Raw genomic sequence first — 54,672 nt, 5'->3', positions numbered from 1 at the left:
CCAGCACGAAGGCACCGGGCGCCGTGGTCAGCAGTGCGCCGGGCGCTGCCAACGCGTCGCGGAAATCCCGCGCGGACCACGGGCGCATGTGGCGGTAGGCGCGCGCCGACATTGCGGCCAGCGCGTCAGGCGTCATCGAGGATGCGCGGGGGCGCGTCGCGCGCGGGCGCCGCGTCCGCGGGCCGGATGTAGAGCGGCGCGGGCCGGTCGAAGGATTCCCCGGCGCGCAGGCGGTGCAGCGCCACGCGGCTCAGCGCCTCGGCGATGCCGCCCCTCGCGTCGAGGTCGCGGGGCTGGGCTTCGGCGCCGCCAAAGCGTTCCGTCAGCGCGGTGGCCTCGGCGCCGATCACGGGCAGGTGGCGGGGCAGGGTGTCGGGCGGGGGGGCATCCAGTGCCAGTTCCACGGGCGCGCCGGCGGGCCGGCCGTCGCGGAAGGCCATGAGGACGACGTCGCTGCCGCGCCGGGTGCTGGGCAGGCTGACGATCGCGTCACCGCCCGCAGGCCCGTCCGGTCCCGCCAGCGCCTCGAACCCCGAGACGCCGATCGCGGGAATACCCAGCCCCAGCGCCAGCCCGCGCGCGGCCGAGACGGCGATGCGGATGCCGGTGAAGTTGCCGGGGCCGGTGCCCACCGCCAGCGCGGCCAGATCGGCCCAGGCCACGCCCTGCGCGTCCAGCAGGTCCTGCAGCATCGGCATCAGACGCTCGGCCTGGCCGCGCGCCATCGATTCGTGCGTCCTTGCAAGAAGCGTGTCGCCCCGAAGCAACGCGGCGGCGCAATGCGCCGCCGACGTGTCGAAGCCAAGGATCAGCGGATCTGAGGTCATGCCCCGCGCGTCGCTCAGACGGCGACGGGCCGGACCTCGGTCACTTCGGGAATGTAGTGGCGCAGCAGGTTCTCGATGCCCATCTTCAGCGTCAGGGTCGAGGACGGGCATCCCGCGCAGGCGCCCTGCATGTGCAGGTAGACGACCCCGCGGTCGAAGCCGTGGAAGGTAATGTCGCCGCCGTCCTGCGCCACTGCCGGACGGACCCGACTGTCGAGCAGTTCCTTGATCTGGCCGACGATCTCGCCGTCCTCGCCGGTGTGCTCGGCATGGCCGCCGCCTTGGGTGGCGCCGTCGCTCATCACCGGCTGGCCGGACTGGAAATGCTCCATGATGGCGCCGAGGATCGCCGGCTTGACGTGATCCCAATCGGTGCCGTCGGCCTTGGTCACGGTCACGAAGTCGGTGCCGAAGAACACGCCGGTCACGCCCTCGACCCCGAAGAGTCGCTGCGCCAGCGGCGAGGCTTCGGCCGCTTCGGGCGCGGGGAAATCGGCGGTGCCCATCTCCAGCACGGTCTGGCCGGGCAGGAATTTCAGTGTCGCCGGGTTCGGCGTGGATTCGGTCTGGATGAACATGGCGGACGTTCCTTTTGGCTGCGCCCTATATGCGCCCGGCGCCGGCCCGCGTCAAGGTTTGGAACGATTCTAAAGTTTCACGCGGGCGCCCGGAGCCGCGCGCGGATGTACTTCGCCGCCGAGCGGTAATGGGATGGCCCCGCCGCCTCGGCCCAGCGCCCCGGGGTCCAGTCGTTCCCGCCGCCCTGCATGGGGCCGCCGTAGAGGGTCGCGTCGTCGTGCGCGTCGATGAAGGCCATGAGCCGCGCGTGGTTGTCACGCAGAAGCGCGCGCGCCTCGTCCCAGGTCATGTCCGCCTGCGCCGCGCGCAGATCCGCGTTGAATCGTTTCAGTTCGTTCCACTTGTAGCCGGGTGCGGGAATCGCCACCTTCGCGCCGGCCTGGCCCTGCGCGTACCAGCCGAGAAAAAGGTCGATCCAGGCGGCGCGGTGTCCGACGACATCCTTCGGCGTCATGCCGTCCGCCTCGGGATCGGGGGCGAGCCGCGCCTCTGCCGGCACCCGGTCGAGCAGCGCGTCGAGCTTGTCGAACTCGCGCGCGATTGTGTCGCGCAGATCGGATTTGCTCGTTGCGGCGGGCATGGCGGGGTTCCTTTCGCGGTCCAGGCTAGGCGGAGCCGCGCGAAGACACCTTGCGCCAGATCAAGCCGGCGGCGATTCCGGCAGGGCCCGGCGGATGGCGAGCGGTTCCCGGGCAGGCCCGCCAAGGGCGCGGCGGACATGCGCGCCGGTCCGGTGGTCGCTCAGGTAATGGCCTCGAGCCGCTCCTTCGACAAGTCGCCGGGCACGATGGTGATCGGGATGGGCAGCGTCCCGGCGGTCTTGGTCAGTTGCGACACCAGCGGGCCGGGGCCCTTGCCCTCGGAGGCGGCGCCGAGCACCAGCACGCCGATCTCGGGGTCCTCGCGCACCTGCGCGATGATCTGGGGCACCTGCTCGCCCTCGCGGATGACCAGCTCGGGGTCGACGTTCTGGCGGTCGCGCATCCACTTGGCATAGACCTCGAAATGCGCCTGGATGCGCTCGCGGGCCTCTTCGCGCATGACCTCGCCGACGCCGATCCAGTGGTTGAAATCTTCCGGCGCGATCACCGACAGCACGGCGACGCCGCCGCCGGTCTTGTTCGCGCGCATCGCCGCGAAGCGCATCGCGTTGAGGCATTCGCGGCTGTCGTCCAGCACCACCAGAAACTTGCGCATCGTTACGGTCTCCCCGCTCCCGTCGCGCAGCATGGCGCGCGGGCCGCGCGCTGGCAAGCGCGCGCCGATGGGGCGAACGCGATCAGGCGGTGCCCGAGCGGGCCCAGTCCCAGTAAAGCTCGCGCGCGCGGCGCGTCACCGGGCCGACCTGGTACGGGATGTCCTCGAACCCCGTGACGGGCGTGACCTTGGCCAGGTTGCCGGACAGGAAGACCTCGTCGGCGTCGTCGAAATCGGCGAAGGACAGCACGGTCTCGACCACCTCCATGCCGTCGGCGCGCAGGTTGGCGATGTGGCGCGCGCGGGTGATGCCGGCGAGGAACGTGCCGTTGGGGATCGGCGTGAAGACCGTGCCGTCCTTGACCATGAACACGTTCGACGTGGCGGATTCGGCGACGTTGCCCATCGCGTCGGCCACCAGCGCGTTGCCGAAGCCGCGCGACCGCACGTCGGCCAGCATCCGCGCGTTGTTGGGGTAGAGGCAGCCCGCCTTGGCGTCGACCACCGCGTCTTCAAGCACGGGGCGGCGGAAGCGGGTGCGCCCCAGCGTGACCGTGGCGTCGGGCGCGGGCATGGGGATTTCCTCGAGCGCGACGGCGAATCCCGTGCGCTCGGGCGAGGGGGCGATGACGGCGGCATCGCCGTCCAGCGCCCAGTACATGGGCCGGATGTAGAGCGGCGTCTCCTTCGGGTAGGCGGCCAGTCCCTCGCGCACGATCTCGACCATCGCGTCCGTATCTACCGTCGGCTTCAGCATCAGCGCGCGGGCCGAACGGTTCACCCGGTCGCAATGGGCGCGCAGGTCGGGGGCCATTCCGTCCACGTGGCGGGCGCCGTCGAAGACGCTCGACCCCAGCCAGGCGCCGTGGTCGCTGGCGCGCATGACCATCGCGTCGCCGTCGTGCCAGGTGCCGTCGAAATAGGTGCGGATGTTGCGTCCGGTGGCCATGTCTTCCCCTTCTCGTGTCGCGGCGCACGCTAGGCGGGTGCGCGGCGAAGGTCCAGACCGGGCGGCGCTTGCGGGACGCCCGGTGATGCGCGAAGGTCCAGACATGACGAACGACATCCCCGTGAACCCCGACCGCTTCCTGGCAGACCTGCACGCGCTGCGCGCCATCGGTGCGTCGGGCGTGGGCAAGGGCGTCGTACGCCCCGCCTATTCCCCCGCCGACATCGAGGCGCGCGACTGGTTCGCCGCCCGCATCCGCAACGCGGGGCTGGAGCCGCGGTTCGATCCGATGGGCAACCTGTTCGGGCTGGCCGAGGGGCAATCCTTGCTGGTGGGGTCGCACACCGACACGCAGCCCGAAGGCGGCTGGCTGGACGGCGCGCTGGGCGCGGTCGCGGGGCTGGAGATCGCTCGCGCCGCGCGCGAGGCGGGAGGCCCGGCGGTGTCCTGCGTCTCGTTTCAGGACGAGGAGGGGCGCTTTGGCGTCACGACGGGCAGTGCGGCCTGGGCCGGGCTGCTGGCGCAGGCCGAGGCCGATGCGCTGACCGACCATTCGGGCGTCACACTGGGCGACGCCCGCGCCGTGATGGGCGACCGGCTGGGCGCTCCGGTCGATCCGGGCCGCTTCACCGGGTTCCTGGAGATGCATATCGAGCAGGGCCCGGTGCTGGACGGCACGACCGAGGCGCTGGGCGTGGTCGAGGCGATCGTCGGCATCCGCGACATGGTCATCACCTTCGACGGCCAGCAGAACCACGCGGGCACCACGCCCATGCACTTGCGCCGCGACGCGTTCCAGGCGCTGTCGGCGTTCAACGCCACGCTGAACGAGCGCTTCGCCAACGTGGTCACCCCGGCGACGGTCTGGACGATCGGCCACGTGGCGCTGCACCCCGACGCCTCCAGCATCGTGCCGGGCCGCGCGCGGTTCTCGATGCAGTGGCGCGACGGCGATCCCGACCGGCTGAAGCGGATGGAGACGATCATCCGCGACACCGCCGCCGAGGTCGCCGAGGCGCGCGGGCTGGAGGTCGGCTTCGGGCCGATGCTGGGGATCGAGCCGGTGGCGATGGATGCGGGCCTGCGCGCGGCGCTGCGCGACGCGGCCGAGGCCATGGCGCCGGGACGCTGGCGCGAGATGCCGTCTGGCGCGCTGCACGATGCCAGCAACGTGGCGCGGCTGATGCCGTCGGCGATGCTGTTCGTGCCCTCGATCGGCGGCATCAGCCACGCCTTCGAGGAAGACACCGCCGAGGCGGACCTGGTCACCGGGTTGCGCGCGCTGGCCCACGCCGCGGCCGCCGCCGCGCCCTGACGCCAGCCGCGGCTTCTTTCGTCCGAAAAGTATGCCGGGGGAATCCGCTGCGCGGACGCGGGCAGAGCCCGCGGCTCGCTCACTCCCAGGTGACGTCGCCCAGGAAGATGTAGCCGGCGCCGTAGATCGTCTTGATCAGGCGCGGGTTCTTCGGGTCCTCGCGAAGCTTCGTGCGCAGGCGCGAGATCCGCACGTCCATCGCCCGGTCGAAGCTTTCGCCCGCGCCGCCGCCCAGGGATTCCTGCATGTGCGCGCGGCTGATCAGGCGTTTCGGGCTTTCGAGGAACAGCCGCAGCACAGCGCCCTCGGCATGGCTGAAGGGCGTCTCGGCGCCTTGTTCGTCGACCAGGGCGTAGCGGTCGAAATGCGCGGTCCAGCCGTTGAAGCGCGCGAGGTCTCCGTGGCTTTGCGGGCGCGCCTGGGTGCGCAGGCGGGCGCGGATGCGGGCGACAACCTCGGCGGGATCGAAGGGCTTGATGATGTAGTCGTCGGCGCCCAGTTCCAGCCCGGTCACGCGGTCCTGCACCTGCGCGCGCCCCGAGATGATGATGACCGTCGCGCCCTTTTCCAGCGCGAGCCGGTGCACGAGGCTGAGGCCGTCGCGGTCGGGCAGGCCCAGGTCGACGAGGCAGACGTCGGGAACCGTGCGGCGCAAGGCGGCCTCGAATTCGGTCGCGCGGCCGAAGGTCATGGTGCGGAAGCCGGCCTCGGCCAGGGCGTCGGCCAGCATGGACCGGATCGCCGGTTCGTCGTCGAGGATGGAGACCAGGGCGCTCATGCGACGGACTTAGCGCAAGCGCGGGGCGCGGGAAAGCGGCCGCGCAGTCAGGCGTCCTCCGCGCCCGACGCGGGGACGCCGAGAAAGCGCGCGAGGTCGGCGGCCGTGAACGGCTTGGCGATGACCGGCGCGCGGGCCTGCGCGCGCCTGCGCAGCGAGTCGCCGGGCGGCAGCGAGGTCATCAGCCGCACGTCGTGGCCGGGCAGCAGGTCGGGCAGGGCGGCACCGGGCCGGTCGCCTTCGAGGGCGATGTCGGACAGCACCAGCGCGATGTCGGGCAGGCCCTCGGCCAGCAGGATCGCCTCGGCTACGGATGCGGCCTCGACCACGGAAAAGCCCATGCCTGTCAGCATCTCGCGCACACTTTCGCGCAGTTCCGGCGCGTCCTCGACCAGCAGGACGAGGCCGGCGCGTGCCACCGTCTCGGCCCGGCGCAGGGGCAGGCGCAGCGTGACTTGCGCGCCCGCGTCGGTGTTGGCCAGCCGCAGGTCGCCGCCGGCGAGCTTGGTCATGTCGTAGACCATCGCCAGCCCGAGCCCCGAGCCTTCGCCCCCCTTGGTGGTGAAGAACGGGTCGCGCCCGCGGGCCAGCGCCTCGTCGGTGAAGCCGGGGCCGGTGTCGGAGACGATGATCTCGAACCAGATGCCCTGCCGCTCGCCGGCCTCGATCGTGATGCGGCCCCCGGCGCTGTTCTCGCCGTGGCCGTCGGTGTCGCCCTGGGCGCCGCAGGCGTCGCGGGCGTTGAGCACGAGGTTGAGCAGCGAATCCTGCAACATCCCCGCGTCGAGCATCAGAGCGCCCTCGAGCGTGCAGGTCACGTCGAGCGTGATCGTGCCGGGCAGCGAGGGGCGCGCCAGCGTGGCGAGCTCGTCCAGAAGCTCGGCCGGGACGACGGGCTCGGGGCGCCAGGCGCGGTGGCTGGTGACGCCCGCGATGCGCGACAGAAGCGTGCCGCCGCGCCGCGCCGCCTGCATGGTGGCGGCGACCAGCGGATCGGCCTCGGGCGGCAGATCGAGGCGGGCGAGCTTGGACTGCATGCCCATGATGATCGTCAGCAGGTTCGAGAAATCGTGCGCAAGGCCGCTGGTCAGCTGGGCGGCGAGTTCGCGCCGCCGTGTCTGTTGCAGCGCGGCGCGGGCCTGGGTTTCCTCGGTCACGTCCTGCGACAGGATGTAGACGCCGCGTTCCAGCGGGTCGGGGGTGAAGGCGCCCCGGATGCGGCGCGAGGAGAGCGCGTCGGTGAATTCGAAGATGCTTTGCCGTCCCTCGTAGGCGGCGCGCAGATGCGGCTCGACCCGGGCGAAGGCCTGCGGGCCGAGCGCCTCTTCCATCGTCATCCCGAGGATGTCCGAGGGCCGGCCGGGCAGGACCGCCGACAGCCGCTTGTTGGAAAAAGTGTAGCGCCCGGCCGCGTCGAGGCGGGCGATGTGGGCGGGCATCATCTCGGTCGTGGTGCGGGTGCGGGCCTCCATCTCGGTCAGCTCGCGGCGGGCCTCCTCCAGCGCGGTGATCGTGGCGGCCAGTTCGCGGTTGGTCTGCGAGAGCTGCTCGGAGCGTTTCAGCACCTCTTCCGACAGCAGTTCCGAGCGCGTGCGCAGCAGGCTTTCCTGCGCCTTCACGGCGGTGATGTCGGTGTAGACGGTGACCCAACCGCCCTGCGGCAGCGGCGCGCCCTCGACGCTGATGAAGCGGCCGTTGGCGCGGGGACGCTCCATGTAATGCGGTTCGAACGCGCGGGCCTGTTCGACGCGGGTGTCGACGAACGACTCGAGGTCGTCGACGGGGCCGTATTCGCCGCGCTCGGCCAGGTGGCGCACCGTGTCGCGGAAGCGCGCGCCGGGGCGGGTGAGGGCCGCGGGCAGGTCGAACAGCTCGGCGAAGCGGGCGTTGCAGGCCGCCAGCCGCAGATCGCTGTCGTAGATCGAGATGGCCTGCTGGATCAGGTTCAGCCCGGCCTGCATGAGCGCGTGCGTGCTGGCCATGCGCGATCCTCCCCGCCCCGATGCCATACCGTGTGGCTACACCGGGTGCGGGGCCGCGCCAAGCGCCGCGCTTCGGTCGCCGGGAAGCTGCCGCCGGGGCAGCACGCCTGTTACAATTCGCAAGGATTCCGCAAACATCAGGAAAAAGTTGACCGGCAGCGTGACCCCTGTCTGAATGGACGACCAAGGCCGCGTCACAAGCGGCCGCCGGTTCGGAGGGGACCGGACTGTGCCGGGCAAACCGGCATGATGGGAGGAGAAGACTTGGCGCATCTCACCGAGGGCGCGGAGGGATCGCGTTCGATCCCCGCGCTGCTGGCGCGCAATGCGCGCGAATTCGGCGACAGCCCGGCCTACCGGGAAAAGGAATTCGGCATCTGGCAGACCTGGAGCTGGGCCGAGACCGAGGAGGAGATCGAGGCGTTCGCCCTGGGTCTGCTGACCCTGGGCGTGGCCGAGGGCGACTCGGTCGCGGTGATCGGGCGCAACCGGCCCACGCTCTACTGGGCGATGGTCGCGGCACAGATGTGCGGCGCGATTCCGGTGCCGCTGTACCAGGACGCCAACGCCGAGGAGATGGCCTATGTGCTGGATCATTGCGGCGCGCGTTTCGCCGTGGTGGCCGACCAGGAGCAGGTCGACAAGGTGATCGAGGTGCAGGACCGGCTGAGCCGGTTCGAGCAGATGATCTATGTCGATCCGCGCGGCCTGCGGAAATACGACCACAGCAAGCTGCACCTCTTCTCGTCCGTGCAGGGCGAGGGGCGCGCGGCGCGCGACAGGCTGCTGCCCGAGCTCGAGCGCCGGCGCGGGGGCCTGGGCTACGACGATACCTGCGTGATGCTGTACACCAGCGGCACCACGGGCAAGCCCAAGGGCGTGGTGCTGTCGAACCGCAACATCATCGAGTCGGGCAAGGCGTCGTCCGAGTTCGACAACCTGCGGCGCGACGACGAGGTTCTTGCCTATCTTCCAATGGCTTGGGTCGGCGACTTCATCTTCTCGATCGGGCAGGCCTACTGGACCGGGTTCTGCGTCAACTGCCCCGAATCCGCCGAGACGCTGCTGACCGACCTTCGCGAGATCGCACCGACATATTATTTTGCCCCGCCAAGGGTTTTCGAGACGCAGCTCACGCAGATCATGATCCGGATGGAGGATGCCAGCCCGCTCAAGCGGCGGATGTTCCATTACTTCATGGACCATGCCCGCCGCGTCGGCCCGCGCATCCTGGACGGCAAGCCCGTCGGCACCTGGGACCGGGTGAAGTACCGCCTGGGCGAGGTGCTGGTCTACGGGCCGCTGAAGAACGCGATGGGCTTTTCCCGGATCCGCGTCGGCTATACCGCAGGCGAGGCGATCGGCCCCGAGATCTTCGATTTCTTCCGCGCGCTGGGGATCAACCTCAAGCAGCTCTACGGCCAGACCGAGGCGACCGTGTTCATCACGATCCAGCCCGACGGCGAGGTGCGTAGCGACACGGTGGGCGTGCCGGCGCCGGGCGTCGAGCTGCGCATCGGCGACAACGGCGAGGTCTACTACCGCAGCCCCGGCACCTTCGTGGAATACTACAAGAACCCCGAAAGCACCGCCGAGACCAAGGACCCCGAGGGCTGGGTCGCCACCGGCGATGCGGGCTTCATCGAGGAAAGCAGCGGCCATCTGCGGATCATCGACCGCGCCAAGGACGTCGGAAAAATGGCCGATGGCGGCATGTTCGCGCCCAAGTACGTCGAGAACAAGCTGAAGTTCTATCCCAACATCCTCGAGGTGGTGGTGTTCGGCGCCAGCCGCGAGAAGTGCTGCGCCTTCATCAACATCGACCTGTCGGCGGTGGGCAACTGGGCCGAGCGCCACAATATCGCCTATTCGTCCTACCAGGAACTGGCCGGGCACCCCCAGGTGCTGGACATGATCCAGCGCCACGTCGAGGAGACCAACGAGAGCATCGCGCGCGACGAGATGCTCTCGGGCTGCCAGGTGCATCGCTTCCTGGTGCTGCACAAGGAACTGGACGCCGACGACGGCGAACTGACGCGCACCCGCAAGGTGCGCCGCAAGGTGATCGGCGAGAAGTTCGAGGACCTGGTGAACGCGCTCTACGACGGGTCGGACAGCGTCTACACCGAGACGGAAGTGACCTACGAGGACGGCCGCAAGGGCAAGATCAAGGCGACGCTGGAGATCCGCGACGCGCGCGTCTTCCCGGTGGCGCAGCCGCAGGTGGCGGCGGAATGACGTTCGCCGCTCGCGCTGACGCGCATCGCCCCGCCCGCCATCCCGCAGAGAGGATCGCATGAAAGACACCGAAGGATACGTCACCGCGGACGGCCGGCAGATCGGCGGGGTGCTGATGGAGCTGCGCAACATCACGCTCAAGTTCGGCGGGGTGACGGCGATCAACGACATCAGCTTCGACATCCGCGAGGGCGAGATCCGCGCCATCATCGGGCCGAACGGGGCGGGCAAGTCGTCGATGCTCAACGTCATCAGCGGCTTCTATACGCCGACCGAGGGTTCCGTGTGGTACAAGGGCGAGCAGCGCCCGAAGATGAAGCCCTACGAGGTCGCCCGCATGGGCGTGGCGCGCACGTTCCAGAACATCGCGCTGTTCGAGGGAATGACGGTGCTCGACAACGTCATGACCGGGCGGCTGACGCACATGAACGCGGGCATCCTCAGCCAGGCGATCTGGTGGGGAAGCGCGCGCGACGAGGAGATGGAGAACCGCGAGAAGGTCGAGCGGGTGATCGACTTCCTCGAGATCCAGAACATCCGCAAGACGCCGGTGGGCCGTCTGCCCTACGGCCTCAAGAAGCGGGTCGAACTGGCCCGCGCGCTGGCGGCCGAGCCGTCGATCCTGCTGCTCGACGAGCCGATGGCCGGCATGAACGTCGAGGAGAAGGAGGACATGAGCCGCTTCATCCTGGACGTGAACGACGAGTTCGGCACGACGATCTGCCTGATCGAGCACGACATGGGCGTGGTCATGGACCTGTCCGACCGGGTGGTGGTGATGGATTACGGGCGCAAGATCGGCGACGGCTCGCCCGACGAGGTGCGCAGCAACCAGGACGTCATCGACGCCTATCTGGGGGTGCCGCACTGATGCGCCTCGACCGCGTCGAACCCTGCCGCGCCGTGTGCGTTGGTCGCCTGCACAGCAAGGAGACCGACCATGGCAGACATGAGCGACATGACCTGGACCAAGAAGCGTCTCGCGGAGGTTCTCGGCGAGGACCGGGGGCTGGACGACTATACCGCGTCGGCGGTGGCGATGTTCGGGCCGGACGATCTGGACGAGATGCTGAAGATGGAGCGCGAGGCGGCGCTGCAGGCGTTCTCGCAGGCGGCGCGGGCGTCGCGCGATGCGCGCGGCCCGGGCGCGGCCGAGGGCGGTTCGCGGCCGACCTTCGTGGCAAAGGACCTGGAGCGCGGCCTGTCCGCGGCGCGCGCGGCGCTGGAAATGGTCCCTGCCGGCACCCGGTCGGAGAAGGCCAACGCGCTGCTGGCGGATTGCCATTGCCCGGAGCCCGGCGCACGCGGCTGAGTCGCCCCCCATACATTACAGCACACGCACACCCCGGCACGCCGCGGCGCCGGGGTGTTTTCATGCGCCATACCGACCGCGCGCAAACGCGCGGCTGCCCGAGAGGACGGACATGCTGAGAGACATCTTCATCACCCCCTTCGTGGACATGGTCGAGGCGCCGGATTTCCTGATGCAGGTGCTGTGGGAGGGGCTGGTCTCGGGCGTGCTCTATGCGCTGATCGCGCTGGGCTTCGTGCTGATCTTCCGATCGAGCCGGATCCTGAACTTCGCGCAGGGCATCATGGTGGTCTTCGCGGCGCTGACGCTGGTCGGGCTGCACGCGATGGGCCTGCCGGCCTGGATCGCGGTGGCGGCGACGCTGGCGGTGATGTTCGTGCTTGCGGTGACGATCGAGCGCGTCGTGCTGCGTCCGCTGGTGGGCCAGCCCGACATCATCCTGTTCATGGCCACGATCGGCATCACGCTGTTCCTGATCGGCCTCGGCGAGACGATCTTCGGCGGCGAGAACAAGGTGATGATCACCGGCGAACTGGGCATTCCCACAGGCGACACCGTGCTGGAGCCCTTCGGCGGCCTGCTGATCCTGCAGCACCTGGACATTACCGTGGTGCTGGTCGCGGTGGCATTGGTCGGCGCATTGCTGGCCTTCCTGAACTACACGCGCATGGGCCGAGCGATCCGCGCACTTGGCGACGATCACCAGGCGGCGCTGTCGGTGGGGATCTCGCTTCAGACGATCTGGGTGCTGGTCTGGTTCATCGCGGGCATCATCGCGCTGGTCACGGGCATCGCCTGGGGTGCGCGGGCAGGGGTTTCCTTCGCGCTGGAAGTCATCGCCTACAAGGCGCTGCCGGTGCTGATGCTGGGCGGGCTGGAATCGATCACCGGCGCCATCGTCGGCGGGCTGATGATCGGCGTGCTCGAGAAGATCTTCGAGATCTACTGGGGCCAGCCGCTGCTGGGCGGCAACACCGAGGCCTGGTTCGCCTTCGTGCTGGCGCTGATCGTGCTGCTGTTCCGGCCGCAGGGACTGTTCGGGGAAAGGATCATCGAACGGGTCTAGGCGGCCCGCCGGGGGCTCAGGCCCTCGGCGGGGATCCGGACGGGCAGGAAAGCCGCGCGGCGGCGACTTGAGAAGAGACAGCCGGGCGTCACGCCCGGACCCGGGACGACAGCCGGGGTGACAGGGAAGAGAGACGGGCATGCTTTACCGCACCGCAGGACAGTTCAAGACCAGCTACAAGGCCGACCAGGCACTGTTCCCGGTCCGGCAGGACGCGATCCTGCTGGGGGTCATCCTGGCCTTCGCCTGGGTGATCTTCCCCTTCACCGCGTCCGAGTTCGCCTTCCAGACGATGCTGATCCCGGTGCTGATCTACGCGCTGGCGGCGCTGGGGCTGAACATCCTGACGGGCTATGCCGGGCAGCTTTCGCTGGGCACCGGCGCGTTCATGGGCGTGGGCGCCTATGCCTGCTATAAGATGGTCACGCTGTTCCCGTGGATGAACCCGGTCGTGGCGATCCTGCTGTCGGGCTTCTTCAGCGCCGGTGTGGGCGTGGCGTTCGGCATCCCCTCCTTGCGCATCAAGGGGTTCTACCTGGCCATCGCCACGTTGGCCGCGCAGTTCTTCCTGACCTGGCTGTTCGAGAAATGGGCCTGGCTTTACAACTACAACGCCAGCGGCGCGATCCAGGTGCCGAATATCCAGATGTTCGGCATCTACGTGACCGGCCCGCAGGCGGATTCGATCGTGCAGTATTTCCTGGTGCTGGGGATCGTCACGGTGATGACGCTGCTGTGCATCAACCTCACGCGCGGCACGCTGGGCCGGACGTGGAAGGCCACCCGCGACATGGACATCGCGGCCGAGCTGATCGGCATCAACCTGATGACCTCGAAGCTGACCGCCTTCGCGATCTCCAGCTACGTCGTGGGCGTGGCGGGCGCGCTGTACGTCTTCATGTGGAAGGGCGCGGCCGAGCCCAACGTGTTCTACATCCAGCTGTCGTTCCAGGTGCTGTTCATCGCCATCATCGGCGGGCTTGGCTCGATCCTGGGCAACTTCCTGGGCGCGATCCTGATCGTCGGGCTGCCGGTGGTGCTGAACCTCGTGCCCGGCGCGCTGGGAATCCCCATCAGCTCGGCCATGGTCGAGCACCTGAACACCATGATCATCGGCGCGCTGATCGTCTTCTTCCTGATCGTCGAGCCGCACGGGCTGGCGCGGCTCTGGGCGCTGATCCGCGAGAAACTCATCATCTGGCCGTTCCCGCACTAGGCGGGCCGGCCGGACACGATCCCGGGCAAAACCGGGGCCTTTTCAACCCATGGGAGGATAACCATGAACCACTTCACCAAGCTTGTCGCCGCCGCGGTTCTTGCCGGCGCGACCGGCGGCGCCGCCGTCGCACAGGAACTGTTCGTCCCGAACCTCGCCTACCGGACCGGGCCCTTCGCGGCGACCGGTATCCCGATCATGAACGGGCAGGCGGACTACTTCACCATGCTCAACCAGCGTGACGGCGGCATCGGCGGCGTGCCCGTCAACGCCGAGGAATGCGAGACCGGCTATTCCACCGAGAAGGGCGTGGAATGCTACGAGAAGCTCAAGGGCGAGGCGCTGGTGACCCAGCCCTGGTCCACCGGCATCACGCTGCAGGTCCTGCCCAAGACCAACGTGGACGAGATCCCGATCTACGGACCCGGCTACGGCTTTTCGCCGATGGCGGACGGCACGACCTTCAAGTGGGCCTACAACACGCCGTCGGGCTACTGGGACGCGGCCGACATGATCGTGCAGTACATTGAGGGTCAGGAAGGCGATCTCGAGGGCAAGAAGTTCGCGTTCCTGCATCTCGACCACCCGTTCGGCAAGGAGCCGCTGCCGGTGCTCGAGCAGCTGGCCGAGGAGAAGGGCTTCGAGCTGGTGCCGATCCCGGTCGGTCTCAACGAGATGCAGAACCAGTCGGCCCAGTGGCTGCAGATCCGCCGCGAGCGTCCCGACTACGTGATCATGTGGGGCTGGGGCGCGATGAACGCCGGCGCCATCACCGAGGCGGTCAAGACCAAGTTCCCGATGGAGAATTTCATCGGCGTGTGGTGGGCCGGGCATGACGCCGACCTCAACCTCGTGGGCGAGGAAGGCGCGGGCTACAAGTCGATCAGCTGGTCGTTCCCGAACATGGACGCACCGGTGATGCAGGACATCAAGGAATATGTCGTCGACGAGGGCCTGTCGCAGACCAACCCCGAAGAGATGGAAGGCGTGTTCTACGGCCGCGGCGTCGTGATCTCTGCAATCCTGGGCGAGGCGATCCGCGTCGCGCAGGATGAATACGACACGGCCGAGATCACCCCGGCGCAGCTGCGCTGGGGCTTCGAGAACCTCGACTTCTCCGAGGAGCGCATCGCGGAGCTGGGCCTCGACGGCATGGTGCCGCCGTTCCAGACGTCCTGCGAGAACCACACCGGCCATTCCGGCGGCTGGATGCTGGAATGGGACGGCGAGCAGTTCGTGAAGGCGTCGGATCTGCTGCGGCCGAATGTCGAGAGCTATAGCGACCTGATCGACTCGAGCGCGGCCGAGTACGCGGAAAGCAACGCGCCGTGGCCGAACAACGAAGAGTGCGCCGCAACCAACTGATGCGGACCCCGCCGGCGGCCTCAGGGTCGCCGGCGCACCGACCGACTTTCAGACCGACCGGGGCCACGGCCCGAACCGAAGGAATCCTGCCATGCTCGATGCCGCACGGACCGACGAGGCGCTGCTCGAGGTCAACAACGTCGAGGTGATCTACAATCACGTGATCCTCGTGCTGAAGGGCGTCAGCCTGAATGTCCGCAAGGGCGGCATCACCGCGCTGCTTGGCGGCAACGGCGCGGGCAAGACCACTACGCTGAAGGCGATCTCGAACCTGCTGCATTCCGAGCGCGGCGAGGTCACCAAGGGCAGCATCGTCTACAAGGGCGAGCGGGTGCAGGATCTCGACCCTTCGGCGCTGGTGAAGCGCGGCGTGATCCAGGTGATGGAGGGGCGCCACTGCTTCCAGCACCTCACGGTCGAGGAGAACCTGATGACCGGCGCCTATACCCGCCGCGACGGCAGGGGCGCGGTCGATGCGGACCTCGAGATGGTCTACACCTATTTCCCCCGCCTGAAGGAGCGTCGCCGCAGCCAGGCGGGCTACACCTCGGGCGGTGAACAGCAGATGACGGCGGTGGGCCGCGCGCTGATGTCGCGCCCCGAGATGATCCTGCTGGACGAACCCAGCATGGGCCTGGCCCCGCAGTTGGTGGAGCAGATCTTCGAGATCGTGAAATCCATCAACGAGAACGAGGGCGTGTCCTTCCTGCTGGCCGAGCAGAACACCAACGTGGCGCTGCGCTACGCGCACCAGGGCTATATCCTGGAAAACGGCCGCATCGTGATGGAGGGCACCGCCTCCGAACTGCGCGAGAACGCGGACGTCAAGGAATTCTACCTGGGCGTGTCCGACGAGGGCCGCAAGTCGTTCCGCGACGTGCGGTCGTACCGGCGGCGCAAGCGCTGGCTGGCGTGACGCCTAGCCGAGCGGTCCAGTGCGACACCCGGACAGCATGCAACCCGCACCGATAACGAAGGAAGCGGCATGAGCACCTATTACGACGACCTCGAAACCCGTAGCCAGGACGCGCGCGAGGCAGCACAGCTGTCCGCGCTTAACGACCTGCTGGGCCGGCACAAGCTCGACCCGCTGGAAAGCCTTTCCGACCTCGCCACCCTGCCGGTGCTGCGCAAGGCCGACCTTGTCGAGCGGCAGGCGGCCAATCCGCCCTTCGGCGGACTGCCGGTGGCCAACGTTGCGCATGTCTTCCAGAGCCCCGGCCCGATCTACGAGCCCGGCGGCATCACCCACGACTGGTGGCGCATGGGCCGCTTCCTGCACGCGGCACGCGTGGGGCCGGGCGACATCGTGCAGAACTGCTTCGGCTACCACCTGACGCCCGCCGGCCACATCTTCGAGAGCGGCGCGCGCGCCGTGGGCGCCACCGTGCTGCCCGCGGGCGTCGGCCAGACCGAGCTTCAGGTCCGTGCCGCGCGCGACGTGAAGGTGACCGCCTATGCCGGCACGCCGGATTACCTGAAGGTGATCCTGGAAAAGGCCGACGAGATGGGCGTCGAGCTTGGCATCACCAAGGCCGGCGTGGGCGGCGGCGCATTGTTCCCGTCGCTGCGTCAGTACTACGCCGACCGCGGCATCGCCTGCCTGCAATGCTACGCAACCGCCGATCTGGGAAACGTCGCGTATGAATCCTCGGCGATGGAGGGGATGATCCTCGACGAGCACGTCATCGTCGAGATCGTCACCCCCGGCACCGGCGATCCGGTCGAGCCCGGCGAGGTGGGCGAGATCGTGGTCACCACGCTCAATCCCGATTACCCGCTGGTCCGCTTCGCCACCGGCGACCTGTCGGCGATCCTTCCGGGCGAGAGCCCCTGCGGCCGCACCAACACCCGCATCAAGGGCTGGATGGGTCGCGCCGACCAGACGACAAAGATCAAGGGCATGTTCGTGCGCCCCGAGCAGGTGGCCGCGCTGGTCGCCAAGCACCCCGAGATCGCGCGCGCCCGCGTCGTGGCAAGCCGCGAGGGCGAGCGTGACGTGATGACCGTGCGGCTCGAGACCGAGGCCACCGATCCGGCCGCGTTCGAAAGCTCGGTCGCCGACGTGCTCAAGCTGCGCGGAACGGTCGAGATCGTGCCGATCGGCGGATTGCCGCGTGACGGGTTGGTCATCGAGGATGCGCGCAGCTACGATTGAGCCGGCCGGCGCGCGGCGGGAACCCGGGGACGCGCAGGCGCGTATGTTCTGCGGGAGGACGCCATGAAGAAGACCATCCTTGTCGCTTTCCTGAGCGTTGCCGCGCAAACCGTAGCCGCGGGCGAGGCGCTGGTGATCGGGAATGCCCGCTACTCGACCTTCGACACCGTGTTCGGCGCCGAACGCGTCGGCGCCGCGGCGCAGGCCTTGCGCGACCGCGGGCTGAGCGTCACCGAAGCGGCGAATGCCGACGCCAGCGCCATGCGCGGCGCGCTGGCGCGCTTCGTCGCCGGCATCGAGGAGAGCGAGGAGCCGCTGGTGATCGTCCTGTCGGGCGCCTTCGTGCACGGCCCGTCGGGCGCGTGGCTGCTGCCCGCCGGGGCGGCGGCCGGCGACGCCGCCGCGGCGCTGACGCAGGGCCTGCCGCTGGACGCGGTGCTTTCGGTGCTGGCCGCGCGACCGGGTCGCGCCTTCCTGGTGCTGGGCGAAAGCCCGGCGGGGGCAGGGGCGGCGCCGTTCCTGTCCGCCGGGCCCGGCCACCTGGAGGTGCCGCAGGGCGTCACGGTGATCCGCGGTCCCGCGCCCGAGGTGGCCCGCTTCGCCACGCGGGTCATGCCGCGCCCGGAGGTCGCGCTGGCGCCGGCGGCGGCGGAGCTGTCGCTTGACGTCGACGGCTACGCGCCGGAGGGGCTGGTGGTGCTGCGCGCACAGGACGCGACCACGCAGCCCGTGCCCGCTACGCGCCCGGACGAACCGGCCGCCGCGCGCGCCTCGCGCGACGATTCGGCGTGGCGCCGGGCCGAGCAGATGGACAGTGCCGAAGGGTACCGCATCTACCTCGAGGCGTTTCCCGAGGGACAGAACGCCGCCGCGGCGCGGCAGCGGCTGCGCGCCATCGACGAAGACCCCTTCTATGCCGAGCGCCGAGCCGAAGAGGCGATGGAGTTGACCCGCGAAGAGCGTCGCGAGGTGCAGCAGAACCTGTCGATCCTGGGCTACGACACCCGCGGCATCGACGGCATCTTCGGCCCCGGTACCCGCAGCGCGATCGAGGCTTGGCAGCGCGCCGAGGGCTATCCCGCGACCGGCCTGCTGACCGCGCAGCAGGTCACGCGGCTGCGCAATTCGGCCGAGACCCGCGCCGCCGAGATCGAGCGCGAGGCGCAGGCCCGGGCCGCGGCGCGCGAAGCGGCCGACCAGCGGCTGTGGGATCGTGTGTCCGGCCAGGGCCGCGAGGAGGACCTGCGCCGCTACCTGCAGGATTTCCCCGACGGGATGTATTCCGACCGCGCGCGGGCGTTGCTGTCCGATATCGAGGAGCAGCGCGCCGACCAGGCTGCCGCGCAGGATCGGCAGGCATGGCAGTCCGCGCGCGACGAGGACAATGTCGCGGCCTATCGCCGGTATCTCGAACAGCGACCGGACGGCGCCTTCAGAGGCGAGGCGCAGGCGCGCATCGCGGCGCTTCAGAGCGCCGGCGACGATGCCGCCGCGCGGGCCGAGGAAGAAGCGCTGGGACTTGGCGCGGTCGGCCGGCGGCTGGCCGAGGTGCGGCTGTCGCAGCTTGGACTGGATCCCGGCCAGATCGACGGCGCCTTCGACGGCCAGACCCGCCGCGCGATCCGAAGCTACCAGCGCGACCGCGACCTGACCGTGACCGGCTACCTCGACCAGGCGACGGTGGTCCGCCTGCTGGCAGGCGGGCTGGAAGGGCTGTTCTCGCGCTGAGGCGCGTTGCCACCGGAGCCCGCGTCAGCGCGCCCTGCGACAGCCCCGAAGCCACACAACGGAAGCAACACCGCCGAAACGACAAAGGCCGCCCCGAGGGGCGGCCTTCGCGTAGTCCGAAAACGGTGTCCGGGTTCAGCCCTGGCGGGCCTTGAACCGGCGCTGGGTCTTGTTGATGACGTAGACCCGGCCCTTGCGGCGCACGACGCGGCAATCGCGATGGCGCTTCTTGAGCGAGCGGAGCGAGTTTGCGACCTTCATCGGTCTCTCCTCTGGTCTCGGCGCGCGAGCGCCTGCGTTGCGTTTACCGGCACGTGAAAGCGCGCCGTCGCGGGCGCGACACCCCATGTGCCGGGGCGAAAATTCCATGGTGGGCGGTACTGGGATCGAACCAGTGACCCCTACGATGTCAACGTAGTGCTCTACCGCTGAGCTAACCGCCCGTATGGCCTTTGCGATTCTGCTTGCCCCGTCCTGTTCGGGGCGCGCTGATCCGCGCCGGTGGGCGGTCTATAAAAGGTCTGGAAACCGGGATCAAGGGCTTTTGGCAAAGTCTGAAATCGGACTATCTTCATCGGACCGCAGCTGAGCACGGAGTGCCGATGGCCGCCTTTGCCCTTCACAGGCCCGACCGCCTGACATCGCGAGTCGTCTTCGCCTCGCCGCATAGCGGGAACGACTATCCAGAGGCTCTCTTGCGGGATTCGGTGCTGGACCGGCACGCGATCCGGTCGTCCGAGGACGCCTTCGTCGACCGGCTGTTCGACTGCGCGCCCGAGTTCGGCGCGCCGCTTCTGGCCGCCGCAGCGCCGCGCGCCTACGTCGACCTGAACCGCGCCGCGAACGAGCTTGACCCCGCGCTGATCGAGGGCATCCGCCGCGGGCCGCACAACCCGCGCGTGGCCAGCGGACTGGGCGTGATTCCCCGCGTCGTCGCCAATGGCCGCGCGATCTATTGCGGCAAGATCCCGGAGGCCGAGGCGATGGACCGGCTGGAGCGCGTCTGGGCCCCTTACCACGCCCGCCTGCAACAATTGTTGGACGACGCGCATGACGCGCATGGCGAGGCGATCCTGATCGATTGCCACTCGATGCCGCACGAGGCGGTGGCGAGCCTTGCGCGCGGCGGGCGCCGGGCCGAGGTGGTGATCGGCGATCGCTTCGGCGCCTCGGCGGGCGCGGGCATCGTCGACCGCATCGAGGCGGCGTTCGTCGCGCAGGGCTTCGTCGTGGCGCGCAATGCCCCTTTCGCGGGCGCCTACACGACGCAGCAATATGGCCGCCCGGGGCGCGCCCGGCACGCCGTGCAGGTCGAGATCGACCGCGCGCTCTACATGGACGAGGCGACGATCCGCCCGCATGATGGGTTCGAGCCGCTGCGCGCCGCCTTGCGCGGCGTGATCGCCGAGATCGCCTCGCTCGGGCAGCACGAGATGCCGCTGGCCGCCGAATAGGCGCGGGCGCGCTCAACCGCGCGGGAACAGCCGGTCCAACGCCGCCTCGAGCGGCGCGGCGTGGTCGAGGTTTAGCCGCACCGGCAGCGTCAGCACCTTTTGCCGGAAGGCGCGCGGCAGGCGGACGGCGTCCTTTTCCGTCGTCACCAGTTGCGCGCCAAGCCGGGTGGCGTCGGCCTCGAGCCGGCTCAGGAGCGCGGTGCTGAAGGTCTGGTGATCGTCCAGCGCCTCGCCGTGGCGCAGGTCCGCGCCGAGCGCGCGCAGGGTGGCGAAGAACTTGTCGGGGTGGCCGATGCCGGCGAAGGCCAGCACGGGCAGGCCCTCCCATTCCATGCCGGTCTGCAGCGGCGCAAGGTGGCCGGTGATGCGCGGCACCGCCACGGCGTTGCCCCAGGTGGAGGTGAAGCGGTCCTGCGCCGGCGCGTCGCCGATCGACAGCAGCAGGTCGGCGCGGGCCAGGCCGGCGTCGACGGGTTCGCGCAGCGGGCCGGCCGGCAGGCATCGGCCGTTGCCGAAGCCGCGCGCGGCATCCACCACGACGATCGAAAGGTCCTTGTCCAGCGCGGGGTTCTGGAAGCCGTCGTCGAGGATCAGCGCCTGCGCGCCGGCCGCCTCGGCCGCGCGGGCGCCGGCGGCGCGGTCGCGCGCGAGCCATGTGGGCGCGAAGGCGGCGATCAGCAGCGGCTCGTCCCCGGTATCGGTGGCGGTGTGGCGGCGTTCTTCCACGCGCACCGGACCCGTCAGCCGCCCGCCATAGCCGCGCGAGATCACGTGCGCGGTGATCCCGCGCGCCGACAGCGCCATCAGCAGCGCGATCACCGTGGGCGTCTTGCCGGTGCCCCCGGCGTTCAGGTTTCCGACGCAGATCACCGGGACGCCGGCGCGGTGCGCGAGCGGTCGCGCCACGCGCCGGGCGGTCGCCGCCGCGCTCAGCCGGCCCAGCGGTGCCAGCAGGCGCGCGCGCAGGCCCGGCCGGTCGGGCGGGCGATCCCAGAACCCCGGCGGTCGCATCAGGCGCTCGCTTTCGCGCGCAGGTCTAGCTGATCGAGCACCTCGGCGATCACCGTATCGACCAGCGCGGCGCCCTCGGAGATCACCCGCCAGCCGGCGTGGGCCATCGCCGCGGCCTTGTCCGGCGCCACCAGGTGCGACACCGCCGCGGCCAGCGAATCGGCGTCGCGCACGATGCGCGCGGCGCCGGCCTCGACCAGCTGGGTGTAGGCGGTCAGGTGCTGGCCCACGTTCGGCCCGTACAGCAACGCGCAGCCCAGGGCGGCGGCCTCGAACGGATCCTGTCCGCCATGCCCGGGCGCGAGCGAGCCGCCGATGAACGCGAGCGGCGCCAGCCGGTACCACAGGCCCAGCTCTTCGGGGCCGTCGACCAGCATGACCTGGGTGTTCTCGTCCGGCAGCTCTCCGGCATCCCAGTGGCAGATGCGCAGCCCGCTGTCGGCGGCGGCGCGGGCGATGGTGGCGGTGTCGTCCTCGTTATGCGGCACGGTGACCAGCAGCAGGCGGTGGGCCAGGCGCAGCGCGTGGCGGTGGGCGCGCAGCACGAGGTCGGCCTCGGCGGCGCGCAGGTGCGCGGCCAGCCACAGCGGCCGGCCCGCCAGGTGCGCCGCAAGCTTGCCGTGCTGCGCCATGTCGCAATCCAGCGGCAGACCGCCGTCGCGCAGGATGCCGGACAGGCGCAGGCGCTCGGGCTCTATGCCGATGCGGCGCAGGGCGCGCATCGCGTCGCCATCGGTCGCGTGCACCCGGTCGAACAGCGCCAGCGTCGCGGCGGCCGGGTCGGGCATCCAGCGCGCGGCGGGGCTGGTCCAGGGCGCATCCGTCGCGCCCAGCAGCGTCAGGTGCGTTCCCTGCCGCGCCATCGCGTCGATCAGCGCAGGCCGCAGGGTCTGGCCCGCCCACAGAGCGCAATCGGGGCGCAGCGCGGCGGCGAAGGCCTCGGCCGCGGCGGGGCGATCCTCGGGCAGGGGGTGGCGGATCAGGCAGGGCTGGTCGGGCACGGCGCCGGTGGCCATGACGGCGATCTCGGGGCGCTGCAGGCACAGCCGGCCGCACAGGCGCGCAAGGGCCCGGCCCTGTTCGTCGTTGTCGGCATGCACCCAGATCAGCGGCCCCTCGGGCCGGGGCGGCAAGCCGCCGGCCGGCGCGGTGCCGCCGCGCGTCAATGCCAGGTAGGCCCGCAGGTTCAGGCCGCGTGCGCTCATGGTGCGGCGCGGCCGGGCGTGAAGCGGGATTCGGGAAGAGGCAGGGTCATGCGCGTATCCGGAGGGAAGGGGGCCGCCAAGTGCGCGCGCAGCCTAGCGGACGGCCCGCTCGGGTCAAGCCGAGGGCCCTAGAGGTGTGGCGCAGGGAGGGGCTGAGAAGGTGAGAGGCTGGACAGCGACCCAGGCGGGACTCGTTGCGGCTGCTTCCTTCCGGACCTGACCGGGTTGGCGAGTTGCCTGCCCGCGCCAACCTCTCGACCGGGGACATAAGCGAGGCGCGCGCGCGATGCAACCGCGCGACGCATCATGCGAAACGATTGGCATCCCGGCGCGCGCCGGTCTATCGCTGCGCCATGTCGCAGATGTCGCTTTTCTTCACCGCCGCGCCGGGGCTGGAACCGGTTCTTTTGGACGAGGCGCGCGCCTTGGGCTTTGAGGGGGCCGAGGCGCAGCCCGGCGGTGTCGCCGCACGGGGCGACTGGTCCGAGGTCTGGCGCGCCAACCTGTGGCTGCGCGGCGCGGGCCACGTGCTGGTGCGCGTGGCCGAGTTCCGCGCGGCGCATCTCGCGCAGCTCGACAAGCGCGCGCGCAAGGTCGACTGGACGGACATCCTGCACGCGGACGTGCCCTTCCGCGTCGAGGCGACTTGCCGCCGCTCGCGCATTTACCACGACCGCGCCGCGCGCGAGCGGGTCGAGCGCGCGATAGCCGAGACGCTGGGCGCGCCGCACGACCCCGAGGCCGGCCTGCGCGTCATGGTCCGGATCGAGGACGACCTGGTGACGATCAGCCTCGACGCCTCGGGTGAGCCGCTGCACCGTCGCGGCCACAAGGAGGCCGTCGGCAAGGCGCCCCTGCGCGAGACGCTGGCCGCGTCGTTCCTGCGCGTGGCGGGTTATGACGGGACCGAGCCGGTGATCGACCCGATGTGCGGCTCGGGCACCTTCGTGTTGGAAGCGGCCGAGATTGCGGCGGGGCTGGCGCCCGGCCGGACGCGCCGCTTCGCCTTCGAGGACTTCGCCAGTTTCGACGCGGGCGCCTGGGCCGCGATGAAGGCGCAGGCCGTGTCGCGGGACACGGACCTGCGTTTCGCCGGCTTCGACCGCGACGACGGGGCCATCCGCTCGGCCGCGGCGAACGCCGCGCGCGCGGGGGTGGACGGGCTGTGCAGCTTCACGCGCCAGCCGATCGCGGCGCTGGAACGCCCCGCGGGCGCGCCGGGGCTGGTGATGGTCAACCCGCCTTACGGCGCGCGCATCGGCAACCGCAAGCTGCTGTTCGCGCTCTACGGCACGCTGGGGCAGGTCCTGCGCGAGCGCTTCCGCGGCTGGCGCGTCGGGCTGGTCACGTCCGATCCCGGGCTTGCGAAGTCGACCGAGTTGCCGTTCCTGCCGGACCCGGTGAAGGTGTCGCATGGCGGCCTGACCGTGCGGCTGCACCGCACCGACGCGCTCTAGAGCGCCAGCCGGAAACGGACGAAGCCCGCGCCGTCGCAGCCCGTGTGCGTCAAGCCCGGCACCGGCACGTCCGGAGCATGGGCCAGCGCGCCGGGGCCGGTGGCGAACAGCACCGAGGTGCCCGGCATCGGCGCGAAGCGGAACAGCGGCGCGGCGGGCAGGGCGTCCAGACCACCCACCGCCACGTGGCGCAGGATCATGTCGCGCATGGCCTCCTGCGTGTGCAGAAGCACCCGGTCGGCGCCGCTGCCCGGGAACTGCCCGCCGCCAAGGCCGCGATGGCTGTTGCAGGCCAGGACGAACGACTCGTCGTCGTACACCGGCGCACCGCGATGCGTCAGGTCATGGATGCGCCCATGCGTCGGGTCGGTGACACAGCCCTTGACGTCGTAGCGCGGCGGCGCGGACAGATCGATCCGGTAGTCCAGCCCATCGATCGCGTCGAGCATGTAGAGCGGGTGCTCGGGGTTCAGCAGCGGCGCGTCGCGCGTGCCTTTGGAAATGGTGTTGTAGACGCTGGCGGCGCGCTCCAGCCAGCCGCGCAGCTCGGCCCCCGTGACGCGCAGGGCCAGAACGGTGTTCGAGAAGACGTAGAGGTCGGACAGGTCGCGCAGGGTCATCGGCCCCGGCGCGATGTCGGTGTAGTAATCCGGCCCGCCGCGCCCGCCCGCCTTGAAGGCCGAGGCCGCCGACAGCACCGGAAGGTTCGCATAGGGCGTGCTCGCCAGGTGCTTGCGCACCGCCCAGGCCTGCGCCCGCATCACCGCGCGCGCCGCCGTGTCGACGCCGATCGCGGCGAAGTACGAATGCAGGGCAACCGGCGAGCGGCCGGCGGTGCGTCGGGTGAAGGAAAGCGTGCGCGCATGCGCCGGCGCGACCAGATCGGCAAGCGCGGGATCGTCGCGCGCCAGCGCGGTCAGCGCGCCGCAGCCGGCGCGCATGGCGATGGCGCGCGCCTCGCTTCGGCTGCTCGCGACCGACCACCGCGTGTCGTCGTGGTGCAGGTCGAGGTCGATCAGCCCAAGGTGCGAGCCCCACAGCCCTGCCATGACCGCGGGCTTGCCGTGGACCGTGCCGCTGCGGGAATCGGCGGCGGGATGCGGCTCGGCCCCGGCCGAGGGAAAGACCTCGTGCACGTGGCCGGCGATCACCGCGTCGATGCCGTCGAGCGCGGCCAGATCGGCCGAGGCATTCTCGCCGGCGCGCTCGTGCCCGTCGCCCGGATCGGGTCCGAACCCGCCATGCGACAGCGCGATCACCACGTCCGCGCCCGCGGCGCGCATTGCGGGAACCCAGGCTTGGGCGGCCTCGACCGGATGGCGCACCGCACAGCGGCCGTGAAGCTTGTCGCGATTCCACATCATGACCTGCGGCGGGGTAAAGCCGATCACCCCGATCGTCAGGTCGTGGGGCCGTCCTTCGGCGTCGTGCAGGCGGCGCGGGATCAGGACGTAGGGCGGGAACATCAGGTCGTCTGCCGCGGCGCTCGGCCCCAGTCGGCGCGCCACGTTGGCCACCACCGCCGGAAAGCGCGCGCCCGTCAGCGTCCGCGTCAGGAAATCCAGCCCGTAGTCGAATTCGTGGTTGCCCAGCGTGACTGCGTCGTAGCCGATCGCGTTCATCGCGGCGATCACCGGGTGAGGCTCGGCCTCCTGCGCCCCCGCTTCGCCCGCGCGGCCGCTTGCATGGACATCGCCCAGCGGCGTACCCTGAAGGAAGTCGCCGTTGTCCAGCAGCACTGCATCGGCGACCTCGGCCCGCGCCGCGCGGATCAGCGACGCGGTCCGCGTCAGGCCGGCGGTGTCGATGTCGCGGTCGCGGTAGTAGTCGTAGGCGCGCAGATGCGCGTGCAGATCCGTCGTCGCCATGATGCGCAGCGCGACACGCGCGCCCGGCCGGGCCTTGCGGACAGCGCGCATCCCGACCGTCATCGGCCGGGTTTTCGGCGATCGTCCGCCGCACTGGCAGAAGGTCGCTTTCTCATGGTGCCACGGTCATGTTTGCCTGCGAATCTCGCATGTTGCAGGGCGTCGGAGCCCTCGGGGATGATGCGGCGGTTGCGGACGGGGTTCAACCACAACGCGATCGGTGCGCGCTACCGTTGCAGCGATGCCATGATCCGGAGAGCGAATTGCATTCGACGCGCCGCGCCGCCACTGTGCGCGCGACGGTACGGGATCACGGCAGGAGACGGCATGCGCCACGCGGAAACGGTGACCTTCGGCGGCTCGGCGCTGGATCGTGCGGCGGAGTTGCGCGGCGACCCGGCGGCGCTGGCCGAGGCGGCGCGCGATCCAAAGGCGCACAGCGTGCTGTTGTGGCGCGGCAAGCCGCTGGTGACGGGCGAGGATGCGCTGAACCTGCCACGCCTGCCGGCTGATCACCCGGTGCTGAAGGACGCGCCCGGGGCGCCGCTTTTCCTGGGCCGCGAGGCCGGCGCGCCGGTCTTCGCCCGCGACATGACCGAGTGGCACCCCGAGGATTTCGACGAGACGCAGCTGGGCGGCTTCTTCGACCCCCGCGAACAGCGCCATCCGGCGCTCGACGCTTCGCAGCGTTTCGCCGAGTTGCGGCGGGTGATGACGCGGCTGAACCCGCGCGATGCCGAACTGGCGGCGACCGCGCGGGCGCTGTTCGGCTGGCACGCCACGCACGGGTTCTGCGCACGCTGCGGTGCGGCCTCGGAGCTTGCGCAGGGTGGGTGGCAGCGGGTCTGTCCCGCCTGCGGCGCGCGTCATTTCCCGCGCACCGATCCGGTGGTCATCATGCTGATCACGCGCGGCAATTCCACGCTTCTGGGGCGATCGCACGGCTGGCCCGGCGGGCTCTATTCCTGCCTCGCGGGTTTTGTCGAGCCGGGCGAGACGATCGAGGCCGCGGTGCGCCGCGAGGTGTTCGAGGAATCGGGCATCGCCGTCGGTCGGGTGCGCTATCTCGCCAGCCAGCCCTGGCCGTTCCCGGCGTCGCTGATGATCGGCTGCCACGGCGAGGCGCTGGACGACGCGATCAGCCTCGATCCGGTCGAGCTGGAAGACGCGCGCTGGGTCAGCCGCGAGGAACTGGCCGATGTCTTCGCCGGAACGCGCAGCGACATCGTGCCTGCGCGCGAGGGCGCGATCGCGCATTTCCTGCTGCGCAATTGGCTGGCGGACCGGTTGGACTAGGCCGCGAAGGCGGGCTAGCGTGCGCGGAAAGGATTTCCGCACAGGATGGACCCATGCAGCTGACCGCCACCCAGGACATCGCCGCGCCGCGCCAGGCGGTGTTCGACCTGATCTCGGACTTCGATACGCTTCAGGCGCGGCTGGTCGCGCGCGGGGTCGACATCGAGCCCGTGTCGCCTCCGGGCGCGGGGGCGCTGCGCAGCTGGCGCGCTTCCTTCGACCTGCGCGGGAAGCCGCGCGAGGCGGTGGTCCGGCTGGCGGCCATCGAGCCGCCGAACCGAATGGTCTTCGAATGGCAGAGCAGCGGGCTGCACGGACGCAGCGAGGTCGGCCTGTCGGCGCTCGCTGAAACCGGCACGCAGGTTACGCTGAAGACCGACTTGATGCCGCAGACCCTGTCGGCGCGGCTGGTGGTGCAGTCGCTGAAACTGGCGCGCGGCAAGATCGAAAGCCGGCTGGGCGGCCGCATGGCGGCCGCCGCCGCCGAGATCGAGGCACGGGTCAACAATGCCCGCTGACGGTGCGACGTCGGGGAATCTGATGGACACGCTGCGGGCAACGTTGGGAGAGGGCGCCGTCGCGACCGGCCCGGACGCGGCGCGCTGGTCGAACGACTGGACGGGGCAGCACGAATGGACGCCGCTGTGCGTCGCGCGGCCCGCGGACACGGCGGGCGTGGCTTCGGTGCTGGCCGCGGCGCGGGAGGCGGGCGTCGCGGTGGTGCCTGTTTCGGGCAACACCGGCCTTGCCGGCGGTACGGTCGCCGAGGGGGCCGTGATGCTGTCGCTCGACCGGATGAACCGCGTGCGCGACATCAACGCCAAGGCGCGCACCGCCACGGTAGAGGCCGGCGTGATCCTGTCGCACCTGCACGAGGCGACCGCGCCGCATGGCCTGACCTTCCCGATAAGCTTCGGCGCCAAGGGTTCGGCCATGCTGGGAGGGATGCTGTCGACCAACGCGGGCGGGTCGGGCGTGCTGCGGCACGGCAATACGCGCGACCTCGTGCTGGGGCTCGAGGCGGTGCTGCCGGACGGGCGGGTGCTTGACGCGATGACGGCGCTGCACAAGGACAATTCCGGGCTGGACCTGCGCCACCTGCTGATCGGCGCCGAGGGAACGCTGGGGGTGATCACCGCCGCGGTGGTCAAGCTGGCGCCGCTGCCACTGGCGCGCGCGACCGCGATGGTGGCGGTACGGGATCTGGATGCGGGGCTGGCGCTGCTCAACCGACTGCAAGCGGCGTCGGGCGGCGCGGTCGAGGCCTGCGAGTACATGGACCGCACCTTCATGCGCGCCCACGCGGCGCATTTCCCCGACGCGGCCCGCCCCTTCATCGACGACCACGACGTGACCATCCTGATCGAACTGGCCAGCACCGCGCCGCGCGATGCCACGCCCGGCCTGGACGGGCAGGTGCCGCTGGCCGGGCATCTGGAAACGGTGCTGGGCGAGATGCTGGAGCAAGGGCTGATGCGCGACGCCGTGGTCGCGCAGTCCGAGGCGCAGCGTGGTGCGATGTGGCAGCGCCGCGAAGCCGCGGCCGAGGTGATCACGACGCGCAAGCCGGTGGTGATCACCGACATCGCCGTGCCGCTCGACGGGGTCGCGACGTTCCTGGATTGCATGGCCGCGCGCTTGCTGCGGATCGACGGCGGAGCGGTGCCGGTCGCGGTCGCGCATCTGGGCGACGGCAACATCCACTATGCCGTCTGGCCCTCGGATGCCGCGCTGAAGGACGCGATCACCGAAGCGGTCGAGGACGAGGTTCTGGCCCTGCGCGGCTCGTTCTCGGCCGAGCACGGCATCGGCACGGCCAAGCTGGACTCGATGCGCCGCCGCAAGGACCCGGTCGCGCTGGACGTCATGCGTGCGATCAAGGCGGCGCTCGACCCCGACGATCTGCTCAATCCCGGCAAGCTGATCCCGCCGCGCTGAGGCCGCGCCATCGCGGTGACGATCTCGCGGCATCTGGTCTTTCCCTCTCCCATGCCGCTATGTCTGGCACGAAGAACAACAGGAAGGATCGGCCATGGCTCTCATCTTCGATATTCCCGCCGCCAGCGTCGCCATCGCCGGCAGCGCCGACCGGTTCCCGGTGCGGCGGATCTTCTGCGTCGGGCGCAATTACCTCGCTCACGTGCGCGAGATGGGCAACGACGAGCGCGACCCGCCGTTCTTCTTCACCAAACCCGCCGACGTGGTGGTCGAGGATGGCGCGACGATCCCCTATCCGCCGCAGACCGCCGACCTGCACCACGAGGCGGAACTGGTGGTCGCCATCGGCAAGGGCGGGCGCGACATCGCCGAGGATGCAGCGCTGGATCACGTCTGGGGCTACGGCGTGGGCAACGACCTGACCCGGCGCGACCTGCAGGCGCAGGCGAAGAAGATGGGCCGGCCGTGGGACTGGGCGAAGGCGTTCGATGCCTCGGCGCCCATCGCGCCGCTGCACCCGGTGACGCAGGTCGGCCATCCGGCGAAGGGGGCGATAACCGCGCGCGTGGATGGTGAACTACGCCAGCAGGGCGACCTGTCCGAGATGATCTGGCCGGTGCCGTCGATCATCGCCTTCCTGTCTGCATCAATGGAGATCCGGCCGGGCGACCTGATCATGACGGGCACGCCCGCCGGCGTCGGCCCGATGGTGGCCGGCCAGACCTGCATCGTCGAGATCGAGGGGCTGGGAAGCCTGACCACCACGATCGCCTGACGGGAACCGCGGTCGCGGCGTCAGTCCGCGGCCCCTTGCGCCTTGTGTTTCTCGAACGTCTCGCGCGCCCGGCCCCAGACACCGGCGTCGATCCGGTCCAGATCCGACAGGTGCGGCAGCAGCTGCGCCGCGAAATCCTCCGAGCTTTCGCGCGGCAGCAGCGAGGGCAGGTTGTCGATCGCCATCACGTCGAGCGGCGGCGCGTCGTGAACCCGCACCACCGGCGCCGCCCAGCTGGTGGCGTGGTCGTAGACCGGAACGGGGTTGTACGCGCTGTCGGGGTCGCAGGCGATGTCGCCGATCACCCGAAGGGCGCGCTCACGGGTGCCGGCGTCGCGCGGCACGAATGCTGGCACGCCGGGAGCGGCCAGGATGCAGTTGAGGAACAGACCGTGGTCCAGCCCCTCGGGGAAAGGCCCGCCATGCGCGGTTTCGGCGATGTCCCATCCGGTTACGGGGATGTCGAGCGCGCCGCACAGCTCGCGGGCGCCGGTGCCGACGCGGCCGAGCGCACCGATCACCAGCGCCTCGGGGCGTGGCGCCTCGGACAAGGCAACGCGGCATTCCGACAGCATCGCGTCGGCGCTGGGCCAGGTGGTCACCGGCGGGCAGATCCGCCCCTTCGTCTGCGCCGCCCAGGCCAGCGCCGAGACGGCCGCGCCCGCGTAGCCCGCCCAGTAGCCGAAGGCGGCGACGCGGCGGCCGGTCTCGTCCACTAGGTATTCCAGATCGTAGAGCGCGCCGCCACCCGCGCGGAACCGCGCCAGCAGGCGGCGGCCCGCGCCTTGGCCCTTGAAGGCGTGGCCGAACATCACGTGCCGGTGGCGCAGGGGCGTTCCGTCATCGGGCAACTCCTTCAGGCCGAAGATTATCGCGTCGTCGGGGGCCTGCGGCCATGATCCCTGCGGCGCGACGGTGGCGCCGGCCCGTCTGAAGGCGTCGGCCGGGATGACGCGGGTCGCGCTTTCCTCGACCGTCACGGCGATGCCCTTCGCGAGAAGACGCGCCACGCCGTCAGGCATGATCCCGACCCGGCGCTCGTCGGCGCGGCTTTCAGCACGGATCCAAAGATGCGTCATGAACGCCCTCTCACAGGTGGCTGCGCATGCGGGCGCGCGCCGGCATGTCGAGATGCGGGAGCGCGTTGAACTGCGTCATCGCGAGCCCGGTTGGCAGCGGCTGCAGGCGGTGGACCGAGGTGTTCTCGATCGCGAGGCACATATGCGCCAGCGCCCGCATGTCGAGGCCCAGAACGATGCGCATCGCCATCCCGATCAAGCCGCCCGAGGTCACCACCAGCGCACGCCCCTGGCCTTCGGCGATCTCGCGCAGCGCGTCGCCCACGCGCGTCTCGAACGCATGGAAGGTCTCGCTCACGCCTTCGATGCGGCCCTCGCGCCAGGCGGTGAAGAGCTGCGGCAGGTGGGCCACGAATGCTTCGCGGTCACCGGGCATGGGCACGCCGTGCTGGTCCTCAAAGGCCTGCGCCATGGCGAAATATTCCAGCTCGTTCAGGCGTTCGTCCTGCATCACGGGCGCGCCGCAATCGGCGTCGATCGCCTGCGCGGTTTCGACATGGCGGCGCAGGGTGCCGGAATAGACGCGGGCGAAGACCTCTCCGGCATCGCGGAAATGCGCGCCCAGCCAGCGCGCCTGTTGCCAGCCCAGTTCGCTGAGCCGGTCGTAACCCAACTCGTCGCGCGCCGCGCCGTTGGCCTGTCCGTGCCGCACCAGAGTAACGAATGCCATCGACCACCTCGCTGTTCCCGGCGCTCATAGCGCGCCGGCGCGGCGAAAGGAACGCCGGACGCCAGGCTTGCTGTCATAAATCCATGAAGGGCGTTGCCTATCGGGTGGCGGATCGGCCTGGTCGGGACGCCGTGGGGCGCGATGGTCAGGCCTCGCGCTGCCTCTCGATATAATCACGCATGTGCTCGGCCTCGGCGCGAGCCTCGCGCAGGCCTTCCATCGCGGCCGACAGCTCGGCCTCGGTCTGGGCCAGCTGGTTGGTCAGCTCGGCCTCGCGCTGCTGCAGGTAGGTGATCGCCTGGTCGCGCGTCTCTTCGGCCTCGTGCAATTCACGGCCCATACGCTCGAGTTCGTCGACGTCGCCATGACGGACCTTGCCGAAGCGATGAATCAACCAATGGGCGAACCAGCCCAGGCAGAACGACACGAACAGAATGGCGGCCGTTGCGGCTATGAACTCGGTTCTATTCATCTTCTGCGCCTTCTGCCCCCGCCGACTCGTCCTGGGTCGGTTTCTCGTCGGCAGAAGGCTCAGCGTCAAGCGCCCGTTCTGATTGTTCCTCCGTCTCGGCCTCGTCGGCGATCGCGTCGGACGGGATCAGGGTGAATTCGATCCGGCGGTTGGCCTCGCGGCCTTCCTCGGTGTCGTTGTCGGCGATGGGGCGCGTCTCGCCGTAGCCGACGGCGGTGTAGGCGCGCACCGGGACCAGCCGCTCGCGCAGACCGTCGCGGACCGATTGCGCGCGGTCGCGGGACAGCTCCTGGTTCATCTCCTCGCGGCCCTGGCTGTCGGTGTGCCCGGCGATCTCCAGCGGGATGTCGCCGCATTGCTTCAGCAGCTCGGCCAGCTCGTCCAGGATGTCCTCGGCCGAGGCGTCCAGCCGCGCCGAGCCCGGCTCGAACGTGATCTTGCGGTCGCCGATGATCTCGCCGATCAGGCTCTGGCACTCCTCGGGCGAGGGCAGGCCGCGCGCGGGATCGAGCTGCTCGACATAGGTCACCTCGATCTCGAGTTCGGTCCCGTCGCCCAGCTTGTCGGCCAGCAGCGCCGCGATGTCGGTGCTGGCCTCGGGGCGGCCGGTGCGACCCGACACGGAGACGCTGTCCGGCGTCACGGTGGCCGAGCCGTTGGAAAGCATGGCCAGCGCCTCGATAGCCGCCAGCGCGCGCACCGACCAGTCCTCGGGCACGGACTCATCCTCGCGCGCGGCCATGTGAACGCTGGTCGAGCCGAACTGCGCCTTGGCGAAGCTTTCCACGGTCTGGCGGGCGCGCGCGTCGGCCAACCGGCCGCGCAGCTGCACCGCGCCCTCGGGACTGCGCGTGGCGACGAAATCGGGCGCCGCGACAGGACCCTCGTTAAGTGCCTCCGGCGGCTCGGGCAGGTCGGTCTGCAGCACGAAGATCTCGGGCAGGCCGGATTCCAGCACGCCCACCGCGCGGTCGAACTTGTCGCGCGGGGTGCCTTGGGGGGCGACAAGGCGGATGTCGGCGTTCGAGATGGCAACCTGCCCGCCGCCGAGCGCGCCGACCGCCTGGATGCCGGCCACGGCCGCGTCGCTCCAGTCGCTGGTGGGCACGCCCAGACCCAACGGGCACTCGGCGTCACCCTCGAGGCCCACGGCCTCGGCGGCGCGCAGGATCCGGTCGCGGGCAGCTTCGGTGTCGGCCGAGCAGGCGGGCATCCGCGCGCCGGTATCGTCCAGCGCGAAGCGAAGCACGAACGGCGAGATCACCGGCCGCGGCGCGGTCACGTCAAGCGCAAGCTCCAGTCCCTCGGGCACCTGGCGCTCCAGCTCGGCTTCGAGCGCGCGGCGCGCCTGTTCGCTTTCAGCGATCGCCTTGATCGTGACCCTCTCGGGCGTGACAGAGATCTGCGAGCGCGGAAGGTCGTCGAGCGCCTGCGTCGCGAACCGCAGCGCCGAGTCCCAGCCCGCCGGGGCGGGGAAATCGGCGCTTTCCAGAAGGTCGGTCACCATGCCGCCGGCCGCCGCGTCGCCGGCCGCCTTGGTCAGGCGCGCGATCAACGCGTTGCGGTCGGTCACGGTGGGGATCAGCCCGATCACGGACAGGCCGGCCTCGTTGCGCAGGATGTCTACGGAAAAATCCGGCGCCTCGTCCGCGGTGGAATCGGCGATCAGCATCTGGTCGATCAGCCGTGCGGTGTCGACCACGCGCCCGGCGCTGGCGAGTGCTGCGAAGCGCGTCGCCTCGTCCGGGGCGGTGCCAAACAGGTGGACCTGCAGCCCATCCGTGTCGATCTCGGCCCAGGTCAGCCCCTCGGTGCGGAAGGTCTGCTGCAGCGTGGTGCGGGTGTGCGCCTCGATCTGGGCCACGGAAAGGTGGGCCGACACGTAGGACAAACCGCCAGCCGCGGCGAAAATCGCGGCCGTGATCGCGATGGAGGAGAGGCGCATCGTAGTCCCGTCAGATTGTCCCGGATGGGCCGACAGATAATGCCCTGCCGCCCGTGGCGCAATCAGGCCAGCAGGGCACCGGCGAAAATCAGCACAGGCAGCAGGCCCGCATCGCGGTTGGACCGGAACAGCGACAGCAGCCGGTCGTGGTCGTCCATCTTCAGGCGCCGCAGTTGCCACAGCATGTGCCAGCCCATAGCCCAGGGCGCGGCCAGCGCGATCACCATCGCCAGAAGCTCGGGCGCGGGCACGGCCAGGATCACCGCCAGCGCCATCAGCGCGACCGAGGCGACAAGGAATCGTGCCAGCCACTCGGGCGTGTCCTCTCCGAACAGGCGGGCGGTGGATTTCACGCCGATCAGGGCGTCGTCCTCCTTGTCCTGGTGGGCGTAGATCGTGTCGTAGAACAGCGTCCAGGCCATGCCGGCCACGTACAGGACCACGGCCGGCCAGCCGAGGCTGCCGGTATGCGCGGTCCAGGCCAGCAGCGCGCCCCAGTTGAAGGCGAGGCCAAGGAAGATCTGCGGCCACCAGGTGAAGCGCTTGGCGAAGGGATAGGTCGCCACAGGCACCAGCGCGAGGATGCCCAGCGCGATCGCCGCGGGCGGGAAGGTGATCAGGATCAGGAAAGCCACGAGGCACTGGAACACCGCCCAGGCCAGCGCTTGCTTCGCGCTGACCCGTCCCGACGGGATGGGGCGCGATGCGGTGCGCGCCACGCTGCCGTCGATGTGACGGTCGGTGATGTCGTTCCAGGTACAGCCCGCGCCGCGCATCAGGATCGCGCCCATCCCGCAGCCGGCGAAGATCCAGAGATCGAACCACCGCGCCTGTCCGGACGCCAGCATCGCCAGTAGCAGGCCCCACCAGCACGGCAGCAGCAGCAGCCAAGTGCCGATCGGCCGGTCGAGGCGGCTCAGCCGCAGGTAGGGGCGCAGCGCCTCCGGCGCCCAGGCGTCCACCCAGTTGCCCCGCACCGCGTCGGCGACCGTTCCGCCGGCCTCTGGTCTCTGGCCCGTGCCGCCCATATGCTGCGCCTCATGAGTCTGGTTCGCCTTTTCGTAACCCACCCGCTGGGGCAGGGACAACCGGTGCCGCTGACGCGCGAGCAGGCGCATTACCTGTTCGGGGTGATGCGGCTGGAGCCGGGCGCCGAGGTCGCGCTGTTCAACGGCGCCGACGGCGAATGGCGCGCCGTGGTGGCCGAGACGGGCAAGAAGGGCGGCCTGCTGAACTGCATGACGCAGGCCGTCGCGCAAGGCGAACCGCCCGACCTGTGGCTGTGCTTCGCCCCGGTGAAGAAGGCGCGCACCGATTTCATCGTCGAGAAGGCGGTCGAGTTGGGCGTGCGCCGCATCCAGCCCGTGGCGACCGAGTTCACCAATTCCGAGCGCTTCCGGCAGGACCGCCACCAGGCCAACGCCGTCGAGGCGGCCGAGCAGTGCGGCGCCACCTTCGTGCCCGAGGTCGCCGATCTGGTCCGTCTCGACCGGCTGCTGGCCGACTGGCCCGCGGACCGCCACCTGATGTTCTGCGACGAGACGCGCGCCGGGCCCGCCACCGCGCTGTCTGGCGCGCCCGAGGGCCCTTGGGCCATCCTGATCGGCCCCGAGGGTGGTTTTTCCGCTGCCGAGCGGGCGCGCCTGGCGGGCATGGCGCTGGCGCGTCCGGTCTCGCTGGGCCCGCGGGTGCTGCGTGCGGACACCGCGGCCGTCGCGGCGATGACGCTGTGGCAGGCCGCGCTGGGCGATTGGCGATGACCCAGCGACGCCAGTCGATGCGCCCGGCGCTGCGTCCCGAGGCCACGGCCCTGCTGCGGCGCTGGCGCGAGACGCTGATCGGCGGCGCGGTCATCGCGCTGGGGCTCTACTGGGTGGTGTTTTCCTTCGGGCTGATGGTCTGGATCGGCTGGATCGTCGCCACGGCGGGGGTGGCGCTGGCGGTGGCGGGAATCCAGCGCGCGCGTTTTCGCGCCGCCGAAGACGGTCCGGGCGTGGTGCGCGTGCTCGAGGGTCGCATCGCCTACATGGGCCCGCTCGATGGCGGCACCGCCGATCTGGAGACGCTGCGCGCATTGCGGCTGGACCCGACAGGTCTGCCCGCGCACTGGATCCTCGACCGTCCCGACCAGCCGCCGCTGGCGATTCCGGTCACGGCGCAGGGCGCCGACGCGCTGTTCGACGCCTTCGCCAGCCTGCCCGGGATGCGGACCGAGCACATGCTGCGCAGCCTCAACGCACCCGGCGGAGCGTCGGTCATCGTGTGGCGCGCGTCGGACGCGACGCAGAAGCGCCTGCACTAGATGAGCGTCGAGGCCTGGGCCACCTTTGCCGGGTTCTGGGTCGTGTTCGTCACCTCTCCGGGACCGAACGCGGTGAACTGCATCCGCAACGGAATGACCTTCGGCTTTACTCGCGCGCTGTGGGGCGTCGCGGCGATCCTGACGCAGGCGGCGCTGTTCCTGTTCCTGTCCGCGATCGGGGTGACCGCGCTTATCAAGGCGTCTCCGGCTGCGTTCCTGGCGGCACAGATTGCGGGCGCCGCGGTGCTTCTGTGGCTGGGCGTGCGCACCTGGCGGCGCGCCGGCCGCCCGCTGACGGCCGAGGCGGCGGCGCCCGCGCGGATCTACGGCCATGCTTTCCTGGTGGCCACGATCAACCCGAAATCGGTGGCAGGTTACCTGGCCGCCTTCTCTCAGTTCGTGTCGCCGAATGTGTCGATCGGCCAGCAGATGTGGGCGATCGTGCCAACCGCACTGGGCATCACCTTCGCCAGCTACGCGGGCTATACGGCGCTGGGCGCAGGTCTGGGCCGCGCGGCTCTGTCGGCGGTGGCCAATGTCGCGGTGCGCAAGGGTCTGGCGGCGTGCTTCATCCTGTACGGAGCCGCTCTGGCGGCAGCGGCGCTGCGGGGGCTGCCGTGATCGCGGGGATCGATCCGGGCACTTGGGCGGCCTTCATGGCCGCGGCGCTGGTGCTGAACCTGACTCCGGGGGCGGACGTACTTTTCGCCATCGCCTGCGGCGCGCGCGGCGGCTGGCGCGCGGGTATCGCGGCGGCCGGCGGGGTGGCGCTGGGGATATTAGGCCACGTCACGCTGGCGGTGGTCGGGCTGGCCGCGATCCTCGCCGCGAATCCCGGCGCGCTGGACGTGATCCGCTGGGCCGGCGCGGCCTATCTTCTGTGGCTGGCCTTCCACGCGTGGCGCACACCGCCCGCCGATCCGCAGCGCGCGCCCGAGGGCACGGCCCGCGTCTTCTGGCGCGGCGTGCTGACCAATGCGCTGAACTCCAAGGTCGGGCTGTTCGTGGCGGCGCTGCTGCCGCAGTTCGCCGATGCCTCGGCCGGACCCGTCGCGCCACAACTGGCCGCGCTGGGAGTCGCGCTCGCGGCAAGCGGCTTCGTCGTCACCGCGATCTACGGCGCCGCCGCCGGCGCGGCGGCGGGCGCACTGCACCGGCACGGGCAACTGCTCAACCGGGTATCGGCATTGGTGTTCGCCGGGCTGGCGCTGCGGCTGGTCTGGGACTAGCCCCGCTTGCCCATCCCCCGCGCGCCTGCCACATGGGGCGCATGAACACCATCTACGATCCGCCCCGCGGCAGCATTCCCGTCCTGCACGAGGACACCGACATTCTGGTCGTCGACAAGCCCGCCGGGCTGCTGTCGGTGCCGGGCAAGGGCGACCATCTGGCGGATTGCCTTCTGACGCGGCTGGAGAAGGCTTTCCCGACCGTGCGGCTGGTCCACCGGCTGGACCGCGACACGTCGGGCGTGATGATCTTCGCGCTGACGGAAACCGCGCAGAAGCGGGTGAACCAGGCCTTCGAGGCGCGCAAGGTCCGCAAGATCTACCTGGCGCGCCTTGCGGGACGACTCGAGCCTGCGCGCGGCACGGTCGACCTGCCGCTGATCGTCGACTGGCCGAACCGTCCGCTGCAGAAGGTGTGCTTTGACACCGGCAAGCCCGCGCGCACCGACTGGCGCGTCAAGCGCGCGGATGACACTGAAACCCGGGTCGAGCTGTATCCCCTGACCGGCCGCAGCCATCAGCTGCGGGTCCACATGCTGTCGCTTGGCCACCCGATCCTCGGCGATCCGTTCTATGCGCCCGAAAGCTGCGCCGAGTATCCGCGCCTGATGCTGCACGCGCTGGAACTGCGCCTCAACCACCCGATTTCGGGGCACGGGATGACGTTCCGCGCGCCCGCGCCGTTCTAGATGGTTGCGCGCCGCCCCTTCATCGCCCCTAATCCGCCGCGGAAAGGAGACCCGATGCGAGAGCCCTTCGACCTAGGCACCGAAAGGATTCAGCCCGGCCAGCGCCGCACCGTGGACCTGCCGGTCTCGGTTCTGTCGGATCACACGCCTGCGGTGATGTCGGCCCATGTCGTGCACGGGCGCAAGCCCGGCCCGGTGATGTTCGTCTCGGCGGCCATCCACGGCGATGAGGTGATCGGGGTCGAGATCGTGCGCCGGATGCTGCGCGCCGCCCCGGTGGCGCGCCTTTCGGGCACTCTGATTGCGGTGCCGATCGTCAACGCCTTCGGGTTTCTCAACCAGGAACGCTATCTTCCCGACCGCCGCGACCTGAACCGGGTGTTCCCGGGCTATCCGCACGGCTCGCTCGCCGCGCGGCTGGCGGACCTGTTCATGTCTCAGATCGTGACGCGCTGCGACGTGGGCATCGACCTGCATTCCGCCGCCGTCGGCCGCACGAACCTGCCGCAGATCCGCCTGACGCCCGACAACGCCCGCCTGCGCGACCTAGGCGGAGCGTTTGCCGCGCCGGTCACGCTGGTGTCTAAAACGCGAGAAGGCTCGCTGCGGCTCGAGGCCGAGAAGGCCGGCGTGCCGGTGCTGCTCTACGAGGCGGGCGAGGGGCTGCGCTTCGACGAGTTCGCCGCCCGCGCGGGCGTCGCCGGCGTGCTGCGCGTGATGGAGCGGCTTGGCATGATCTCGGGCCGTGGTGTGCCGAAGGCGCGCGGGCCGTCGGTGCTGTGCGAAGGCTCTCGCTGGGTGAGGGCGCCGTCGGGCGGGCTGTTGCGCACGCTGAAGGGCACCGGCGAGTTCGTCGACGAGGACGAGGTGCTGGGGCTGATCTCAGACCCGTTCGGCGAAGCCGAGACCGAGGTGCGCGCCGACGAGGCCGGCGTGATCGTCGGCCGCACCAAGCTGCCGGTGGTGAACGAGGGCGACGCGCTGTTCCACGTGGCCCAGCCGGCGCGGTCGGACGCCGCCGCGCACCACGTCGCCGCCCACCGCAAGGCGGAACCGCTGTTCGACGAGGACGAGATCATCTGAGTCGTGCGGCTTGTGCCGCGCTAGATGCCCCGGTCCAGCGCCCGCGAGAACACCTCGGGGTCGACGTTGCCGCCCGAGACGGTGACGATCACCGCGTCCGCGTTCAGCGCTGCGCCATGAAACAGCGCGGCGGCCAGTGCGACCGCGCCGCCCGGCTCGGCCACGATCCGCAGGTGCCGGAACGCCGCGGCCATCGCACGCAGAGCGTCTTCGTCGCTGACGACGATCCCCGGGCCGCACAGCCGCCGCATGATCGGGAAGGTTATGTCGCCGGGCGCAGGCGTCAGGATCGCGTCACACAGCCCGCCGGACCCGGCGGCGTTGCGCTCGATCCGCCCCGAGGCGAGAGAGCGCGCGGTGTCGTCGAAGCCCTCGGGTTCCACTGGGCGGACGGTGAAGGCGGGCGCACGCGCCTCGAGTGCCAGCGCGATCCCCGAGGTCAGCCCGCCGCCACCGCAGCAGACCAGCACCTCGGCCTCGGTCACGCCGGCCTGCGCCGCCTGTTCCGCGATCTCGAGGCCGGTGGTGCCTTGGCCCGCGATCACCTGCGGTTCGTCGAACGGCCGGACCAGCGTCAGGCCACGATCGGCGGCCAGCGCATCACCCAGCGCGTCGCGGTCCTGCGTGGCGCGATCGTAGAGGATGACCTCGGCCTCCAGCGCGCGGGTGCCGTCGATCTTGGCGCGGGGCGCGTCGGACGGCATCAGGATCACCGCCGGCACGCCATGCGCCAGCGCCGCGCGCGCCACGCCCTGCGCGTGGTTGCCCGACGAATAGGCCAGCACGCCGCGCGCCCGCGCCTCTGGCGCCAGCGCCGAGATCGCGGACCAGCCGCCCCGGAACTTGAAGCTGCCGGTGTGCTGCAGGCATTCCGCCTTGACCAGCACGCGCCGCCCGGCGATCGCGTCAAGCCCCGGCGCGTGCAGCAGCGGCGTGCGCAGGGCGTGGCCGGCAAGGCGGGTTGCTGCGGCGTCGATCATCGCGATGTCCATCGGGGCGTTCCTGCTGCGGTTCCGGGCGTGGCGATAGGGCAAGCGAGGCCGCGTCTTGTCAACCGGTACCGGTTGCCCCAACCTTGCGTCATGATCGAACGAAACGTCGCCCGTGACGGGCAGGAAAGCCTCGCCTTGTACTCGCCCTGCCTGCGCTACCGCTACGGCCTTCGACGCATATGGGATCCGACCGCGCCCGAGATTCTGTTCGTGATGCTCAACCCTTCGACCGCCACCGAAGAGCGCAACGATCCGACGATCGAGCGCTGCCAGCGCCGTGCTGTGCGGCTTGGGTTCGGCGGGGTGCGGATCGCGAACCTGTTCGCCTGGCGCGCGACGCGTCCGGCCGACCTGCGTCGAGCCGCCGATCCCGTGGGCTCCGAGACCGACGCGCTGCTGCGCGACTGGTCGGACGGCGTGGCGGTGACCATTGCCGCATGGGGGGTGCACGGCACCCTGCGCGACCGCGCAAGCCAGGTCGCGCCGCTGCTGCGCGGCGACGTGCGCCACCTGGGACTGACCCGCGACGGCCATCCGCGCCACCCGCTTTACGTGCGCAACGACGCGCCGCTGCTGCGTTTCGTCCTGCCACAGGAATCCTCGTCCGAGACCGCAGATGCCTGAGCCGGAAAAGCAGGCGGAACTCGATCTGGCGCGTGACATCCGCGCGCTTCGGGCCGAGTTCGCGCGGCTCAACAGCCACCGGTTCGTGCGCATCCACAACTCGACGTGGCGGCTGCTGCTGTTCCAGTTCCTGCGCGGGCTGGCCTTTGGTCTGGGCACCGTGCTCGGCGCCTCGGCGCTGGTATCGGTGCTGGTGGTGGCCCTGTCGCAGGTCGAATTCATCCCGATCCTCGGCGCCTTCGCGACGCAGGTCATCACCGAGATCCAGTCGGTTCGCCCGGACTGAGCGACAATGCGGGCGTCCGGGCGTGATTAACCCTCACGCGCGAAACGCGTTGATTTTTCGCGGAAGTTCTGGGACCATTCCTTATTTGTTTAGGGTGTGTGCCGATGCTTTTGCTAGCCGGTTTGTTGGGTGCGCTGGCCGCCGGGTCATTCGTGGCGATTTCGGTCGCGGGCGCGGAAGAGGAAGACGAGTTCGACACCCGTGCGGATGTCGATACGGAAGACGGTGAAAACCCCGGCGGGGCGGCCGGCAATACCTCGCTTCTCGACCAGCTTGGAATTCTAGATTTCATGGACCGGGCCGGCGAGGGTGACGGCACGTTGGATGACGTTTCGGACGACGAAGACTCGCCCGGCGACGGAACGGGCGAAGCGTGGCCCGAAGAGGCGGCTGATGCCGCCTGGTCCGTCACCGGAGAGGGCTGGCTTGCATCCGTCACCGACGAAGCGGGCGAGGGCGGCGCCGACGACCTGCCGGACGATCCGACCGGAACCGTACCCCTGATCCTCGAAGGGGAAAATGGCGACGACTCGATGGCCGGCGGCGGTGGGCACGACGTGCTCGGCGGCCATGACGGCGACGACGTGCTTGCCGGTCTCCAAGGGGACGATTCCCTTGTCGGCGGCGACGGGGCGGACTGGCTCGACGGCGGCGCGGACGACGACACGCTGCACGGACAGGCCGGTGACGACAGGCTGGATGGAGGCGAGGGCGACGACGCCCTGTTCGGCCACCACGGCGACGACGCGCTGCGCGGCGGTGCGGGCGAAGACGAACTTCAGGGCGGCCTTGGCTACGATTGGTTGGCGGGGGGCGCCGGCAACGACGCCATCCACGGGCGCGAAGGCGACGACACGCTGATGGGCGGGCAGGGCAGCGATACGCTGATGGGCGGCAACGGCGACGATTTGCTGTCGGGCCTGGACGAAGGCGAGGCGCCGGCGGTTGATTATCTCAATGGCCATGACGGCGACGACACGCTCGTTGCGGGACGCGGCGACGTCGTCACCGGCGGGGCGGGGGCCGACCTGATCATGCTGGGCGAATGGCTGCAGCCGCCCAATGGCGGCGTGGAAGACCCCGGTGCCGCGCAACTGATGGATTTCGACCCGGCCGAGGATCAGATCGTCATTCTCTACGACGACAGCGACGCGGGCGCGCCGCAGGTCGACATGCGCCCGAATGACGAGGACCCCACGCGCACCGAGATACTGATCGATGGCGCGGTGGTGTCGGTGCTGGCCACCGCCGACGCGCCGGCCCTGGCCGACCTTGTCCTGATCGGCGAGGCCGAGGCCGGCCTGCTGCTGGCCGGGTGATCGCACGCGCGAAAACCCTTTCGCCGCGCGGCAGAATCGTCTAACTGCACGCATCCGCGTCGTTGCGGCCGCTTCTGGCGGCGGTGAGGCGCACCCGGGCCTTGCTGGACGACATCCCGGCTCGTGCCGTCACTCGAACCTGAAAAGGAGATTTCCGATGTCGATCACCGCCGAAGAAAAACAGCGCGTCATGAAGGACTTCGCCACGAAAGAGGGCGATACCGGTTCCCCCGAGGTGCAGGTCGCGATCCTGACCAACCGCATCGCGACGTTGACCGAGCACTTCAAGACGCACAAGAAGGACAACCACTCGCGCCGGGGCCTGCTGAAGCTGGTCGCGCAGCGCCGCAAGCTGCTGGACTACCTCAAGGCGAAGGAAGAAAGCCGCTATCGCGAGCTGATCCAGCGCCTGGGCATCCGCCGCTAAGCCTGCCGAGACGCGAAGACCAGAACGCCCGCCATTGGCGGGCGTTTTTCGTTGTGGCCCCGCACCGGGGCGAGACGGGGGCCCAGCGGCCCCCGTTCGGTCATTCGGCGGGGGCGGCCTCGGTCGCGGCCAAGGCTGCGTCGCAGCGTGCGCAGGTCCCGAGGTGGGCGTGCCGACCCACGTCGGGCAGGATCTTCCAGCAACGCTGGCACTTCTCACCCTCGGCATGTTCGAAAACCACGCCGACGCCTTCGGTTTCCGGCAGGCGGAAGGCCTCGGCCGGCATCGGGTCGCCGGTCAACTGGATGTCCGAGGTGATGCACACGTCCTCGAACGCGACCGAACGCAGCGCCTCGAGCATCTCGGGCTCGCGAACATGCACCACCGGCGCCGCCTCGAGCGAGGCGCCGATCACCTTGTCGGTCCGCTGCACTTCGAGCGCGGCGGTGACCACGCGGCGGGCGCGGCGCACCATCGCCCACTTGGCCGCCAGCGGCTCGTCGCGCCAGTCGGCGGGCGTGGCGGGCATGTCCTGCAGGTGGATCGAGCCCGCACCGTCTCCGAAGCGTTCGAGCCAGACCTCTTCGGTGGTGAAGACCAGGATCGGCGCCAGCCACGTGGTCAGGCGGTGGAACAGCAGGTCCATCACCGTGCGCGCGGCGCGGCGGCGCTGCGTGTCGCCGTCACAGTAAAGGGCGTCCTTGCGGATGTCGAAGTAGAAGGCCGACATCTCGACCGTGCAGAAGTTGAACAGCTGCTGGAACACGCCTTGGAAGTCGAAGGTCGCGTAACCCTTGCGCACCACCGAATCCAGCTCGGCCAGCCGGTGGAGCACCCAGCGTTCCAGTTCGGGCATGTCGGCGGCGTCGACGCGATCCGACTCCTGAAAGTGCCCCAGCGCGCCGAGCATGAAGCGCAGCGTGTTGCGCAGGCGGCGGTAGCCGTCGGCGGTGCCCTTCAGGATCTCGGGACCGATGCGCTGGTCGGCGGTGTAGTCCGCCTGCGCAACCCAGAGCCGCAAGATGTCCGCGCCGTACTGCTTGATCACCTCCTCGGGGGCGGTGATGTTGCCCAGCGACTTGGACATCTTGTTGCCCTTCTCGTCGAGCGTGAAGCCGTGCGTCACCACGTTGCGATAGGGCGCGCGGCCGATCGTGCCGCAGGCCTGCAGCATCGAGGAATGGAACCAGCCGCGGTGCTGGTCGGTGCCCTCCATGTAGACGTCCGCGATGCCATCCTTGGTGCCGTCCTCGCGGTCGCGCAGGACGAAGGCGTGGGTCGAGCCTGAATCGAACCACACGTCGAGGATGTCGAAGACCTGCTCCCACTGCTCGGGGTCGTGATCGGTGCCGAGGAAGCGTTCCTTGGCGCCGGGCTTGTACCAGGCGTCGGCGCCCTCGGCTTCGAACGCGTCGAGGATGCGCTGGTTCACGGCCGGATCGCGCAGCAGGAAATCGTCGTCCGTGGGCAGCGCACCCTTGCGGGTGAAGCAGGTCAGCGGCACGCCCCATGCGCGCTGGCGCGACAGCACCCAGTCGGGGCGGTTCTCGATCATCGAGTGCAGGCGATTGCGGCCCGTGCGGGGCGTCCAGGTCACCAGTTCGTCGATCGAGCGCAGGGCACGCTCGCGGATCGTCTGGCCATAGGTGTCCTGGCCGTCGCCCACGGGCTTGTCGATGGCGGCGAACCATTGAGGCGTGTTGCGGTAGATCACCGGCGCCTTCGAGCGCCACGAATGCGGATAGGAATGCGTCATCCGGCCGCGCGCCAGCAGGCCGCCATTGGCGACCAGCGCGTCGATCACGGCGGTGTTGGCCTTGCCCTCCTTGCCCTTGTGATCGAATACGCGCAGCCCGGCGAACAGCGGCACGTGGGGCAGGAATTCCGATTCCTCGCCCACGTTGTGGGTCATCCGGTCCAGCCACCCGCGCTGAAGGAAGCAGTCGTAGTCCTCCTGCCCGTGGCTGGGTGCGGTGTGGACGAAGCCGGTGCCCGCGTCGTCGGTGACGTGGTCGCCGTCGATCATCGGCACGTCGTAGTCCCAGAAGCCGCCGGCGCCTTCGGCACCGCGCAGCGGGTGGGCGAGGGTCATCGTCGACAGCTCGACCGCGGTCACCGCGCGCAGGCGGCGCCACATGCTGTCCTCCAGCCGTGCCTTGCCCAGCACCTCGGCGGCGAGCTTGTCCGCGATCACGTAGCGGTCGCCGACCTGGGCCCAGCATTCCTCGGGGCGGCCGGTGACCTCGTAGAGGCCGTATGCGATTTCGGGATGATAGGCGACGGCGCGGTTCGACGGGATGGTCCAGGGCGTGGTGGTCCAGATTACCACCTTGGCGCCCTCCAGGTCGGCGGCGGCGAGGCTCTGGTCGGCGCCGGCCCAGTCGTCATCCTCGCCGTCCGCGATGGGGGCGTCGCCGCCCGACACGACGGGGAAAGGCACCCAGATCGTGTGGCTCTTGTGGTCGTGGTACTCGACCTCGGCCTCGGCCAGGGCGGTCTTCTCGACGGGCGACCACATCACCGGCTTCGAGCCCTGGTAGACGACGCCGGACATGAGGAACTTCTGGAAATCCTCGGCGATGATGCGCTCGGCCCGGAAGTCCATCGTGAGGTAGGGGTTGTCCCAGGTGCCGGTGATGCCGAGGCGCTTGAACTCGTCGCGCTGGATTTCGATCCAGTGCTCGGCGAAGCGGCGGCATTCCTGGCGGAAGTCGACGATGTCGACCTGATCCTTGTCCTGGCCCTTCTCGCGGTACTGCTGCTCGATCTTCCACTCGATTGGCAGGCCGTGGCAATCCCAGCCTGGGATGTAGCGGCTGTCGTGGCCCATCATCTGGTGCGAGCGGACGATCATGTCCTTGATCGTCTTGTTCAGTGCATGCCCGATATGGAGGTGGCCGTTCGCGTAGGGGGGGCCGTCATGCAGGGTAAAGGGCGGGCGCGGATTGCCCGCGGCCTCGGCCTCGGCCGCCTTGTCGCGCAGGCGCTCGTAGACGCCGATCTCGTCCCAGCGGGCCAGCCAGCCGGGCTCGCGCTTGGGCAGGCCGGCGCGCATCGGGAAGTCGGTCTTCGGCAGGTTGAGCGTGTCTTTGTAATCGGGCGTTTCGGCGCACATCGGGGAGGTCCTCGGGGTCAGGTCTTGGGCGGGGCGGTCAGGCGGCGCGGCTGTCCAGACGCCTTGTCCCGGCGGCTCTGGGGATCAGAGCGCCGGGCCGGTAATTCGGAGGATGGTGATCGAAGCCCGCTTCATGCTGCCGGCGTTATAGGGCCGGCGGCGTCACGGGTCCATAGGGGGCGGCGCGGGCGTGTCCCACGATGGGACATCAGGGCGCACCAGCAAAATCAATGGCTTGCAGCGGCGTTTTAACCTTTCGTTAGAACACCGGCGCATTTCAGGCGTTGAAAAGCGTTCCCACCGCGTAGGCGATGCCGGCCGCAACGCCGCCGATCGCCAGCGTTTCCAGCCCCGAGCGCCACCACGCCGCGAGCGACCAGCGGGACTTGACCGCGCCGATGCAGAAGAAGGTGGCCAGCGTCAGCCAGATCGAGAGGGTGAAGGCGTCGCCGATCCCCAGCAGGAAGGGCGTCAGCGGCACCATGCCCGCCACGAGGAACGCGCCGAAGGTCACCGATGCGGCCCTGATCGGGTGCGAGTCGGCGCTGCCGACGCCGTATTCGCCTTCGAGCATCGTGTCGATCCAGGTGTCGTGGTTGGCCGAGATCTGCTGCACGGCCGAGTCCAGCGTCTCTCCGGACAGGCCCTTGGCGGCGAGGATGGCGCGCAGTTCGCGCCGCTCGCCCTCGGGGTTGTGGGCGATGTGGCGGGCCTCGAAACTGCGCAGGCGGTGGACCTGGTCGCGCTCGGCCTTTGTGCCGGAATAGTTGCCGGCGGCCATGGAAAAGCCGTCGGCCAGCACGTTGGCGAGGCCGAGCGCCACGATCACGAAGGGCGACAGCCCGGCGCCCGCGACGCCCGCGACGATGGCGAAGGTGGTCACGCCGCCGTCGATCGCGCCGTAGACCGCGTCGCGCAGGTAGCCGCGGCCGGGCGGGTTGGCGAGGCGCTCCTCGATCTCGTCCTGGCTGTGGCCGTGTTCGGTGAGACGCATGGCAGAGGCTCCTGGCTTGCGGGCAGGCACCGATGCCGGGCCGGCGCGCGCTGGCGTGCTTCGTCGGGGCTTAGGCGATCAGCGCGATCCCATCAACCCGGTCAGGGCGCGGCGGATGATGCCGCGCACCGAGGGCGCAGGCAGGGCGTGGAAGGGCAGCGGGCGGCAGACCTCGATCGCGGCGACGCCGACGCGGGCGGTGAGCGCGCCGTTGACCAGCCCCTCGCCGAAGCGGCGCGACAGGCGGGCGAGGACCGAGCCGCCCAGCACCGGCTCCAGCAGGTCGTCACCGGCCGCGACGGCGCCGGTGGCCACGAGGTGCGCCATGACGGCACGGGTCAGCCGCCACGCGCCCAGCGTGCCGGACCGGCCGCCGTAGATCTCCGCGATGCGGCGGATCATGCGCAGGTTGGCCGACAGGGCCGCGGCCACGTCGGCGAAGGCCAGCGGGACCAGCGCCGTCACGGCGGCGACCTGGCGCGCGGCGGCCTCGACCTCGGCCCGCGCGGCGGCATCCAGCGGGGTCAGCAATTCGCGTTCTGCAAGGTCCAGCACGGCGGAGGCGTCGAACTGCTCGGCCTCGCGCTCGGCCAGGCGCTGGCGGCCCCAGCTGGTATCCTCGCGCGCGGCGTAGAGCCGGGCGAGATCGCGCGAGACGCGGCGCGCGTCGTCGGCGTCGTCGTCGCTGCGCGCGGTCAGCGCCGCGTGGTGCAGCGCGTCGACCTTGCCCAGCCGGGCAATCGCGGCGATCTCCTTGATCGCGAGCGCAAGGCAGACGAACGCGAAGGCGCCGATCAGCGCGGTGACCGCCCAGCCCAGCAGCGGCGTGCGCGCGATCAGGCCGGTGGCGAATTCCCACGCGGCGATCGAGACGATCGTGGCGACCAGCGCGCCCGCCAGCCGCCAGAACCAGCGCGCCAGCCGCGAGGGACGGCGCGCGGCCAGCGCCGCGGCGGTCGTCATCGCGGTGCCCTTCGGCGTGTCGGTGCCGTCGGGATCGGGCACCGGCGGCGCGGTCGCGGGCGAGGGGGCCTCGGAGTCGAGGTCGATCAGGACGGGGCCGGGCCGGCGTGTTTTGCGCGGGTCGTCGATCATGGTGCGGGCCTTTCCCACAGGTAGCGGATGTCGGGCAGGCCTTCCTCGTTCTCGCCGTCGGTGCGTTCGACGGGGGCGAAACCCGCGCGTTCGTAGAACCGCTGCGCGGGCGCGTTGGCCGCGAAAGTCCAGAGCGACAGCCTGTCGGCGCGGGCCTGCGCGTCGGCCAGAAGGACCCTGCCGATGCCGCGGCCGCGGGCCGGGCGGGCGAGGTAGAGCGCGTGGATGGCGCAGCCCTGGCGGGCGAGGAAGCCCAGAACGCGCGGCCCGGGGTCTGCCTGCGGCGTCTCGGCCAGCGTGACCCAGCCGCGATCGACCAGCATCGCTGCATGGGCCAGATCCTCGGCCCGGGTGTCGATGCGTGGCATCCAGGGCGTGGAGTCGATGAAGTCCGACAGGATGTCGCCCACGGCGCCGGCATCGGTGGGCAAAGCGGGGCGCAGGAGCGGCGCATGCGCGGCGCAGGCGGCGGTCACAGCCGGTCTCCGAACAGGAACTGCGCGGCGCGGTCGAGCCGGATGTGCGGCGGGCCTTCGCCGGGTTTCAGCGACAGGCGCGCGGGGGCGAAGCGCATGATGGCGTAATCCTCGTCCAGCCAGGTTTCGGCCCCCTCGCGGGCGGGGGCGAGCAGGCGCGCGGGGTCGTCGGGCAGCGCGCCGGGGTGGAAGGCGGCCTGCTTTCCGCGGGTGTTGTCGGCGTCCAGAAGCGTGCCCTGCACCACGTCCAGCGTCTCGCCCTTGTGGGGCAGGGTCGCCTCGGTCGTGGCGCGCAGGGACGCGATGGCCATGGCCTGCGTCTCGGCGCCGGAAAAGCGCGCGCGGTCGCGGGCGTCGCGGGTCAGCGCCTCCATGATGGCGGTCAGGCGGGCGTGCTGGGAATGGTGCAGGTGGTCGGCCTTGGTGGCGGCGAAGAGGATGCGCTCGACGCGCTTGCCGCGAAAGATCTGGGACAGGAAGGCGTTGGCGCCGGGGCGGAAGGCGGTGAGGATGTCGGCCATCGTGGCGCGCAGATCCTCGAGCGCCTGGGGGCCCGCGTGGATCGCGCCGAGCGCGTCGACCAGCACCACCTGCCGGTCGATCCGGGCGAAGTGGTCGCGGAAGAACGGCTTGACGATGCGGCGCTTGTAGGCCTCGAAGCGGCGCTCCATCTCGCGCCAGAGCGAGTTGCGCGGCGCGGACGGATCGGGCGGCAGGGGTGCAAAGGTCAGCGCGGGGGAGCCCTCCATCTCGCCGGGCAGCAGGAAGCGGCCGGGCGAGCAGTCGGAGAAGCCGGCGCGGCGCGCCTGGTGCAGGGCGGTGGTGTAGGTCTGGGCCAGGGTGCGGGCGCGGGATTCGTCGAAGGGGGCGCGGGCATCTTCGGCGCGCAGGGCCTCGGCGACCTTCGCGCCGCCGGGGCGGTGGGGCAGGCGGGTCAGCATCCTGTCGGACCACTGTCCGTAGGTCTTGTCCATCAGCCCGAGGTCGAGCAGCCATTCGCCGGGGTAATCCACGATGTCTAGGTGCACCTTGCGCGGCCCTTGCAGCCCGGCCAGCAGGCCCGCGGGGCGAAGGCGCAGCGACAGGCGCAGCTGGCTGACCGCGCGCGTGCCCTCGGGCCAGCGGGGGCTGTCGGAGGTGAGCTGGGCGAGATGCGTCTCATAGTCGAAGCGTGGGATCGTGTCGTCGGGCTGGGGCTGGAGGTAGGCCGACAGGATGCGGCCCTCGGCCTGCGCGACCAGCTGCGGCATCCGCCCGCGGTCCAGCAGGTTGGCCACCAGCGCGGTGATGAAGACGGTCTTGCCCGCGCCCGACAGGCCCGTGACGCCGAGGCGGATCGTCGGTTCTGCAAAGGCGCCCGAGACGGTGCCGGTCACGGATTCGACCCCGCGGGTGAGCGTGTCGGCGATGGTTCCTATGACCAAGGCGGGCTCCTGTCTCTGGTTGGCGCCAACATAGGCAAGCCCGGCGGGCTGTGCCAGAGCGCGTGGGATTGCCGGGCGGCGCGGGGCGGGGTAAGGCGCGGCCATGCCCCGCTACGCGCTTCTCGTGGAATATGACGGCCGGCCGTTCTCGGGCTGGCAGCGACAGGCCGACCGCCCGTCGGTGCAGGGCGCGATCGAGGACGCGCTGGCGCAGCTGGAGAAGCGCGCGCACACGATCGCGGCCGCCGGGCGCACGGATGCGGGCGTGCATGCGCGCGGGCAGGTGGCGCATTGCGACATGGAGAGGGGCTGGGACCCGTTCCGGCTGTCCGAGGCGCTGAACTACCACCTCAAGCCCGCGCCGGTGGCGATCCGGGCGGCGGCGCTGGTGGCCGACGACTGGCACGCGCGGTTCTCGGCGGTCGAGCGTCGCTATGCCTTCCGGCTGCTGACGCGGCGGGCGCCGGCGACGCTGGAGGCGGGGCAGGTGTGGCGGGTGAACCATGCGCTCGACCTCGACGCGGTGCGCGAGGGCGCGTCGCACCTGATCGGGACGCATGACTTCACCACGTTCCGGTCGACGATCTGCCAGGCGAAATCGCCGGTGAAGACGATGGACGAGATCTCGGTCGACCGGGTCGAGGGCCCGGCCGGGCCGGAATTGCGCTTGTTCCTGCGCGCGCGGTCGTTCCTGCACAACCAGGTGCGTTCGATTGTCGGCACGCTGGAGCGCGTGGGCGCGGGGGCCTGGGCGCCCGAGGACGTGGCCGCCGCGCTGGCGGCGCGCGACCGCGCGGCCTGCGGGCCGGTCTGTCCGCCCGGCGGGCTGGCGCTGGTTGGCGTGGGCTACGACGACGACCCTTTCGCAGCCGTGCCCTGACCGGCCGCGCCGACGGGACGGGTTGACCGGGCGCGTCGTCGCGGCCAAACCCGGGCCCACCGCACCGCGCAACCGACTGCACGAGGATTCCGATGCCCTTCACGCTTGCCACCTGGAACATCAACTCGGTCCGCCTGCGCGCTGGGCTGGTCGAGCGGCTGCTGCGCGACGAGGCGCCGGACGTGCTGTGCCTGCAGGAATGCAAGAGCCCGGTCGACAAGCTGCCGCTCGAGGCGTTCGAGGCGCTGGGTTACGGCCATTGCGTGGCGCGCGGGCAGAAGGGCTATAACGGCGTGGCGATCCTGTCGAAGATCCCGCTGCGCGAGACCGGCAGCTTCGACTTCGCCGGGCTTGGCCACGCGCGCCACGTCGCGGCCGAGCTCGAGAACGGCGTGACGGTGCACAATTTCTACGTCCCCGCCGGCGGCGACAAGCCCGACCGCGCGATCAACGAGAAGTTCGGCCAGAAGCTGGATTACGTGGCCGAGATGCGCGACCATTTCCGCGACAGCCGCCCCGAGAAGGCGATCCTGGTGGGCGACCTCAACATCGCCCCGCGCGAGGACGACGTCTGGTCGCACAAGCAGCTTCTGCGGGTCGTCAGCCACACGCCGATCGAGGTCGAGCACCTGGGTGCTGCGCAGGAGGCCGGGGGCTGGGTGGACGTGACGCGCGCGGACATCCCCGAGGGGCAGCTTTATTCGTGGTGGTCCTACCGGTCGCCCGACTGGGACGCGGCCGACAAGGGCCGCCGGCTGGACCACGTCTGGGCCAGCCCCGACATCGCCGGCGCCGCGCATTCCAGCCGTATCCTGCGCACGGTGCGCGGCTGGGAGCAGCCCTCGGACCACGCGCCGGTCTTCGCGACTTTCGACCTGTGAGGCAGCCGCCGGGGGCGCCGACCCCGGACCCCCGGGAGTATTTCGGCCAGAATGAAGGACGCTGGCGGGCCTTGCATCGCAGGGCGTGCTGCGCCATCTAACACCGGAATTTACCGCGGCGGGGCGGCGTCCCGCATGAACCGAAAGGGCGGAGGACGACATGCTGGAACTGGGCGGCGGCAAGACGCAGGCCGATGCGGGCGATTTGATCCGGGACATCACCGAGGCGGAGTTCATGAGCGCGGTGGTCGACGCCTCGAACGAGGTGCCGGTGATCGTCGATTTCTGGGCGCCCTGGTGCGGCCCGTGCAAGACGCTGGGCCCCGCGCTGGAACAGGCGGTGCGCGACGCCAAGGGCGCGGTGAAGATGGTCAAGGTCAACGTCGACCAGGCCCAGACGATCGCCAGCCAGCTGCGCATCCAGTCGATTCCCACGGTCTACGCCTTCTGGCAGGGCCAGCCGGTCGACGGCTTCCAAGGGGCGGTTCCGCCGTCCGAGCTGAAGGCCTTCATCGACCGCGTGGTGCAGGCCGCGGGTGGGGCCGCCGGCGACGATGGCGGCCTCGAAGAGGCGCTGGCCACCGCGGACGAGATGCTCGACCAAGGCGCGGCCGCGGATGCGGCGCAGGTCTTCGCCGCGATCCTGGGCGAGGACGACAAGAACGCCCGCGCCTATGCCGGGCTGGTGCGTGCGCACCTGGCGATGGACGACATGGAACAGGCCGAGGCGATCCTGAACGGCGCGCCCGCCGAGATCGCCAAGGCGCCCGAGCTCGAGGCGGTGCATGCCCAGATCGAGCTGGCCAAGCAGGCCGCGGGCGTGGGCCCGGTGGCCGAACTGACCGCGAAGGTCGAGGCCGATCCCGACGACCACCAGGCGCGCTACGACCTGGCGCAGGCGCTTTACGCAAAGGGCCATGCTCAAGAGGCCGTCGACCACCTGCTGGAGCTGTTCCGCCGCGACCGCGAGTGGAACGAAGGCGCCGCCCGGGCGCAGCTGACGACCATCTTCGAGGCGCTGAAGCCGAACGACCCGGTCGCGCTGAAAGGTCGCCGGCGCCTGAGCTCGATGATATTTGCCTGAGCCCCGCTGCGGGCTAGCTGGGCTGTCATGAAACGGATGACCGACCTGCCGGGCACGATCCCGATCTTTCCGCTTCCGGGGGCGCTGCTTCTGCCGCGCGCCCGCCTTCCGCTGCACATATTCGAGCCGCGCTACCTGGCGATGCTGGACGATTGCATGAAGACCGACACGCGGCTGATCGGGATGGTCCAGCCCGTCAGCGTGCCGGGCCGGTCGGACAAGGGCCTGCAGCGCATCGGCTGCGCCGGCCGGCTGACCCAGTTCTCGGAGACCGAGGACGGGCGCTACATGATCACCCTGTCGGGCATGTCGCGGTTCCGCGTGCTCAACGAGATCGACGGCTTCACCCCGTATCGCCGCTGCGCCGTCGCCTGGGACGGGTTCGAGCGCGACCTCGACCCGGCCGAGCACGACCGGAGCTTCGACCGCGAGTGGTTCCTGCGCCGGCTCGACCGCTACTTCACGTCGCGCGACCTCTCGGCCGACTGGGACACGCTGCGCGATGCCGACGACGAGCTGCTGATCAACTCGCTGTCGATGCTTCTGGACTTCTCTCCCGAGGACAAGCAGGCCCTGCTCGAGGCGCCGTCGCTTTCGACGCGGCGCGAGACGCTGGTGACCTTGATGGAATACGCCATGCGTGGCGGCGAAGAGGATCGCATGCAATGACCACGACCTTCGACCGCAGGATGCTCGAGGCGCTGATCTGCCCGGTGACGCATGAAGGTCTGCGCTACGACGCCGAATTGCAGGAGCTGGTCAGCCAGCGCGCCGGCCTGGCCTTCCCGATCCGCGACGGGATCCCCGTCATGCTGGTCGACGAGGCGCGCAGGCTCGAAGGCTGATCAGGGGGCCGCGTCCCGCGCGGCTTCCGCGGCCGGGAGCGCCCGGTTCGCCAGCCGGTCGAGCGTTTCGACCAGCGACTCGGGCACCTCGAGCGCGGGCAGGGCGGCCGAATCCGTGGGCGGCTCTTCCGTGACGATCGCGCTGAGGCGCGCGGGACCGCCCGCGGACGCGTCCATGACGGTCACGTCCCGCAGCGCCACGGGCAGCAATTCCGCATAATCGGGCGCCAGCGCGCGATCGGCCGGCAGCACGGACAGCGCGACGCTGGGCCCGGCGATCTTCGCCGCGCGCATGACGTCCCGCATCAGCAGGGGCAGCCGCAGGATCGGGCTGTCGGCCGGATCGCGCAGCGCCTCGGCGATGGCGTCGGGCCGGCCGCCGCGCGCCAGATGCACGGCGGCGGCGCGTCCGAAGGTACGGGCACTCTCCTCCGGAAAGCCGGCGCCCTTCGCGGCACGCTCCGCAAGACCGGCGAAATCCTCCGAAGACCACGTCATCGCATGCCTCGGTCTACGCGGGCGCTGCGCATGTTCAACAAGCGTTCCATGCAAGGAGAACACGGGAACGGGGGATCGTGTTCCCGCCATGCGACGCGGGCGCGGACGCGCCATGTGACGGAAAATGCGGCGGAACGGCGGATATGGCGCGGTGCGGGAATCCGGGCACGCTCGACACGCTTGACGGGGTGGTCCCGGCCGGTAGTGTCAAAGCACTGTCACACGCGCAAGATATGGGTGTGCACGAGGGGCCTAGGACGGCTTGCGAAAAAAATCGCCCGGGGGCGGATTTTTGTGCTTGCGACTCGGCGGACCCATCCGTAGATAAGCGTTCACCGGCGGCGCTGAGGCACCGCGGGACGGGCAGCGGCCCTGGCGGTCGCGGTTCACACCAGTTGGCATGGAAGGCGGGGTGCGGCATCTCCTAGTGGCGCAGTTCGTGTGTTCGTGTCAGCACGTTTTTTGACATTGATGGTATCTGAAGAGATATGCGGGCGGTTTGGTTCATTCGATGGATCGACGTCTGTATGTCGCGCTGGTAGGGCTTCG

The 54,672-nt window shown here is 70.2% G+C and carries 55 protein-coding genes, 1 tRNA gene and 1 other RNA gene (1 of these 57 only partly in view); 31 read left to right on the top strand and 26 right to left on the bottom strand.

Annotated elements, in window-relative coordinates:
* From BLW27_RS16440 to BLW27_RS16415, 6 genes are all read right to left on the bottom strand, one after another.
* Window positions 1–136, bottom strand: the 5' end (the start) of a protein-coding gene (locus BLW27_RS16440; protein ID WP_089884929.1) for a GNAT family N-acetyltransferase. It extends 278 nt beyond the left edge of the window; only the first 136 of its 414 coding nucleotides appear in the window; its start codon is at window positions 134–136; its stop codon lies off the left edge, out of view.
* Complete coding sequence (gene tsaB / locus BLW27_RS16435; RefSeq protein WP_089884927.1) at window positions 126–827, bottom strand: tRNA (adenosine(37)-N6)-threonylcarbamoyltransferase complex dimerization subunit type 1 TsaB; 702 nt, start codon at window positions 825–827, stop codon at window positions 126–128. The genes BLW27_RS16440 and tsaB overlap by 11 nt, the downstream gene beginning before the upstream one ends.
* A 14-nt stretch (window positions 828–841) precedes the next feature.
* A complete protein-coding gene (locus tag BLW27_RS16430) occupies window positions 842–1,405 on the bottom strand; it encodes a NifU family protein (RefSeq protein ID WP_089884925.1) in 564 nt (187 codons plus the stop codon).
* Between the two features lie 77 nt (window positions 1,406–1,482).
* Window positions 1,483–1,986: a ClbS/DfsB family four-helix bundle protein gene (locus tag BLW27_RS16425; RefSeq protein WP_089884923.1), complete on the bottom strand. Its 504-nt coding sequence runs from the start codon at window positions 1,984–1,986 to the stop codon at window positions 1,483–1,485.
* A gap of 161 nt (window positions 1,987–2,147) precedes the next feature.
* A complete protein-coding gene (locus BLW27_RS16420) occupies window positions 2,148–2,603 on the bottom strand; it encodes a universal stress protein (protein WP_089884921.1) in 456 nt (151 codons plus the stop codon).
* An 82-nt stretch (window positions 2,604–2,685) separates the two neighbouring features.
* Window positions 2,686–3,552 (bottom strand): branched-chain amino acid aminotransferase, encoded by an 867-nt coding sequence (locus BLW27_RS16415; RefSeq protein WP_089884920.1) that lies wholly within the window; start codon window positions 3,550–3,552, stop codon window positions 2,686–2,688.
* A 103-nt stretch (window positions 3,553–3,655) separates the two neighbouring features.
* On the opposite strand from BLW27_RS16415, the gene BLW27_RS16410 reads away from it, so the two are divergent.
* Complete coding sequence (locus tag BLW27_RS16410) at window positions 3,656–4,867, top strand: hydantoinase/carbamoylase family amidase (RefSeq protein WP_089885018.1); 1,212 nt, start codon at window positions 3,656–3,658, stop codon at window positions 4,865–4,867.
* A 79-nt stretch (window positions 4,868–4,946) separates the two neighbouring features.
* On the opposite strand, the gene BLW27_RS16405 is transcribed toward BLW27_RS16410, so the two are convergent.
* Both BLW27_RS16405 and BLW27_RS16400 read right to left on the bottom strand, forming a co-directional pair.
* Window positions 4,947–5,645, bottom strand: coding sequence for a response regulator transcription factor (locus BLW27_RS16405; protein WP_089884918.1), 699 nt, complete (start codon window positions 5,643–5,645; stop codon window positions 4,947–4,949).
* Between the two features lie 47 nt (window positions 5,646–5,692).
* Window positions 5,693–7,627 (bottom strand): PAS-domain containing protein, encoded by a 1,935-nt coding sequence (locus tag BLW27_RS16400; RefSeq protein WP_089884916.1) that lies wholly within the window; start codon window positions 7,625–7,627, stop codon window positions 5,693–5,695.
* A gap of 264 nt (window positions 7,628–7,891) precedes the next feature.
* Here BLW27_RS16400 and BLW27_RS16395 point away from each other — a divergent pair, with 264 nt between their 5' ends.
* The 9 genes from BLW27_RS16395 (at window position 7,892) to BLW27_RS16355 (ending at window position 18,710) form a co-directional block, all read left to right on the top strand.
* Window positions 7,892–9,865 (top strand): AMP-binding protein, encoded by a 1,974-nt coding sequence (locus BLW27_RS16395; RefSeq protein ID WP_245710918.1) that lies wholly within the window; start codon window positions 7,892–7,894, stop codon window positions 9,863–9,865.
* 58 nt (window positions 9,866–9,923) lie between these two features.
* Window positions 9,924–10,736: an ABC transporter ATP-binding protein gene (locus BLW27_RS16390; RefSeq protein WP_089884914.1), complete on the top strand. Its 813-nt coding sequence runs from the start codon at window positions 9,924–9,926 to the stop codon at window positions 10,734–10,736.
* 69 nt (window positions 10,737–10,805) lie between these two features.
* On the top strand, window positions 10,806–11,177 hold the full coding sequence (locus BLW27_RS16385; RefSeq protein ID WP_089884912.1) for a hypothetical protein: 372 nt from the start codon (window positions 10,806–10,808) through the stop codon (window positions 11,175–11,177).
* 112 nt (window positions 11,178–11,289) lie between these two features.
* Window positions 11,290–12,243 (top strand): branched-chain amino acid ABC transporter permease, encoded by a 954-nt coding sequence (locus tag BLW27_RS16380; protein WP_089884910.1) that lies wholly within the window; start codon window positions 11,290–11,292, stop codon window positions 12,241–12,243.
* A 139-nt stretch (window positions 12,244–12,382) separates the two neighbouring features.
* A complete protein-coding gene (locus tag BLW27_RS16375; protein WP_089884907.1) occupies window positions 12,383–13,459 on the top strand; it encodes a branched-chain amino acid ABC transporter permease in 1,077 nt (358 codons plus the stop codon).
* A 63-nt stretch (window positions 13,460–13,522) separates the two neighbouring features.
* Entirely contained in the window at window positions 13,523–14,824 is a 1,302-nt protein-coding gene (locus tag BLW27_RS16370) for an ABC transporter substrate-binding protein (protein WP_089884905.1), read from the top strand.
* A 91-nt stretch (window positions 14,825–14,915) separates the two neighbouring features.
* Window positions 14,916–15,740 (top strand): ABC transporter ATP-binding protein, encoded by an 825-nt coding sequence (locus BLW27_RS16365; RefSeq protein ID WP_089884903.1) that lies wholly within the window; start codon window positions 14,916–14,918, stop codon window positions 15,738–15,740.
* Between the two features lie 69 nt (window positions 15,741–15,809).
* Window positions 15,810–16,982, top strand: a complete 1,173-nt coding sequence (locus BLW27_RS16360) for a phenylacetate--CoA ligase family protein (RefSeq protein ID WP_089884901.1) — start codon at window positions 15,810–15,812, stop codon at window positions 16,980–16,982.
* A gap of 63 nt (window positions 16,983–17,045) precedes the next feature.
* Window positions 17,046–18,710: a peptidoglycan-binding protein gene (locus BLW27_RS16355; protein ID WP_089884899.1), complete on the top strand. Its 1,665-nt coding sequence runs from the start codon at window positions 17,046–17,048 to the stop codon at window positions 18,708–18,710.
* Between the two features lie 135 nt (window positions 18,711–18,845).
* Here the strand turns inward: BLW27_RS16355 and ykgO are convergent, their stop codons facing one another.
* Window positions 18,846–18,971, bottom strand: coding sequence for a type B 50S ribosomal protein L36 (gene ykgO, locus BLW27_RS21280; RefSeq protein WP_007792261.1), 126 nt, complete (start codon window positions 18,969–18,971; stop codon window positions 18,846–18,848).
* A 107-nt stretch (window positions 18,972–19,078) separates the two neighbouring features.
* A tRNA-Val gene (locus BLW27_RS16345) sits at window positions 19,079–19,153 on the bottom strand.
* A 153-nt stretch (window positions 19,154–19,306) separates the two neighbouring features.
* Between BLW27_RS16345 and BLW27_RS16340 the strand changes: the two genes are divergently transcribed.
* Entirely contained in the window at window positions 19,307–20,164 is an 858-nt protein-coding gene (locus tag BLW27_RS16340) for an N-formylglutamate amidohydrolase (protein ID WP_089884896.1), read from the top strand.
* Between the two features lie 12 nt (window positions 20,165–20,176).
* On the opposite strand, the gene lpxK is transcribed toward BLW27_RS16340, so the two are convergent.
* The 3 genes from lpxK to ffs all read right to left on the bottom strand — a co-directional run bounded on the left by lpxK (window position 20,177) and on the right by ffs (window position 22,636).
* The gene (lpxK, locus tag BLW27_RS16335) at window positions 20,177–21,175 is read right to left on the bottom strand and encodes a tetraacyldisaccharide 4'-kinase (RefSeq protein ID WP_089884894.1); all 999 of its coding nucleotides are present in this window, start codon (window positions 21,173–21,175) and stop codon (window positions 20,177–20,179) included.
* Window positions 21,175–22,380, bottom strand: a complete 1,206-nt coding sequence (locus tag BLW27_RS16330; RefSeq protein WP_089884892.1) for a 3-deoxy-D-manno-octulosonic acid transferase — start codon at window positions 22,378–22,380, stop codon at window positions 21,175–21,177. Before BLW27_RS16330 ends, lpxK begins: the two co-directional genes overlap by 1 nt.
* Window positions 22,381–22,539: 159 nt before the next feature.
* Window positions 22,540–22,636: signal recognition particle sRNA small type (gene ffs / locus BLW27_RS16325), an RNA gene on the bottom strand.
* Window positions 22,637–22,733: 97 nt separating this feature from the next.
* Here ffs and BLW27_RS16320 point away from each other — a divergent pair.
* A complete protein-coding gene (locus BLW27_RS16320; protein WP_089885014.1) occupies window positions 22,734–23,837 on the top strand; it encodes a THUMP domain-containing class I SAM-dependent RNA methyltransferase in 1,104 nt (367 codons plus the stop codon).
* Here the strand turns inward: BLW27_RS16320 and BLW27_RS16315 are convergent.
* Entirely contained in the window at window positions 23,834–25,768 is a 1,935-nt protein-coding gene (locus tag BLW27_RS16315; protein WP_089884890.1) for a bifunctional 2',3'-cyclic-nucleotide 2'-phosphodiesterase/3'-nucleotidase, read from the bottom strand. The two genes, BLW27_RS16320 and BLW27_RS16315, sit on opposite strands and share 4 nt — an antisense overlap.
* 264 nt (window positions 25,769–26,032) lie before the next feature.
* Between BLW27_RS16315 and nudC the strand changes: the two genes are divergently transcribed.
* The 4 genes from nudC to BLW27_RS16295 all read left to right on the top strand — a co-directional run bounded on the left by nudC (window position 26,033) and on the right by BLW27_RS16295 (window position 29,714).
* Entirely contained in the window at window positions 26,033–27,001 is a 969-nt protein-coding gene (gene nudC / locus BLW27_RS16310) for an NAD(+) diphosphatase (protein ID WP_089884888.1), read from the top strand.
* Window positions 27,002–27,054: 53 nt separating this feature from the next.
* On the top strand, window positions 27,055–27,519 hold the full coding sequence (locus BLW27_RS16305) for an SRPBCC family protein (RefSeq protein WP_089884886.1): 465 nt from the start codon (window positions 27,055–27,057) through the stop codon (window positions 27,517–27,519).
* Between the two features lie 22 nt (window positions 27,520–27,541).
* On the top strand, window positions 27,542–28,939 hold the full coding sequence (locus BLW27_RS16300; protein WP_089885012.1) for an FAD-binding oxidoreductase: 1,398 nt from the start codon (window positions 27,542–27,544) through the stop codon (window positions 28,937–28,939).
* A gap of 94 nt (window positions 28,940–29,033) precedes the next feature.
* Window positions 29,034–29,714: a fumarylacetoacetate hydrolase family protein gene (locus BLW27_RS16295; protein WP_089884884.1), complete on the top strand. Its 681-nt coding sequence runs from the start codon at window positions 29,034–29,036 to the stop codon at window positions 29,712–29,714.
* 20 nt (window positions 29,715–29,734) lie between these two features.
* Here the strand turns inward: BLW27_RS16295 and BLW27_RS16290 are convergent, their stop codons facing one another.
* The 5 genes from BLW27_RS16290 to ubiA form a co-directional block, all read right to left on the bottom strand.
* Window positions 29,735–30,793 carry a saccharopine dehydrogenase gene (locus BLW27_RS16290; RefSeq protein WP_089884882.1) on the bottom strand — a complete coding sequence of 353 codons (1,059 nt, stop codon included), beginning with the start codon at window positions 30,791–30,793 and terminating at the stop codon, window positions 29,735–29,737.
* Window positions 30,794–30,803: 10 nt separating this feature from the next.
* Window positions 30,804–31,463: a histidine phosphatase family protein gene (locus tag BLW27_RS16285; protein WP_089884880.1), complete on the bottom strand. Its 660-nt coding sequence runs from the start codon at window positions 31,461–31,463 to the stop codon at window positions 30,804–30,806.
* 145 nt (window positions 31,464–31,608) lie between these two features.
* A complete protein-coding gene (locus BLW27_RS16280) occupies window positions 31,609–31,935 on the bottom strand; it encodes a hypothetical protein (protein ID WP_089884878.1) in 327 nt (108 codons plus the stop codon).
* Window positions 31,928–33,880, bottom strand: coding sequence for an OmpA family protein (locus tag BLW27_RS16275; RefSeq protein ID WP_089884876.1), 1,953 nt, complete (start codon window positions 33,878–33,880; stop codon window positions 31,928–31,930). The genes BLW27_RS16280 and BLW27_RS16275 overlap by 8 nt, the downstream gene beginning before the upstream one ends.
* Before the next feature lie 62 nt (window positions 33,881–33,942).
* On the bottom strand, window positions 33,943–34,908 hold the full coding sequence (gene ubiA / locus BLW27_RS16270; RefSeq protein WP_245710917.1) for a 4-hydroxybenzoate octaprenyltransferase: 966 nt from the start codon (window positions 34,906–34,908) through the stop codon (window positions 33,943–33,945).
* 12 nt (window positions 34,909–34,920) lie between these two features.
* Between ubiA and BLW27_RS16265 the strand changes: the two genes are divergently transcribed.
* The 6 genes from BLW27_RS16265 to BLW27_RS16240 are packed head-to-tail and all read left to right on the top strand — an operon-like array spanning window position 34,921 to window position 39,183.
* Complete coding sequence (locus BLW27_RS16265) at window positions 34,921–35,640, top strand: 16S rRNA (uracil(1498)-N(3))-methyltransferase (protein WP_089884872.1); 720 nt, start codon at window positions 34,921–34,923, stop codon at window positions 35,638–35,640.
* Window positions 35,637–36,182 carry a hypothetical protein gene (locus BLW27_RS16260; RefSeq protein ID WP_245710916.1) on the top strand — a complete coding sequence of 182 codons (546 nt, stop codon included), beginning with the start codon at window positions 35,637–35,639 and terminating at the stop codon, window positions 36,180–36,182. Before BLW27_RS16265 ends, BLW27_RS16260 begins: the two co-directional genes overlap by 4 nt.
* On the top strand, window positions 36,183–36,803 hold the full coding sequence (locus BLW27_RS16255) for a LysE family translocator (protein WP_089884870.1): 621 nt from the start codon (window positions 36,183–36,185) through the stop codon (window positions 36,801–36,803). It begins immediately after the preceding gene.
* Window positions 36,800–37,411, top strand: a complete 612-nt coding sequence (locus BLW27_RS16250; protein WP_245710915.1) for a LysE family translocator — start codon at window positions 36,800–36,802, stop codon at window positions 37,409–37,411. The genes BLW27_RS16255 and BLW27_RS16250 overlap by 4 nt, the downstream gene beginning before the upstream one ends.
* 41 nt (window positions 37,412–37,452) lie before the next feature.
* On the top strand, window positions 37,453–38,100 hold the full coding sequence (locus BLW27_RS16245; RefSeq protein ID WP_089884868.1) for an RluA family pseudouridine synthase: 648 nt from the start codon (window positions 37,453–37,455) through the stop codon (window positions 38,098–38,100).
* 54 nt (window positions 38,101–38,154) lie between these two features.
* On the top strand, window positions 38,155–39,183 hold the full coding sequence (locus BLW27_RS16240; RefSeq protein WP_089884866.1) for a succinylglutamate desuccinylase/aspartoacylase family protein: 1,029 nt from the start codon (window positions 38,155–38,157) through the stop codon (window positions 39,181–39,183).
* Window positions 39,184–39,203: 20 nt separating this feature from the next.
* Here the strand turns inward: BLW27_RS16240 and BLW27_RS16235 are convergent, their stop codons facing one another.
* The gene (locus tag BLW27_RS16235; protein WP_089884864.1) at window positions 39,204–40,175 is read right to left on the bottom strand and encodes a threonine ammonia-lyase; all 972 of its coding nucleotides are present in this window, start codon (window positions 40,173–40,175) and stop codon (window positions 39,204–39,206) included.
* 90 nt (window positions 40,176–40,265) lie between these two features.
* Here BLW27_RS16235 and BLW27_RS16230 point away from each other — a divergent pair, with 90 nt between their 5' ends.
* The 4 genes from BLW27_RS16230 (at window position 40,266) to rpsO (ending at window position 42,831) form a co-directional block, all read left to right on the top strand.
* Window positions 40,266–40,799 (top strand): DUF1643 domain-containing protein, encoded by a 534-nt coding sequence (locus BLW27_RS16230; RefSeq protein ID WP_089884862.1) that lies wholly within the window; start codon window positions 40,266–40,268, stop codon window positions 40,797–40,799.
* On the top strand, window positions 40,792–41,085 hold the full coding sequence (locus tag BLW27_RS16225; protein ID WP_177177953.1) for a DUF5665 domain-containing protein: 294 nt from the start codon (window positions 40,792–40,794) through the stop codon (window positions 41,083–41,085). Before BLW27_RS16230 ends, BLW27_RS16225 begins: the two co-directional genes overlap by 8 nt.
* A 104-nt stretch (window positions 41,086–41,189) precedes the next feature.
* Window positions 41,190–42,404: a calcium-binding protein gene (locus BLW27_RS16220; protein ID WP_143042312.1), complete on the top strand. Its 1,215-nt coding sequence runs from the start codon at window positions 41,190–41,192 to the stop codon at window positions 42,402–42,404.
* 157 nt (window positions 42,405–42,561) lie between these two features.
* Complete coding sequence (rpsO, locus tag BLW27_RS16215) at window positions 42,562–42,831, top strand: 30S ribosomal protein S15 (RefSeq protein WP_089884858.1); 270 nt, start codon at window positions 42,562–42,564, stop codon at window positions 42,829–42,831.
* A 100-nt stretch (window positions 42,832–42,931) separates the two neighbouring features.
* Here rpsO and ileS read toward each other — a convergent pair whose 3' ends face one another.
* The 5 genes from ileS to BLW27_RS16190 form a co-directional block, all read right to left on the bottom strand.
* Window positions 42,932–45,946 (bottom strand): isoleucine--tRNA ligase, encoded by a 3,015-nt coding sequence (ileS, locus tag BLW27_RS16210; protein WP_089884856.1) that lies wholly within the window; start codon window positions 45,944–45,946, stop codon window positions 42,932–42,934.
* A gap of 277 nt (window positions 45,947–46,223) precedes the next feature.
* Complete coding sequence (locus tag BLW27_RS16205) at window positions 46,224–46,940, bottom strand: VIT1/CCC1 transporter family protein (RefSeq protein WP_089884854.1); 717 nt, start codon at window positions 46,938–46,940, stop codon at window positions 46,224–46,226.
* A 78-nt stretch (window positions 46,941–47,018) separates the two neighbouring features.
* Complete coding sequence (locus BLW27_RS16200) at window positions 47,019–48,035, bottom strand: YcjF family protein (protein WP_089884852.1); 1,017 nt, start codon at window positions 48,033–48,035, stop codon at window positions 47,019–47,021.
* On the bottom strand, window positions 48,032–48,511 hold the full coding sequence (locus tag BLW27_RS16195) for a GNAT family N-acetyltransferase (RefSeq protein ID WP_245710914.1): 480 nt from the start codon (window positions 48,509–48,511) through the stop codon (window positions 48,032–48,034). The genes BLW27_RS16200 and BLW27_RS16195 overlap by 4 nt, the downstream gene beginning before the upstream one ends.
* A complete protein-coding gene (locus BLW27_RS16190) occupies window positions 48,508–49,935 on the bottom strand; it encodes a YcjX family GTP-binding protein (protein ID WP_089884850.1) in 1,428 nt (475 codons plus the stop codon). The genes BLW27_RS16195 and BLW27_RS16190 overlap by 4 nt, the downstream gene beginning before the upstream one ends.
* Before the next feature lie 103 nt (window positions 49,936–50,038).
* Between BLW27_RS16190 and truA the strand changes: the two genes are divergently transcribed.
* From truA to BLW27_RS16165, 5 genes are all read left to right on the top strand, one after another.
* Complete coding sequence (gene truA, locus BLW27_RS16185; protein ID WP_089884847.1) at window positions 50,039–50,815, top strand: tRNA pseudouridine(38-40) synthase TruA; 777 nt, start codon at window positions 50,039–50,041, stop codon at window positions 50,813–50,815.
* Between the two features lie 92 nt (window positions 50,816–50,907).
* The gene (locus tag BLW27_RS16180) at window positions 50,908–51,696 is read left to right on the top strand and encodes an exodeoxyribonuclease III (RefSeq protein ID WP_089884844.1); all 789 of its coding nucleotides are present in this window, start codon (window positions 50,908–50,910) and stop codon (window positions 51,694–51,696) included.
* Between the two features lie 160 nt (window positions 51,697–51,856).
* On the top strand, window positions 51,857–52,780 hold the full coding sequence (trxA, locus tag BLW27_RS16175; RefSeq protein ID WP_089884842.1) for a thioredoxin: 924 nt from the start codon (window positions 51,857–51,859) through the stop codon (window positions 52,778–52,780).
* Window positions 52,781–52,807: 27 nt separating this feature from the next.
* Window positions 52,808–53,449: an LON peptidase substrate-binding domain-containing protein gene (locus tag BLW27_RS16170; RefSeq protein WP_089884840.1), complete on the top strand. Its 642-nt coding sequence runs from the start codon at window positions 52,808–52,810 to the stop codon at window positions 53,447–53,449.
* Window positions 53,446–53,625, top strand: a complete 180-nt coding sequence (locus tag BLW27_RS16165; RefSeq protein WP_089884838.1) for a Trm112 family protein — start codon at window positions 53,446–53,448, stop codon at window positions 53,623–53,625. Before BLW27_RS16170 ends, BLW27_RS16165 begins: the two co-directional genes overlap by 4 nt.
* On the opposite strand, the gene BLW27_RS16160 is transcribed toward BLW27_RS16165, so the two are convergent.
* A complete protein-coding gene (locus tag BLW27_RS16160) occupies window positions 53,626–54,123 on the bottom strand; it encodes a hypothetical protein (protein ID WP_089884836.1) in 498 nt (165 codons plus the stop codon).
* Window positions 54,124–54,672: the final 549 nt, after the last annotated feature.

Source organism: Citreimonas salinaria (assembly GCF_900107235.1).
Classification (GTDB): Bacteria; Pseudomonadota; Alphaproteobacteria; order Rhodobacterales; family Rhodobacteraceae; genus Citreimonas; species Citreimonas salinaria.
The sequence above is the reverse complement of the archived record's forward strand: the minus strand, read 5'-3'. Positions and strand labels throughout refer to the sequence as shown.

What these genes read in the sequence shown, in the direction of transcription:
- trxA (WP_089884842.1), top strand. Translation starts at nt 51,857, where the DNA reads ATGCTGGAACTGGGCGGCGGCAAGACGCAGGCCGATGCGGGCGATTTG.
- rpsO (WP_089884858.1), top strand. Translation starts at nt 42,562, where the DNA reads ATGTCGATCACCGCCGAAGAAAAACAGCGCGTCATGAAGGACTTCGCC.
- BLW27_RS16240 (WP_089884866.1), top strand. Translation starts at nt 38,155, where the DNA reads ATGCGAGAGCCCTTCGACCTAGGCACCGAAAGGATTCAGCCCGGCCAG.
- BLW27_RS16200 (WP_089884852.1), bottom strand. Translation starts at nt 48,035, where the DNA reads ATGATCGACGACCCGCGCAAAACACGCCGGCCCGGCCCCGTCCTGATC.
- BLW27_RS16425 (WP_089884923.1), bottom strand. Translation starts at nt 1,986, where the DNA reads ATGCCCGCCGCAACGAGCAAATCCGATCTGCGCGACACAATCGCGCGC.
- BLW27_RS16205 (WP_089884854.1), bottom strand. Translation starts at nt 46,940, where the DNA reads ATGCGTCTCACCGAACACGGCCACAGCCAGGACGAGATCGAGGAGCGC.
- BLW27_RS16245 (WP_089884868.1), top strand. Translation starts at nt 37,453, where the DNA reads ATGAACACCATCTACGATCCGCCCCGCGGCAGCATTCCCGTCCTGCAC.
- BLW27_RS16355 (WP_089884899.1), top strand. Translation starts at nt 17,046, where the DNA reads ATGAAGAAGACCATCCTTGTCGCTTTCCTGAGCGTTGCCGCGCAAACC.
- BLW27_RS16275 (WP_089884876.1), bottom strand. Translation starts at nt 33,880, where the DNA reads ATGCGCCTCTCCTCCATCGCGATCACGGCCGCGATTTTCGCCGCGGCT.
- BLW27_RS16220 (WP_143042312.1), top strand. Translation starts at nt 41,190, where the DNA reads ATGCTTTTGCTAGCCGGTTTGTTGGGTGCGCTGGCCGCCGGGTCATTC.
- BLW27_RS16225 (WP_177177953.1), top strand. Translation starts at nt 40,792, where the DNA reads ATGCCTGAGCCGGAAAAGCAGGCGGAACTCGATCTGGCGCGTGACATC.
- BLW27_RS16255 (WP_089884870.1), top strand. Translation starts at nt 36,183, where the DNA reads ATGAGCGTCGAGGCCTGGGCCACCTTTGCCGGGTTCTGGGTCGTGTTC.
- BLW27_RS16280 (WP_089884878.1), bottom strand. Translation starts at nt 31,935, where the DNA reads ATGAATAGAACCGAGTTCATAGCCGCAACGGCCGCCATTCTGTTCGTG.
- BLW27_RS16315 (WP_089884890.1), bottom strand. Translation starts at nt 25,768, where the DNA reads ATGACGGTCGGGATGCGCGCTGTCCGCAAGGCCCGGCCGGGCGCGCGT.
- BLW27_RS16265 (WP_089884872.1), top strand. Translation starts at nt 34,921, where the DNA reads ATGAGTCTGGTTCGCCTTTTCGTAACCCACCCGCTGGGGCAGGGACAA.
- BLW27_RS16360 (WP_089884901.1), top strand. Translation starts at nt 15,810, where the DNA reads ATGAGCACCTATTACGACGACCTCGAAACCCGTAGCCAGGACGCGCGC.
- BLW27_RS16390 (WP_089884914.1), top strand. Translation starts at nt 9,924, where the DNA reads ATGAAAGACACCGAAGGATACGTCACCGCGGACGGCCGGCAGATCGGC.
- BLW27_RS16420 (WP_089884921.1), bottom strand. Translation starts at nt 2,603, where the DNA reads ATGCGCAAGTTTCTGGTGGTGCTGGACGACAGCCGCGAATGCCTCAAC.
- ileS (WP_089884856.1), bottom strand. Translation starts at nt 45,946, where the DNA reads ATGTGCGCCGAAACGCCCGATTACAAAGACACGCTCAACCTGCCGAAG.
- BLW27_RS16165 (WP_089884838.1), top strand. Translation starts at nt 53,446, where the DNA reads ATGACCACGACCTTCGACCGCAGGATGCTCGAGGCGCTGATCTGCCCG.
- BLW27_RS16180 (WP_089884844.1), top strand. Translation starts at nt 50,908, where the DNA reads ATGCCCTTCACGCTTGCCACCTGGAACATCAACTCGGTCCGCCTGCGC.
- BLW27_RS16290 (WP_089884882.1), bottom strand. Translation starts at nt 30,793, where the DNA reads ATGACGCATCTTTGGATCCGTGCTGAAAGCCGCGCCGACGAGCGCCGG.
- BLW27_RS16415 (WP_089884920.1), bottom strand. Translation starts at nt 3,552, where the DNA reads ATGGCCACCGGACGCAACATCCGCACCTATTTCGACGGCACCTGGCAC.
- BLW27_RS16295 (WP_089884884.1), top strand. Translation starts at nt 29,034, where the DNA reads ATGGCTCTCATCTTCGATATTCCCGCCGCCAGCGTCGCCATCGCCGGC.
- BLW27_RS16320 (WP_089885014.1), top strand. Translation starts at nt 22,734, where the DNA reads ATGTCGCAGATGTCGCTTTTCTTCACCGCCGCGCCGGGGCTGGAACCG.
- BLW27_RS16170 (WP_089884840.1), top strand. Translation starts at nt 52,808, where the DNA reads ATGAAACGGATGACCGACCTGCCGGGCACGATCCCGATCTTTCCGCTT.
- BLW27_RS16365 (WP_089884903.1), top strand. Translation starts at nt 14,916, where the DNA reads ATGCTCGATGCCGCACGGACCGACGAGGCGCTGCTCGAGGTCAACAAC.
- BLW27_RS16430 (WP_089884925.1), bottom strand. Translation starts at nt 1,405, where the DNA reads ATGTTCATCCAGACCGAATCCACGCCGAACCCGGCGACACTGAAATTC.
- BLW27_RS16405 (WP_089884918.1), bottom strand. Translation starts at nt 5,645, where the DNA reads ATGAGCGCCCTGGTCTCCATCCTCGACGACGAACCGGCGATCCGGTCC.
- BLW27_RS16300 (WP_089885012.1), top strand. Translation starts at nt 27,542, where the DNA reads ATGGACACGCTGCGGGCAACGTTGGGAGAGGGCGCCGTCGCGACCGGC.
- BLW27_RS16230 (WP_089884862.1), top strand. Translation starts at nt 40,266, where the DNA reads ATGATCGAACGAAACGTCGCCCGTGACGGGCAGGAAAGCCTCGCCTTG.
- ubiA (WP_245710917.1), bottom strand. Translation starts at nt 34,908, where the DNA reads ATGGGCGGCACGGGCCAGAGACCAGAGGCCGGCGGAACGGTCGCCGAC.
- lpxK (WP_089884894.1), bottom strand. Translation starts at nt 21,175, where the DNA reads ATGCGACCGCCGGGGTTCTGGGATCGCCCGCCCGACCGGCCGGGCCTG.
- BLW27_RS16410 (WP_089885018.1), top strand. Translation starts at nt 3,656, where the DNA reads ATGACGAACGACATCCCCGTGAACCCCGACCGCTTCCTGGCAGACCTG.
- BLW27_RS16285 (WP_089884880.1), bottom strand. Translation starts at nt 31,463, where the DNA reads ATGGCATTCGTTACTCTGGTGCGGCACGGACAGGCCAACGGCGCGGCG.
- BLW27_RS16380 (WP_089884910.1), top strand. Translation starts at nt 11,290, where the DNA reads ATGCTGAGAGACATCTTCATCACCCCCTTCGTGGACATGGTCGAGGCG.
- BLW27_RS16375 (WP_089884907.1), top strand. Translation starts at nt 12,383, where the DNA reads ATGCTTTACCGCACCGCAGGACAGTTCAAGACCAGCTACAAGGCCGAC.
- truA (WP_089884847.1), top strand. Translation starts at nt 50,039, where the DNA reads ATGCCCCGCTACGCGCTTCTCGTGGAATATGACGGCCGGCCGTTCTCG.
- BLW27_RS16370 (WP_089884905.1), top strand. Translation starts at nt 13,523, where the DNA reads ATGAACCACTTCACCAAGCTTGTCGCCGCCGCGGTTCTTGCCGGCGCG.
- nudC (WP_089884888.1), top strand. Translation starts at nt 26,033, where the DNA reads ATGCGCCACGCGGAAACGGTGACCTTCGGCGGCTCGGCGCTGGATCGT.
- BLW27_RS16235 (WP_089884864.1), bottom strand. Translation starts at nt 40,175, where the DNA reads ATGGACATCGCGATGATCGACGCCGCAGCAACCCGCCTTGCCGGCCAC.
- ykgO (WP_007792261.1), bottom strand. Translation starts at nt 18,971, where the DNA reads ATGAAGGTCGCAAACTCGCTCCGCTCGCTCAAGAAGCGCCATCGCGAT.
- BLW27_RS16260 (WP_245710916.1), top strand. Translation starts at nt 35,637, where the DNA reads ATGACCCAGCGACGCCAGTCGATGCGCCCGGCGCTGCGTCCCGAGGCC.
- BLW27_RS16330 (WP_089884892.1), bottom strand. Translation starts at nt 22,380, where the DNA reads ATGAGCGCACGCGGCCTGAACCTGCGGGCCTACCTGGCATTGACGCGC.
- BLW27_RS16400 (WP_089884916.1), bottom strand. Translation starts at nt 7,627, where the DNA reads ATGGCCAGCACGCACGCGCTCATGCAGGCCGGGCTGAACCTGATCCAG.
- tsaB (WP_089884927.1), bottom strand. Translation starts at nt 827, where the DNA reads ATGACCTCAGATCCGCTGATCCTTGGCTTCGACACGTCGGCGGCGCAT.
- BLW27_RS16305 (WP_089884886.1), top strand. Translation starts at nt 27,055, where the DNA reads ATGCAGCTGACCGCCACCCAGGACATCGCCGCGCCGCGCCAGGCGGTG.
- BLW27_RS16160 (WP_089884836.1), bottom strand. Translation starts at nt 54,123, where the DNA reads ATGACGTGGTCTTCGGAGGATTTCGCCGGTCTTGCGGAGCGTGCCGCG.
- BLW27_RS16385 (WP_089884912.1), top strand. Translation starts at nt 10,806, where the DNA reads ATGGCAGACATGAGCGACATGACCTGGACCAAGAAGCGTCTCGCGGAG.